The 57,671-nt window shown below is 33.0% G+C and carries 57 protein-coding genes, 1 riboswitch and 3 other annotated features (2 of these 61 running past the window's edge); of the genes, 39 read left to right on the top strand and 18 right to left on the bottom strand.

Annotated elements, in window-relative coordinates; genetic code table 11:
- Nucleotides 1-1,277, top strand: the 3' portion of a protein-coding gene (locus BED47_RS17325) for an amino acid permease (RefSeq protein WP_069034670.1). Its footprint begins 49 nt before the window's first position; the window shows 1,277 of its 1,326 coding nt (coding positions 50-1,326); the start codon falls outside the window, past its left edge; it ends in the stop codon at nt 1,275-1,277.
- 52 nt (nt 1,278-1,329) lie between these two features.
- On the opposite strand, the gene BED47_RS17320 is transcribed toward BED47_RS17325, so the two are convergent.
- Complete coding sequence (locus BED47_RS17320; RefSeq protein ID WP_069034669.1) at nt 1,330-2,070, bottom strand: MBL fold metallo-hydrolase; 741 nt, start codon at nt 2,068-2,070, stop codon at nt 1,330-1,332.
- 119 nt (nt 2,071-2,189) lie between these two features.
- Nucleotides 2,190-2,765 carry a TetR/AcrR family transcriptional regulator gene (locus BED47_RS17315; RefSeq protein ID WP_069034668.1) on the bottom strand — a complete coding sequence of 192 codons (576 nt, stop codon included), beginning with the start codon at nt 2,763-2,765 and terminating at the stop codon, nt 2,190-2,192.
- A gap of 301 nt (nt 2,766-3,066) precedes the next feature.
- On the opposite strand from BED47_RS17315, the gene BED47_RS17310 reads away from it, so the two are divergent.
- Together BED47_RS17310 and BED47_RS17305 are read left to right on the top strand one after the other, a co-directional pair.
- Nucleotides 3,067-4,281, top strand: coding sequence for a multidrug efflux MFS transporter (locus tag BED47_RS17310; protein WP_439097794.1), 1,215 nt, complete (start codon nt 3,067-3,069; stop codon nt 4,279-4,281).
- 127 nt (nt 4,282-4,408) lie between these two features.
- The gene (locus tag BED47_RS17305) at nt 4,409-5,281 is read left to right on the top strand and encodes an AraC family transcriptional regulator (protein WP_069034666.1); all 873 of its coding nucleotides are present in this window, start codon (nt 4,409-4,411) and stop codon (nt 5,279-5,281) included.
- A gap of 23 nt (nt 5,282-5,304) precedes the next feature.
- On the opposite strand, the gene BED47_RS17300 is transcribed toward BED47_RS17305, so the two are convergent.
- On the bottom strand, nt 5,305-5,484 hold the full coding sequence (locus BED47_RS17300; RefSeq protein WP_069034665.1) for a hypothetical protein: 180 nt from the start codon (nt 5,482-5,484) through the stop codon (nt 5,305-5,307).
- Between the two features lie 185 nt (nt 5,485-5,669).
- On the opposite strand from BED47_RS17300, the gene BED47_RS17295 reads away from it, so the two are divergent.
- Together BED47_RS17295 and BED47_RS17290 are read left to right on the top strand one after the other, a co-directional pair.
- Nucleotides 5,670-6,086: a GNAT family N-acetyltransferase gene (locus BED47_RS17295; protein ID WP_069034664.1), complete on the top strand. Its 417-nt coding sequence runs from the start codon at nt 5,670-5,672 to the stop codon at nt 6,084-6,086.
- A 114-nt stretch (nt 6,087-6,200) separates the two neighbouring features.
- Nucleotides 6,201-6,977 (top strand): arylamine N-acetyltransferase family protein, encoded by a 777-nt coding sequence (locus BED47_RS17290; protein WP_069034663.1) that lies wholly within the window; start codon nt 6,201-6,203, stop codon nt 6,975-6,977.
- A gap of 159 nt (nt 6,978-7,136) precedes the next feature.
- Here the strand turns inward: BED47_RS17290 and mmuM are convergent, their stop codons facing one another.
- Nucleotides 7,137-8,093, bottom strand: coding sequence for a homocysteine S-methyltransferase (gene mmuM / locus BED47_RS17285; protein WP_069034662.1), 957 nt, complete (start codon nt 8,091-8,093; stop codon nt 7,137-7,139).
- A complete protein-coding gene (gene mmuP / locus BED47_RS17280) occupies nt 8,068-9,477 on the bottom strand; it encodes an S-methylmethionine permease (protein ID WP_069034661.1) in 1,410 nt (469 codons plus the stop codon). Before mmuP ends, mmuM begins: the two co-directional genes overlap by 26 nt.
- Before the next feature lie 82 nt (nt 9,478-9,559).
- Nucleotides 9,560-9,663: riboswitch (SAM riboswitch) on the bottom strand.
- A 477-nt stretch (nt 9,664-10,140) separates the two neighbouring features.
- Here mmuP and BED47_RS17275 point away from each other — a divergent pair.
- The gene (locus tag BED47_RS17275; RefSeq protein WP_069034660.1) at nt 10,141-10,515 is read left to right on the top strand and encodes a DoxX family protein; all 375 of its coding nucleotides are present in this window, start codon (nt 10,141-10,143) and stop codon (nt 10,513-10,515) included.
- Nucleotides 10,516-10,859: 344 nt separating this feature from the next.
- Nucleotides 10,860-11,678 (top strand): DUF2935 domain-containing protein, encoded by an 819-nt coding sequence (locus tag BED47_RS17270; RefSeq protein WP_286143801.1) that lies wholly within the window; start codon nt 10,860-10,862, stop codon nt 11,676-11,678.
- Between the two features lie 646 nt (nt 11,679-12,324).
- On the opposite strand, the gene BED47_RS17265 is transcribed toward BED47_RS17270, so the two are convergent.
- Nucleotides 12,325-12,798, bottom strand: coding sequence for a pentapeptide repeat-containing protein (locus tag BED47_RS17265; RefSeq protein ID WP_069034658.1), 474 nt, complete (start codon nt 12,796-12,798; stop codon nt 12,325-12,327).
- A 199-nt stretch (nt 12,799-12,997) separates the two neighbouring features.
- Nucleotides 12,998-13,271, top strand: a binding site (T-box leader).
- Between the two features lie 52 nt (nt 13,272-13,323).
- Between BED47_RS17265 and metG the strand changes: the two genes are divergently transcribed.
- Nucleotides 13,324-14,961 (top strand): methionine--tRNA ligase, encoded by a 1,638-nt coding sequence (gene metG / locus BED47_RS17260; RefSeq protein WP_069034657.1) that lies wholly within the window; start codon nt 13,324-13,326, stop codon nt 14,959-14,961.
- Nucleotides 14,962-15,037: 76 nt separating this feature from the next.
- Here the strand turns inward: metG and BED47_RS17255 are convergent, their stop codons facing one another.
- Nucleotides 15,038-15,511, bottom strand: a complete 474-nt coding sequence (locus tag BED47_RS17255) for a hypothetical protein (RefSeq protein ID WP_069034656.1) — start codon at nt 15,509-15,511, stop codon at nt 15,038-15,040.
- Between the two features lie 232 nt (nt 15,512-15,743).
- Between BED47_RS17255 and BED47_RS17250 the strand changes: the two genes are divergently transcribed.
- From BED47_RS17250 to BED47_RS17235, 4 genes are all read left to right on the top strand, one after another.
- Nucleotides 15,744-16,634, top strand: a complete 891-nt coding sequence (locus BED47_RS17250; RefSeq protein WP_069034655.1) for a PhzF family phenazine biosynthesis protein — start codon at nt 15,744-15,746, stop codon at nt 16,632-16,634.
- An 18-nt stretch (nt 16,635-16,652) separates the two neighbouring features.
- Nucleotides 16,653-17,627, top strand: a complete 975-nt coding sequence (locus tag BED47_RS17245; protein WP_069034654.1) for an HD domain-containing protein — start codon at nt 16,653-16,655, stop codon at nt 17,625-17,627.
- A 57-nt stretch (nt 17,628-17,684) separates the two neighbouring features.
- Nucleotides 17,685-18,359, top strand: a complete 675-nt coding sequence (locus BED47_RS17240) for a GNAT family N-acetyltransferase (protein ID WP_069034653.1) — start codon at nt 17,685-17,687, stop codon at nt 18,357-18,359.
- A 156-nt stretch (nt 18,360-18,515) separates the two neighbouring features.
- A complete protein-coding gene (locus BED47_RS17235; protein WP_069034652.1) occupies nt 18,516-19,844 on the top strand; it encodes a Na+/H+ antiporter NhaC family protein in 1,329 nt (442 codons plus the stop codon).
- Nucleotides 19,845-19,918: 74 nt separating this feature from the next.
- Here BED47_RS17235 and BED47_RS17230 read toward each other — a convergent pair whose 3' ends face one another.
- A complete protein-coding gene (locus BED47_RS17230) occupies nt 19,919-20,206 on the bottom strand; it encodes a hypothetical protein (RefSeq protein WP_069034651.1) in 288 nt (95 codons plus the stop codon).
- 321 nt (nt 20,207-20,527) lie between these two features.
- Between BED47_RS17230 and BED47_RS17225 the strand changes: the two genes are divergently transcribed.
- Both BED47_RS17225 and BED47_RS17220 read left to right on the top strand, forming a co-directional pair.
- Nucleotides 20,528-20,788, top strand: coding sequence for a DUF1292 domain-containing protein (locus BED47_RS17225; RefSeq protein WP_069034650.1), 261 nt, complete (start codon nt 20,528-20,530; stop codon nt 20,786-20,788).
- A gap of 214 nt (nt 20,789-21,002) precedes the next feature.
- Entirely contained in the window at nt 21,003-22,211 is a 1,209-nt protein-coding gene (locus BED47_RS17220) for a dicarboxylate/amino acid:cation symporter (RefSeq protein WP_069034649.1), read from the top strand.
- Nucleotides 22,212-22,371: 160 nt separating this feature from the next.
- Here BED47_RS17220 and BED47_RS17215 read toward each other — a convergent pair whose 3' ends face one another.
- The gene (locus tag BED47_RS17215; protein ID WP_025671369.1) at nt 22,372-23,487 is read right to left on the bottom strand and encodes an aminopeptidase; all 1,116 of its coding nucleotides are present in this window, start codon (nt 23,485-23,487) and stop codon (nt 22,372-22,374) included.
- A gap of 199 nt (nt 23,488-23,686) precedes the next feature.
- Between BED47_RS17215 and BED47_RS17210 the strand changes: the two genes are divergently transcribed.
- Together BED47_RS17210 and ytxJ are read left to right on the top strand one after the other, a co-directional pair.
- Nucleotides 23,687-24,184, top strand: coding sequence for a DUF948 domain-containing protein (locus tag BED47_RS17210; protein ID WP_069034648.1), 498 nt, complete (start codon nt 23,687-23,689; stop codon nt 24,182-24,184).
- On the top strand, nt 24,150-24,479 hold the full coding sequence (ytxJ, locus tag BED47_RS17205) for a bacillithiol system redox-active protein YtxJ (RefSeq protein WP_069034647.1): 330 nt from the start codon (nt 24,150-24,152) through the stop codon (nt 24,477-24,479). The genes BED47_RS17210 and ytxJ overlap by 35 nt, the downstream gene beginning before the upstream one ends.
- A 189-nt stretch (nt 24,480-24,668) precedes the next feature.
- Here ytxJ and BED47_RS17200 read toward each other — a convergent pair whose 3' ends face one another.
- Nucleotides 24,669-25,058 (bottom strand): rhodanese-like domain-containing protein, encoded by a 390-nt coding sequence (locus BED47_RS17200; protein ID WP_069034646.1) that lies wholly within the window; start codon nt 25,056-25,058, stop codon nt 24,669-24,671.
- 229 nt (nt 25,059-25,287) lie between these two features.
- Between BED47_RS17200 and BED47_RS17195 the strand changes: the two genes are divergently transcribed.
- From BED47_RS17195 to ccpA, 4 genes are all read left to right on the top strand, one after another.
- Nucleotides 25,288-26,247 carry an acetamidase/formamidase family protein gene (locus tag BED47_RS17195; RefSeq protein WP_069034645.1) on the top strand — a complete coding sequence of 320 codons (960 nt, stop codon included), beginning with the start codon at nt 25,288-25,290 and terminating at the stop codon, nt 26,245-26,247.
- A gap of 23 nt (nt 26,248-26,270) precedes the next feature.
- Nucleotides 26,271-27,101 carry an alpha/beta fold hydrolase gene (locus BED47_RS17190; RefSeq protein ID WP_069034644.1) on the top strand — a complete coding sequence of 277 codons (831 nt, stop codon included), beginning with the start codon at nt 26,271-26,273 and terminating at the stop codon, nt 27,099-27,101.
- 655 nt (nt 27,102-27,756) lie between these two features.
- A complete protein-coding gene (locus BED47_RS17185; protein ID WP_439097793.1) occupies nt 27,757-28,860 on the top strand; it encodes a bifunctional 3-deoxy-7-phosphoheptulonate synthase/chorismate mutase in 1,104 nt (367 codons plus the stop codon).
- Nucleotides 28,861-29,119: 259 nt separating this feature from the next.
- Nucleotides 29,120-30,118, top strand: coding sequence for a catabolite control protein A (gene ccpA, locus BED47_RS17180; RefSeq protein ID WP_069034642.1), 999 nt, complete (start codon nt 29,120-29,122; stop codon nt 30,116-30,118).
- Between the two features lie 449 nt (nt 30,119-30,567).
- Here ccpA and BED47_RS17175 read toward each other — a convergent pair whose 3' ends face one another.
- The 3 genes from BED47_RS17175 to BED47_RS17165 are packed head-to-tail and all read right to left on the bottom strand — an operon-like array spanning nt 30,568 to nt 33,049.
- Nucleotides 30,568-31,740 carry an acetoin utilization protein AcuC gene (locus tag BED47_RS17175; RefSeq protein ID WP_069034641.1) on the bottom strand — a complete coding sequence of 391 codons (1,173 nt, stop codon included), beginning with the start codon at nt 31,738-31,740 and terminating at the stop codon, nt 30,568-30,570.
- A complete protein-coding gene (locus BED47_RS17170; protein ID WP_069034640.1) occupies nt 31,740-32,381 on the bottom strand; it encodes an acetoin utilization AcuB family protein in 642 nt (213 codons plus the stop codon). The genes BED47_RS17175 and BED47_RS17170 overlap by 1 nt, the downstream gene beginning before the upstream one ends.
- Before the next feature lie 35 nt (nt 32,382-32,416).
- Nucleotides 32,417-33,049: a GNAT family N-acetyltransferase gene (locus tag BED47_RS17165; RefSeq protein ID WP_069034639.1), complete on the bottom strand. Its 633-nt coding sequence runs from the start codon at nt 33,047-33,049 to the stop codon at nt 32,417-32,419.
- 180 nt (nt 33,050-33,229) lie between these two features.
- Between BED47_RS17165 and acsA the strand changes: the two genes are divergently transcribed.
- Complete coding sequence (acsA, locus tag BED47_RS17160; protein ID WP_069034638.1) at nt 33,230-34,948, top strand: acetate--CoA ligase; 1,719 nt, start codon at nt 33,230-33,232, stop codon at nt 34,946-34,948.
- 46 nt (nt 34,949-34,994) lie between these two features.
- Here the strand turns inward: acsA and BED47_RS17155 are convergent, their stop codons facing one another.
- Both BED47_RS17155 and BED47_RS17150 read right to left on the bottom strand, forming a co-directional pair.
- Nucleotides 34,995-35,720 carry a TPM domain-containing protein gene (locus tag BED47_RS17155; protein WP_069034637.1) on the bottom strand — a complete coding sequence of 242 codons (726 nt, stop codon included), beginning with the start codon at nt 35,718-35,720 and terminating at the stop codon, nt 34,995-34,997.
- Nucleotides 35,717-36,292 carry a LemA family protein gene (locus tag BED47_RS17150; RefSeq protein ID WP_069034636.1) on the bottom strand — a complete coding sequence of 192 codons (576 nt, stop codon included), beginning with the start codon at nt 36,290-36,292 and terminating at the stop codon, nt 35,717-35,719. Before BED47_RS17150 ends, BED47_RS17155 begins: the two co-directional genes overlap by 4 nt.
- Before the next feature lie 187 nt (nt 36,293-36,479).
- Nucleotides 36,480-36,711, top strand: a binding site (T-box leader).
- 66 nt (nt 36,712-36,777) lie between these two features.
- Here BED47_RS17150 and tyrS point away from each other — a divergent pair.
- The 6 genes from tyrS (at nt 36,778) to BED47_RS17125 (ending at nt 41,813) form a co-directional block, all read left to right on the top strand.
- A complete protein-coding gene (gene tyrS / locus BED47_RS17145; RefSeq protein WP_069034635.1) occupies nt 36,778-38,034 on the top strand; it encodes a tyrosine--tRNA ligase in 1,257 nt (418 codons plus the stop codon).
- 4 nt (nt 38,035-38,038) lie between these two features.
- Nucleotides 38,039-38,281 (top strand) — a binding site (T-box leader).
- 184 nt (nt 38,282-38,465) lie between these two features.
- On the top strand, nt 38,466-38,927 hold the full coding sequence (locus tag BED47_RS17140; RefSeq protein ID WP_069034634.1) for a GNAT family N-acetyltransferase: 462 nt from the start codon (nt 38,466-38,468) through the stop codon (nt 38,925-38,927).
- Between the two features lie 19 nt (nt 38,928-38,946).
- Complete coding sequence (nhaC, locus tag BED47_RS17135; RefSeq protein ID WP_069034633.1) at nt 38,947-40,326, top strand: Na+/H+ antiporter NhaC; 1,380 nt, start codon at nt 38,947-38,949, stop codon at nt 40,324-40,326.
- A 57-nt stretch (nt 40,327-40,383) separates the two neighbouring features.
- A complete protein-coding gene (locus tag BED47_RS24435; protein ID WP_088013475.1) occupies nt 40,384-40,518 on the top strand; it encodes a hypothetical protein in 135 nt (44 codons plus the stop codon).
- Nucleotides 40,519-40,724: 206 nt separating this feature from the next.
- The gene (locus BED47_RS17130; protein ID WP_069034632.1) at nt 40,725-41,306 is read left to right on the top strand and encodes a YdcF family protein; all 582 of its coding nucleotides are present in this window, start codon (nt 40,725-40,727) and stop codon (nt 41,304-41,306) included.
- 135 nt (nt 41,307-41,441) lie between these two features.
- Entirely contained in the window at nt 41,442-41,813 is a 372-nt protein-coding gene (locus BED47_RS17125; RefSeq protein ID WP_254664611.1) for a hypothetical protein, read from the top strand.
- Nucleotides 41,814-41,964: 151 nt separating this feature from the next.
- On the opposite strand, the gene rpsD is transcribed toward BED47_RS17125, so the two are convergent.
- Nucleotides 41,965-42,567 (bottom strand): 30S ribosomal protein S4, encoded by a 603-nt coding sequence (gene rpsD / locus BED47_RS17120; RefSeq protein ID WP_056472146.1) that lies wholly within the window; start codon nt 42,565-42,567, stop codon nt 41,965-41,967.
- Nucleotides 42,568-43,289: 722 nt separating this feature from the next.
- On the bottom strand, nt 43,290-43,778 hold the full coding sequence (locus BED47_RS17115) for a GAF domain-containing protein (protein ID WP_069034630.1): 489 nt from the start codon (nt 43,776-43,778) through the stop codon (nt 43,290-43,292).
- A gap of 147 nt (nt 43,779-43,925) precedes the next feature.
- On the opposite strand from BED47_RS17115, the gene refZ reads away from it, so the two are divergent.
- From refZ to tpx, 11 genes are all read left to right on the top strand, one after another.
- The gene (gene refZ / locus BED47_RS17110) at nt 43,926-44,573 is read left to right on the top strand and encodes a forespore capture DNA-binding protein RefZ (protein ID WP_069034629.1); all 648 of its coding nucleotides are present in this window, start codon (nt 43,926-43,928) and stop codon (nt 44,571-44,573) included.
- Nucleotides 44,574-44,830: 257 nt separating this feature from the next.
- Nucleotides 44,831-46,531, top strand: coding sequence for a septation ring formation regulator EzrA (gene ezrA, locus BED47_RS17105; protein WP_069034628.1), 1,701 nt, complete (start codon nt 44,831-44,833; stop codon nt 46,529-46,531).
- Between the two features lie 96 nt (nt 46,532-46,627).
- Nucleotides 46,628-47,770 carry a cysteine desulfurase family protein gene (locus BED47_RS17100; RefSeq protein WP_069034627.1) on the top strand — a complete coding sequence of 381 codons (1,143 nt, stop codon included), beginning with the start codon at nt 46,628-46,630 and terminating at the stop codon, nt 47,768-47,770.
- 4 nt (nt 47,771-47,774) lie between these two features.
- On the top strand, nt 47,775-49,004 hold the full coding sequence (gene thiI / locus BED47_RS17095) for a tRNA uracil 4-sulfurtransferase ThiI (protein WP_069034626.1): 1,230 nt from the start codon (nt 47,775-47,777) through the stop codon (nt 49,002-49,004).
- Nucleotides 49,005-49,085: 81 nt separating this feature from the next.
- Nucleotides 49,086-49,295: an alpha/beta-type small acid-soluble spore protein gene (locus BED47_RS17090; protein ID WP_069034625.1), complete on the top strand. Its 210-nt coding sequence runs from the start codon at nt 49,086-49,088 to the stop codon at nt 49,293-49,295.
- Between the two features lie 139 nt (nt 49,296-49,434).
- Complete coding sequence (locus tag BED47_RS17085) at nt 49,435-50,307, top strand: aldose 1-epimerase family protein (RefSeq protein ID WP_069034624.1); 873 nt, start codon at nt 49,435-49,437, stop codon at nt 50,305-50,307.
- Between the two features lie 212 nt (nt 50,308-50,519).
- Nucleotides 50,520-52,094 carry an acyl-CoA synthetase MbcS gene (gene mbcS / locus BED47_RS17080; RefSeq protein ID WP_069034623.1) on the top strand — a complete coding sequence of 525 codons (1,575 nt, stop codon included), beginning with the start codon at nt 50,520-50,522 and terminating at the stop codon, nt 52,092-52,094.
- 105 nt (nt 52,095-52,199) lie between these two features.
- Nucleotides 52,200-53,774 (top strand): amidohydrolase, encoded by a 1,575-nt coding sequence (locus tag BED47_RS17075; protein WP_069034622.1) that lies wholly within the window; start codon nt 52,200-52,202, stop codon nt 53,772-53,774.
- A gap of 184 nt (nt 53,775-53,958) precedes the next feature.
- Entirely contained in the window at nt 53,959-54,588 is a 630-nt protein-coding gene (locus tag BED47_RS17070) for a DUF2953 domain-containing protein (protein WP_069034621.1), read from the top strand.
- Nucleotides 54,589-54,600: 12 nt separating this feature from the next.
- The gene (gene ytfJ / locus BED47_RS17065) at nt 54,601-55,044 is read left to right on the top strand and encodes a GerW family sporulation protein (RefSeq protein WP_069034620.1); all 444 of its coding nucleotides are present in this window, start codon (nt 54,601-54,603) and stop codon (nt 55,042-55,044) included.
- A 91-nt stretch (nt 55,045-55,135) separates the two neighbouring features.
- Nucleotides 55,136-55,636: a thiol peroxidase gene (gene tpx / locus BED47_RS17060; protein ID WP_056472180.1), complete on the top strand. Its 501-nt coding sequence runs from the start codon at nt 55,136-55,138 to the stop codon at nt 55,634-55,636.
- Nucleotides 55,637-55,757: 121 nt separating this feature from the next.
- Here tpx and proC read toward each other — a convergent pair whose 3' ends face one another.
- Nucleotides 55,758-56,564, bottom strand: a complete 807-nt coding sequence (gene proC, locus BED47_RS17055; RefSeq protein WP_069034619.1) for a pyrroline-5-carboxylate reductase — start codon at nt 56,562-56,564, stop codon at nt 55,758-55,760.
- Nucleotides 56,565-56,729: 165 nt separating this feature from the next.
- On the opposite strand from proC, the gene BED47_RS17050 reads away from it, so the two are divergent.
- Nucleotides 56,730-57,671, top strand: the 5' portion of a protein-coding gene (locus tag BED47_RS17050; protein ID WP_069034618.1) for a phosphatidylglycerol lysyltransferase domain-containing protein. Its footprint extends 102 nt past the window's final position; 942 of the gene's 1,044 nt are visible here — the first part of the coding sequence; it begins with the start codon at nt 56,730-56,732; the stop codon falls past the right edge of the window.

Here is a 57,671-nt window from a genome sequence, read left to right as displayed (position 1 = left end):
TCGGTGGAGCAATTGGTACTGGTATTTTTAAAGGAACATCAGAAACTGTATCGATTGCAGGACCTGCAGTAATTTTTTCATATTTGTTTGCTGGATTATTACTACTTGTTGTAATGAGTGCGATAGCAGAAATGGCTATTGCGTTTCCAGGTTTGAATATGAAAGGATTTATTCGTAAAGCATTTGGTACAAGAGTTTCTTTCGTAATTGGTTGGTTGTACTGTTTTATGTGGTTAGTTGTTTGTGTTATTGAAGTCATCGCAGCTGGTAGCTTTCTACAATATTGGTTTCCTTCAATGTCGTTATGGTCTTTAAGTTTTATTAGTGCAATTTTTATTGTCGCTGTTAATTTTATGAATGTGAAACGATATGGTGAAATAGAATTTTGGTTTGCAGGAATTAAAATTACAATGATTGTTTTATTTATTGCGTTAGGCGCTGGAATTTTATTTGGAATTATTCCAAGTGATCATAGCGGTTATGTACAAAATTATGTTCAGCATAAGGGATTTTTCCCACACGGTTGGTCAGGAGTATTTTCTGCTTTATTAATCGTCATCTTTTCTTATGGTGGTTCAGAGCTAATTGGATTGACTTTAACAGAAACAAAGGACGCAGAAAAAGTAATACCAAAAGTTATAAAAGGAGTAATTTGGAGAATTGTTTTATTCTACACGCTTCCAATTCTGATTATTTGCGGATTAATTCCATGGAATGAAATTGGCAATCAGGAAAGTCCATTTGTTCAAGTTTTATCAACAGTAGGTTTTCAAGGTTCAGCTCATATTATGAACTTTGTTCTAATTACGGCGGTTTTATCAGCTGCAAATTCAGGGATTTATGGTTGTACACGTATGATGTATTCATTAGCAACTGAAGGTGAAGCTCCAAAAGCTTTTGCAAAAATTTCTAAAAATGGTGTACCAGTTTATACGGTTATTGTAAGTGCAATTATTTTAATTGGGGGCACTTTTGTAGCTTATTTTTCTCCAGATCGCGTATTCGGATATTTAATGGCGATTCCGGGATTTACAGTATCATTAGTATGGATCAGCATTTGTTTAGCACAATTAAAGCTTCGTAAAACTTATACTAAGATGCCACACTTTAAAGTATGGGGATTTCCATATATAACATCATTTACAGTAATTGCTTTAGGTGTAAGTTGTGTAGCATTTGCATTCAGTGAACAGAACAGGTTAAGTATTTTTGTATGTTTAGGAATGTTAATTGTATTAATTTTATGTTCATTTATAAATGGTAAAAAACAAGCTTAATAAACACACAAAAAAGGGCACCTTATTTGGTGCCCAAATTGATTACAGTATATTAATTATTGTTAGCCAATGCTATAAGCTGTTCATTTACATTTTCATTTACAACTCCGCCATGGTAACAAATGATTGTTTCAATATCATATTTTGTTAATTTTTTAATGGACAATAGAGCCGTTTCCATATCAGGTGTAGCATTTGGATTTGGACCCATAATTACACCATCAGCTGCAACAACAGCATCACCTGCAATTAATGTCTTGCTTTTTTGATGATATAAACAAATGTGACCAGGAGTATGTCCAGGTGTAAAGATCACAGTGATTCCACCAGCATATGGTAAAACTTCTTCTTCAGATAAAGTTGTATTAACTTTAGCATTTAGTGGTGTATCATAGATTGCTTTTATTTTTTTTCCTATTTCTTCAGGGACAGTTTCGATCATTTTTGCAATTCGTTCTGGATTTACTTTAATTAAAGCTTTATCACCTTCAATATATGGCTTGTCTTCTTTATGTGATAGCGCTTCAAGTTCTTGATCAGCAGTTTTTAAAAGCTCAGCAAGGCTCCCAATATGATCAATGTCTTGATGTGTAAGAATAATTTTAGACAGCTTGTTAAACTCCAATCCCGCTTTTTCTATCGCTTCACGAATTTCCCCAGTTTGCCCTGGCATTCCTGTATCTACTAAGATTACTTCTTGTTCATCCCAAAGTAATGTTGGATGAATAATATTTAACTGTCCAGTAAAGTTCATTTCTAATTCAATTGTTTCAATACCTTTTGCTATCTTCATTTAGATGGTAAAAGCATTTATTGCCTTTACCACACCTCCCTTTGTCTTATGTGAGCACTAAACTAGACATCTAAAGAAAGTTGCCTAGTTTAGTGTTCACATTTTTTGTTGCTACAAACTTATTCTACTTTTTGAGTTTTTGAAACAGAAGAAATAAAGTCATCAATCATAACGTCAAAGCTGTCATCTACATTTACAGGATGTTGGAAATATCCAAGGAAATTCATCGAGACAAATCCGTGTAAAATGCTTCTTAATGCTCGGCCTTGATGAATTAATAAAGTAGGGTCCGTAATATAAAACTTTAGTATTTGATGAATAATTCCAGTTGTTTCCCTAGCAAGTCGTTTAACATCATCATTTTCCGTACTCGGGATATTCATAAAAAGTCCATAACCAGTTCGATTATCAAATGCAAAATCACGGTATACATAAGCAATTTCTCTAATCGCTTGTTCACCACTTTTACCGACTAATCGTTGCATTAAAGTAGAATTTAATTTATTTAAAAGTGAAATCGTCATTTTCAATTTTAAATCGTCCATATTCGCAAAATGGTTATATAAAGATGGATATTTAATATCCAGCTTCTCTGCAATTTTTGGAAAAGTAACTTGATTAAGTCCGATTTCATTAGCCAATGAAAAAGCCACTTCAATAATTTTTTCTTTTGTTAAATTTCTTTTTTGAACCATTTTTTTGCTCCCGTCTCATGTTTAGATAAATTGTTTTTATAGAATAAGCTGATTTCCACTGCCAATCAACTTATGTCCTTAAAGATACAATACCTAAATACAACGTATTTTTAAAGAGAGACTATATTACTGAAAATAGTTTAACACTTCTGATGATAATTAGTAAACTATATAATATAATTTACAAACTATAAAATATAGTTTAGTGTTATGTGTATATTAAAACTTATTGTTATTTTTTATTTGTCTCATTTTCGAGACTTTTTATATTGATTTTATTTTTATCAAAAAGGAGGGGGAAATGATGTTATTGTGGAAAAGGAATTTAATTGTTTGTTGGTTTGGAATGTTTATAACAAGTATTGGGATGAGCCAACTTGGTCCAGTATTACCCCTATATATTGATAAACTTGGTGTTCATAATTCTGCATTAATTAGTCAATTTTCAGGGATTGCTTTTGGGGTAACTTTTATTATTTCAGCTATTTTTTCTCCTATTTGGGGTTTGGCAGCGGATAAGTTTGGACGAAAACCAATGCTGCTAAGAGCAAGCCTTGGTATGTCAATTATTATTTTTTGTATGGGTTTCGCACATAATGTCTATATTTTAATTGGTTTAAGACTTTTACAAGGTGTCATTACCGGTTACGGTACAGCTTGTACAACTTTAATCGCAACGCAAACAGATAAAGAGCATGCGGGATCGGCATTAGGTACACTTTCAACTGCAAGTATAGCAGGTTCATTACTTGGTCCGATGGTTGGAGGTTATATTGGAGAGACTGTAGGTTTACAAAATGTGTTTTTTTTAACAGGTGGACTCATGATGGTTGCGTTTATTACAACTGCATTATTTGTAAAAGAATCATTTACTCGCCAAGATAAAAAAGTGCTTAAGTTTAAGGAGATATGGAGTATTATTCCGGATAAAAGCTTAATGATCACAATGTTCATTACTTTTTTTGTTTTAACAATAGCGCTTTATTCGATTGAACCAGTTATTACTGTTTACATTTCTCAGCTATCAGCTCATTCTACACATGTTGCATTGTTAGCGGGTATGGCATTTTCAGCATCAGGATTGGCAAGCATTATTGCTGCTCCGAGATTAGGTAAAATTTCAGACCGAATTGGTCCACATAAAGTTATATTCGTTGCACTGATTGTTTCAGGTCTGATGGTTATTCCACAAGCATTTGTAAAAAACGCTTGGGAATTGATGGGACTCCGATTTATTTTAGGTTTAGCAACAGCGGGCTTAACCCCGTCTATTAATACATTAGTTAAGCGAATTACACCAGATGCCATTACCGGTCGAGTATTTGGATTTAATATGTCAGCTGGATATTTAGGCGTATTTGTCGGTTCCATTTTAGGTGGGCAAATTGGAGCATATTTAGGTGTGAAATACGTATTTTTTGTTACAAGTGCATTATTGCTACTTAATGCTATTTTGGTTTATGTTAAAGTTAATAAGAAATTGAATGTAAAAGAAGATTTTAAATTATCGATGTAAAAAGCTATTATTTTTGGGAGCTACTTAATGTGGCTCCCTTTAATAATAATACCCTGCATTATTTAGCAAGAAATGTCGGGTTGGCTAATTTCGTTCCTGTTATTCTATTGATGAAGGAGGTTATAAAATGGATTTGTTAAAAAATATGAATGATGCACTAATATATATTGAAGAAAATCTGACAAGTGAGATCGACTATAAAGAGCTTTCTAGACGGGCTTTTTGTTCTGAGTATCATTTTAAAAGAATGTTTTCGTTTCTTGCAGGAATTTCTCTTTCAGAGTATATACGTCGCCGCCGTCTTACCGTTGCAGCATTTGAACTGAAAGATCATAACAAGAAAATAATTGATATTGCATTAAAATACGGATACAATTCTCCGGATTCTTTTACGAGAGCCTTTCAAAACTTGCATGGAATTACTCCGTCAGAAGCTAGAAATAACGGCAATTCGCTAAAAGCATTTCCACGAATGACCTTCCAATTATCAATTAAAGGGGGAACTGAAATGAACTATCGTATTGAAGAAAAAGAAGCATTTCGAATTGTAGGGATAAAAAAGAGAGTTCCGATTATTTTTAATGGAGTTAATCCGGAAATTGCATCGATGTGGAAAACTTTAACAATGGAAAAAATAACGAAACTAAAAGAACTCTCCAATGTTGAACCGAATGGCATAATAAGTGCATCAACAAATTTTTCTGAAGGTAGAATGGAAGAAAAAGGAGAGCTTGATCATTATATTGGTGTTGCCACTACAAAAGACTGTCCAAATGAATTCATTCAACTTGAAGTTTCTGCGTCTACATGGGCAGTTTTCGAAGCGATTGGAAAATTTCCAGATGCATTGCAAGAAGTGTGGGGACGAATTTATTCAGAATGGTTTCCATCTTCTGATTACCATCAAGTAGAAGGTCCCGAAATATTGTGGAATGAACAGAAAGACATTACATCACCAACTTTTAAGAGCGAAATATGGATACCAGTCTCTAAAAAATAAAAAAGAAAGAGACATATGCTCTTTCAGGTTTCTGAATGATTGTTATTTAAGTGATCCAGTTTATCTGAAATATTTTTAAGAATTTGATTTTTCTCTTGTTGAATTTTTAGGAATTTTAATAGAAACCAAACCATAAAAACAAAAGGTGCTAAGTAAAACAAAATCGGTAGGATTGAAAATAGAGGAAGAAGCACGTTATCCATATTGATTTCACTCCTTTTGGAAAATTATACCATAATATTTAAATTAAAACCTTCTTATTTTCGAAGGTTTTTTTATTTATAAATTATTCAGTTAGTTTCTATTAAAAGGAAAATAGCGTTATTTAGAGAATGTACTATTAATTAAGAAATGCTATAAGTCGAATATAAAAGTAGGAGAAATAAAAATGAAAATAGTAAAACAATGGGTACAAGAGGATAGTGATTATATTAGAAAGAAATTAATTGAATTTAATACTAAAAACCTTCCTGATGAGAGGAAAGCACCGTCGGAAAATATAAGCTTTGTCGTTCGAAATGATCAAGAGGAAATAGTAGGTGGAATTACAGGAAGGATGTATTGGCACCATTTATCTATCGACTTCTTATGGGTGTCAGAGGAATATAGACATGAAGGTTTTGGTAGTCAGCTAATCAATCAAATGGAAGAATTTGCAATCGAAAATGGATGTCGCCTTATTAAAGTAGATTCTTTTAGTTTTCAAGCTCCAAAATTTTATAAAAAGCATGGTTTTAAAGTGTTTGGAATAATTGAGAATCATCCAAAAGGGTATAATCAATATTATTTTGAAAAAAGATTATAAGAGACAATCTAAATTTTTAACGGCATGAAGTTGCTTTTGCAGCTTATTTTTTTTCGCTTATAAACTTAAATGGTATGATTAATTAAAAGTTTGATGTGACAGGAGGAATCGTTAATGAGCGAACTTAATTTATTGTTTCGAAAAAGAATCGGATTACGTAATAATGAAGTGATTAACTTTAATAATTTAAATGACATTCTTGAAAAAACAGCTAAAAATATACCTTTTGAAAATCTTTGTATTATAGGAAATAAAACGAATGAGATCAACCGAGAAAATTTAATTAGTAAATTATTAGTAAAAAACGAAGGTGGTCTCTGCTATGAATTGAATTCATTACTGTATTTATTTCTTCTTGAAAATGGGTTTAACGTGAGGTTAGTTAGAGGGGTTGTTTATGACAATATAGCTCAAAAATATCCGACTTTTGGAAGAACACATGTGACAATCCTATTAACACAAAATAAAGAATCATATTTAATTGATACGGGATTTGGAGCCAATCTTCCTTTAAAAGCAGTTCCCTTTTCCGGTGAGATGATTACTTCTAGTAATGGAGATTTTCGAATTAAAAAAGAAGGCACAGAATTCGGGGATTATGTATTGATGTTAAAACTAAAACATAAAGATCCCGTTTGGAGAATTGGATATGCATTTGATTCATGCGATGTCATTTCGGATGTGTCCGAATTTAATGAGATTCAAACAATTATTGCTGAGCACGAGGAATCCCCATTTAATAAAAACCCTTTAATGACTCAACTGACAAATGAGGGGAATAAAACTTTAACGAATACTTCTTTTACACAATGGATTAACGGTGTAGTAACGAAAGAGGATATTGATGAAATGAGATATAAGGAATTGGCAAAGCAACATTTTGGACTCTAATAAAAAATAGATTTACTATACAAAAGTAAACTTATTAACAATTATTTGTAAAAATTGTTAATAAGTTTCTTCTAATCATTCTATTGCCTATGAAAATTTAATGTTCTATCATTTTGCTTATTAAGTAATCAACCTCAATTATTACTTTGCTTTATGCAATTAGAAAACCTCTGAATGGCGCCATTTTTTCGATATATCCTTAATTTGTTGAGGTGTCGTTCTGCAGCATCCACCTATTAAACGTGCACCTAATTGGTACCATTCTTCAGATTGTATACCCAAGGTGCCACACTGTTCATGCCCATGCCATGTTTTTGTTTCCGGGTTATAAGTTTCACCAGAGTTGGGATAAACAAGAATTGGCTTTTTCGTATTTTCTCTCAATTCCTGGATGGCACCAGTTACAACAGTTACTGGTGCACAATTGATGCCTATTGCCACAATTTGCTCACTTTTTTCAAAAACTCTTGCACACTCCGCAAGCTTCGTACCTTCACTAATCTCTTTTTCATTTTTTAAAGAAAAGGATAGCCACGCATATGTTTCTGGGAACTCACGCAATAATCTATCTAAAACTATTGCTTCATGCAATGAAGGGATTGTTTCGAATGCTAATAGATCTGCACCAGCTTCAATCAAAGCTGATATTCTAGAACGATGAAAGTCTTCTAATGTTTTATCTGATACACCATAGTTGCCTATATACTCTGAGCCATCCGCAAGGTAAGCACCATACGGTCCAACTGACGCAGCAACCAATGGCTTAGGCCTATTCTTTTGCTTGTTCTCCTTCCAAAAATCATCTCTTGCTCTTCTTGCAAGTAGCACAGTTTTCCTGATTAACTCCAAAGCTTCCTGTTCTTGTATTCCACGTGCGGAAAAACCATTAATAGTAGCTTGATAGCTTGCTGTTATGGCACAGTCTGCTCCTGCACGAAAATAGTCTGAATGAACTCGGTAAATTAGTTCGGGATTTTCTAATAACACGCGTGCCGACCAAAGGGGATCGTCCAAATTACATCCATGTGCCTCCAATTCTGTAGCTAATGCTCCGTCAAGAATCATTATGGAATATTCTGATAAAATAGCTTCAATTGGATTGATTTTGTTCGACATAATTTACGCCCCTGTTCTTAAGATATTTTGATAGATAATAACTTCCATAGCAAAGCAAAATAAACGGTATGCCGCAATATAACGCAATTCTCTGTGTTGGATCAAATGCAATTCCAATACATGAAGCCAGGCAAAGGATAAAAGAAGAAATTGGTACCAATGGATATAATGGTGTACGATAGATCAAATCCTTTTCAGAATTTCCTTCTTTTAAAAATTGTCTGCGAAATAAGAACTGTGAAACACTAATACTCATCCAAACAACAACCACGGCTAAACCAGAAATTGAAACTAGTGCGATATAGACAGTATCCGGAGCTATAATACTAGAGAGCAACGCCAAACCTCCACCCACCATTGAGAAAATAACAGCATTGATTGGAACACCCTTCTTTGTCATTTTTCCAAAAATCGGTGATATTGTATTCTTATTTGCAAGTGACCAAAGCATTCTAGAAGAGGCATAAAGACCTGAGTTTGCCGCAGAAAGAATGGCTGTTAGGATAACAAAATTCATTATGTCGGCTGAATAGGGCACCCCAATTCGTTCTAGAACAGCAACAAAGGGGCTTTTTAATATCCCTGCATCCGACATAGGTAATAAAGCAGATAAAACAATAATTGTTCCTATAAAAAAGATAATCAATCTCCACAGGGTAGTACGAATGGCCTTCGGTATCGTTTTTTCCGGGTTGGCTGTTTCACCGGCTGCAATGCCTATTAATTCTGTTCCTGAAAAAGCAAAATTAACCGCAAGCATGGTCATTATAATGGCTGTAGCACCATTAGGAAATAAACCTGCACTTGTTAAATTAGAAAAAAATGGGGCTGTTTTTGAATGAGTCATTGGAAGAAACCCGAGCATTGCCGCTACTCCTAAAATAATAAAGATCACAATTGCTATAACCTTTATCGATGAAAACCAAAATTCAGTTTCAGCGAAAAACTTAACCGTAAGGACGTTTAATACAAAGATCATAATGGCAAAAAGAGCACTCCATACCCAAACATTAATCGATGGAAACCAACGCTCCATAAGTAATCCTGCGGCTGTAAATTCAGAACCTAAAGCAACAGTCCAAGTTAACCAGTATAACCAGGCTATTGTATATCCTGTACCCGGTCCAATGTATTTAGCTGCATAACTATGAAATGCGCCCGTTTCAGGCATATGTACGGAAAGCTCCCCTAAACATAACATGACTAGATAAACCACTAGCGCACCAATCAGATAGGATAGAATTGTACCAAATGGACCAGCTTGTTGAATCGTGTAACCCGAACTTAAGAATAAGCCAGTTCCAATAACCCCTCCAAGTGATAGCATGACTAAATGACGCGCTTGCATTTTCCTTTGAAATTCTTGCCTATCGATGTTTTCCATTTTTAATCTCCTTTTGATACTATCCAGAGAAAACAAAAACGCACTCTAAAAAAGAGTGCGCTACTGACAAATAAAATGAGTGGTCTTATCTATCAGGAGTTTCACCCGCTGGAATTAGCACAGTATCTTAATAGACCTGTTGCTGAGGTATCATAGGGCCAGTCCCTCCACCTCTCTGGATAAGAAATATATATTTTTAATAACAATATCAATTCACTTAAAAAGTGTCAAGATATTTCAGTATTTTCAAAAAAATACTTGCTGTAAAATGCTTTAATATGACTCCCTATACAAAAAAACAAATACTTGTGGTACAGAATATGTTTTTTTAACTAAATATCCACTATTCTATATAAGAATTGAATACATGATGGTTTTAACCAAATTTCACGATTTATATTGAGAGATATTTAAAATTTATTTATTTAAATTCAAAGTCATTTTTATGGATTTATTTTTAAACAATCTGCCATTTAAGTCGAGTAAGAAAATCAACAATCTACTTTAACAAAAAGAAAGATAAGAAAACTAATTAAGAAACCGCTACCCATTATTACTGATTTTAATAAACATTCTAATCCAAATTTTAGATTGAATAGTTTACTTTTGTAGTAATATGTGCTTTTTTCAATTGCATATATATTAGTAAAGGGGTGATAAAAAATGGATATTTTATCAATTATCTTGCAAATTTTATTAGCTCTTATGTTTTTAATTGCTGGGTTGGCTAAACTTTTTGGTTCAAAAACGAGTGTTGAAAGTTTTAATCACTTGAAATTAGCACAATGGTTCAGAGTAATTACTGGATTAGTAGAATTGGTTGGAGCAGTTGGATTAATTATTGGATTTTGGGAAGAAAGTTGGGTTCCAGCGAGTGGTTTGTTATTAGGAATCGTGGCAATTGGTGGAATAATATCACATATCCGTGTGAAGGATTCGTTTAAACAAACTTTTACAATATTATTATTAGGTATTATTGCGTTTGTACTTTTATGGATTAATTATTCTGATCTCTCAAGTTTCCCAGGTTTTAATTAATTTGCAATCTATTCATACAGGGATTAATAAGGCGACGACAGAATAACGATTACAGTATTTAAATCAATCTTATATGTAAAAAGGAGCGATTTTAATATTGTATGATATCGTAATTATCTGCGCCGGACTGGCGGAAGCAAGTGCTGCTTTATTTGCAGCAAAAGCTGGTGAAAAAGTTCTAGTTTTCAAATAAATATTTTAGCATTACTTCTATTGAGGTAATGCTTTTTTATATTTTTTTAGTAATCTAATAGCTAATCTACTTAAGAAAGATGTATCAGTAATAATTCATTTTTTCATCAATATATTAGAAAGTGAAATGAATTATGTTAGGAGGGGTCCGATTGTCGGATGCATTTATAGCACGTTCTTTAGATGAGATTATGTTTTGGTCAAGGATTATGAAAGAGCATTCACTATTTCTTAAATTAGGCTTTAATTGTGATGATACTGAGTTAATACAAGAAGCAGATCAATTTTATCAAGTTTTTGAAGCAATAGGAAATAAAGCTCAATCATTTTCGCTTCAAACGGATCCTCAGCAAATTAAACAGTTTAATAGTGAGGTTCATCAAGCTGCTTCGATGATTTGGGCCTATAAGCGGAAAATCCTTAACTTACTCCTTACTTGTAAAATAACTGGAAATAACTTTCCTTTATTAGTTGATCATACTAGTAGGGAAGCGGCTTATTTTGCAAATCGGTTGACTGAATTAAATAATGGTCAACTCCAACCGCTACCTGCTGCAATTATTCAGGAAAATGTTTTCTTTTTAAGAATTATGGCAGACCATGCAAAATTTATCGGACATTTATTAGATCCATCAGAAAGAAAACTAGTAGATCAAGCGAGGGAATTTAGCCATGATTTTGATCAACTTCTCTACCAAGCCGTAGATTTAGAATCAATGAGACCACAATCGGAAACTGTTCCGATACTTGACCAATTCCTTGATGAAAACCGAGTATCGGTAAAATCACTTAGGGATTTTAAGAAAACAGCTCGCGACCTAATAGAAGCTTGTAGAATTAAAAGTATCATTCATCCACTGCTAGCAGACCATGTATTTAGAGAAGCAGATCGATTTTTGCATATAATTGACGCGTTCGAAGCCCAGTTAACAGGGAATGGAAACAGAAATATTGTACTGGACGATCATTAATAACACAGCAAGTTACCATAGAAACGAAAAAGGAATCTGATTAAGATTCTTTTTTTCAGTGTGTTGAAATATAAAATGGTCAATAGGGAACACGGACATTAAATGAACATTTATTAATGATGAAATTATCATTTTTTGGATGTTCTATTTATGGTTTTAAATGTTAATATGTTTGAGCAATTTTATGATTCTAATATCACTAGTAATGTTTTATCAGTAGTTAAAAATTTTATGAGCTAATTTTTAGAAAAGTATATTCAATTGATTAGTATTTAATGTTCGATATTAATTAACCTACAAACTGATTAATAAACAACTGTTAGGTTACTCTAAGTAAAGGTTATTTGATTAGGATTTATTGCATACTTTTTTTGATGAATAAGTTGATTGGAACGGAGGGGTGCTCGACTCCTATGGGATTAGCGGGAAGGCTAAAGACCCCGCAGGCTTGCCGAGGAGGCTAAAGAATCTCGCCCCATGGAAAGCGAGCATCCTGTAGTGGAAATCAACATCATCCTACTCCTTTTACGAAAATTTGGTAATTTAATAGACAAGGTTTTTATTCAACAGAGTGGAAAAATAATCTGATTAAAGATTCTTTTTTTATTGCGCGTTGAAATTGACTACATCCTTTTTTATGAAATAATTATTTTCTCTGACTATAACTCTTTAACAAATCTTCAATTAAAATGCCATTAATTTTCAATCCTGTTAAATTGCAATTATTGATTTCGACATGACTTAAATCACAGTCGGTAAACTGACTATTTGTTAAATTGCATTTCTCAAATTTAATAGAATTTGAGTAATCGTCAAGATTTAGATTTTCCGGAATGACAATATTGCGGAAGATTGTTCCAGCTAAATGAACATGATTAATAACTAAGTCTCTTAAATTACCATTTGTTATTTTTGTATTAGATAAATTAACATCTGAAATTCGAGTTCCGAATAAATTTACGTCATTCAATTCGAGGTTTCTCATGTTTGCATTTGTAAATTTTGAATTCGCCAAGCTTACATTATTAAAGTCTAAGTTTTCAGCTCTTACTTCATTAAATGTTGAAAAAGACATATCTGTTTTTTGTAACTCAAATAATGCAGTCTTCCAATTTGACATTTCTTCTCCTCCTAAAGCTTTGATAATTGAGTATATTTAACTTTATTCCTGAGAATTCCTTCACTCTTAAACATTTTTAATATCGACAAATAATTGAATCAACTTTTAATTTATAACTTATACTATATTAATATCTTTAATCGTTATGAAATAGTTTGACTTTTCAATATGTTTTTTATAAAATCTTTTTAACATTTAAATAAAAGCAATGAAGAGGAAAAGTAGAATAATGTTATTTTTTACAGAGAGCTTCGGTAGCTGAAAAGAAGCAAGAATACTTATTTGAACAATGGCCTCGGAGCTTCGTACTGAACGTATATGTCATATTAGTAGGCTACGACAAGAGTTGGCACTTGTTACCAAAGCCACAGTATATAAGCATTTTTATGCTTTTCGTACTTGCAAAGACAAATGTATGCAAATACTTTGTGAACTAAGGTGGTACCACGTGGATTGTAAACCTCGTCCTTATCTTTTATAGATAGGGGCGAGGTTTTTTGCATTTATAAATTAGGAGGAATTGGAATGGATATTTTTATTGGAGGAGCTTGGCCTTATGCAAATGGATCATTACATTTGGGGCATATTGCAGCTTTATTGCCAGGTGATATTCTAGCTCGATATTTTCGTTTAAAAAAAGCAAATGTATTATACGTTTCAGGAAGTGACTGTAATGGGACACCTATTGCTATTAAAGCGAAACAAGAAAATGTAACCTATAAAGAAATTGCAGATCGTTACCATCATGAATTCGAGGATAACTTTAAGAAATTAGGATTTACCTATGATTTTTATACTAGGACAGACGCAGAGCATCATCATAATACTGTACAAGAAATTTTCTTAACTTTATTACAAAATGGGTTAATTTATAAAAATGAAATTGAACAATGCTATTGTGAAGAATTTGAACAATTCTTACCAGATCGTTATGTAGAAGGAAATTGTCCAAATTGTGGTCAACATGCGCGTGGAGATCAGTGTGATTATTGCTCTGCTATATTAGATCCTTTAGATTTATTAAATAAAACATGTAAGTTATGTGGAAATCCTCCATCCGTAAAAAACACAGAGCACTTTTATTTTTCATTAAGCAAATTACAAGATGAGCTAAAGGAATATCTTGATTTTCCTAAATTGAGTGGAAGCTGGCGTTCGAATGCTATCCAATTAACAGAACGGTATTTAAATGAAGGGCTTCATGACCGAGCAGTATCAAGGGATTTGCCAAATGGAGTAAGCGTACCAGTAAAAGGGTACGAGAAGAAGAAAATTTATGTGTGGATCGAAGCAGTGTCTGGTTATTATTCGGTAAGTAAACAATGGGCACTTAGAACGAATCAAGATGACACTAACTTTTGGAAAAAAGAAACAAAATCATATTATATTCACGGTAAAGACAATATTCCGTTCCATTCAATTATTTGGCCAGCTATTTTAATTGGTTTAAAAAAAGAGGCTCTTCCAACTCATATCGTTTCAAACGAATATTTGACGCTTGAGAAGAAAAAACTGTCCACTAGTAAAAACTGGGCTGTATGGGTACCATATCTAATCGAAAAATATCATCCAGATTCAATACGATATTTTTTAACAATAAATGCTCCAGAAAATAGAGATACTGATTTTTCTTGGAGGGAATTTATTTATAGTCATAATAGTGAACTATTAGGCGCATATGGGAATTTTGTAAATCGTACATTAAAGTTTATTGAAAAATACTATAATGGTGTAGTTCCAAATGGGGAAATTGAACAATCGATAAGAATTGAAATTAAAGGGCTTTATAAGTCTGTTGGTTCGCATATTGAATCGGCTAACTTCAAAAAAGCTATAGAGGAAGTATTTGAATTTATTCGATCTGCAAATAAATATTTTGATGAAGCTGCGCCTTGGAAACAAGTTAAGGAAAATTTGATTGAGTGTCATAACACAATGGTGAGTTGTATATATGCTATTGCCAACCTGGCGCAAATCTTACATCCAATCCTACCTTTTTCGAGTAATGTAATAAAAGAAATGCTAAATTTAGCAAACTTCGAATGGAGGGAAATTTCTCCGGTTTTAGTAAAAATTAACGAAGTAAGGCCTCTTTTTGAAAGAATTGATGTAGGTAGAATAGAGGAAGAATTAGAACTGTTAAATAACCAATCAAAAAAGTAATAAAAAAAGCATTAATAATCAGTGTGATCATTAATGCTTTCCTTATGGAAAAAATATAAAATAAATGCTGAAGATTTTAATATAGAACGCTGATAAATTCAAAGGCTGTAAATATAAAAGATCCAAAAATAATGGTTGCTCCTGTTGAAGTGAAATATTCATCAGGATCAATGATCACAGATGTTGTATGCCATCCATCAATATCAGGTGTTGCTTCACCAGTTGTACGTGGAGCAAATTTAATATAAAGCATGAGTAATAGAGAAAAAAGACCGACAAACGGTGCAGTAGAAGAAAATGGCATATCAAAATAAAGTGCAATTAAAAATGATATAAAATATAAAACTATTATTGCTATACTTAACTTTAAGAATTGTTTAAGCCAGTAATTGCGTCGATTGATTGGTTGGTCACGCAATACTTCTTTCATTTTCTGTGCATCTTTGTATCGGAAATATAATCCGACAGGCCATGCAATTAAGAAGCATATTAAGGTAAAGGCTAAGCAAAGTAAAAGTTTTCCTCCGAAAGCTGTAATGAATAATGACATATTTTCCTCCAAAATTTTAATGAATAATATTATTTTATCAAACTTTTAAAATTAAAAATATTGGAAAAATGAACTTTCATATAGAAATTGTAAACGTTTTATTTAATTAGTTTATTAATGTATATTATTAAATAATTGAAGATAGGGCACTATTCTAATAATCTCATAAAATTAGATTAATGTTTAAATTGATAGTAGAGAATGGAGTTACATAAAAAAATGAGGTGAGAAAATGAAAAATATTACAGTATACCATTATGATGCTTTTAGTAAAGAGCCCAATAAAGGAAATCCAGCTGGAGTCGTTTTAGATTGTGATTCTTTGACTGATTATGAAATGCAGGATATTGCGAAAAAAGTGGGATTTAATGAAACTTCATTTCTATTAAATTCGAAAGTTGCTGATCATAAAATTCGTTATTTTACACCTGGGCATGAAATGGATTTATGTGGTCACGGGACAGTGGCAGTTATATATGCATTAGTAACTAGAGGGCTAATTGAGTTTAAAAGTGAGTTAACGATCGAAACAAAGGCTGGGATTTTGCCGATCAAGATTCATCATTCGAATAATGAAATCTACATAACGATGAAACAAAAAACACCAGAGTTTTTAGAGTTTAAAGGCTCCATTGATGATGTAGCGTCCTCAATTGGTCTTAGTGTAGAAGAAATCGATCAAAGTCTACCAACTCTTTATGGAAGTACAGGTGCCTGGAATTTACTTTTACCGATAAAAAAATTATCTTCGTTTGAAAATATGAAACCTAATAATCTATTTTTTCCTAGTATTTTGACTGAAATTCCAAAAGCGTCCGTTCATCCATTTTGTTTAGAAACATACGATTCAAATGCAGATTTTCATGCTCGCCATTTTTCCTCTGCATTTTCTGGAACGATTGAAGATCCGGTTACAGGTACTGCCTCTGGGATTTTAGGAGCTTATTATGCTAAATATATTCATAATGATGTTATTGATACTCTGGAATTAATTGTTGAACAAGGAACGGAAATTCAGAAAGACGGACGTGTAAAAGTAAATGTAAAAAGAGTTAAGTCGACTTATGATATAGAAATTACTGGAAATGCTGTTTATGTTAAAGAGATGGAATTTCAAATATAAAATGAAGAGGAGTACAGTATGTTTTTGAGCGATGAACTATATGGACAATACAATATTGATCAAGTACTTGTTGAATTAATAAAGACAAAACCAATTCAGAGGTTAAAAAAAATTCATCAAGCTGGTGCTACCTTTTTAGTGGATCAACATTTTAATGGAACTCGATATGGACATTCAATTGGCGTAATGTTGTTAATAAAAAGGTTAGGGGGTTCTGTAAAGGAACAAATTGCTGGATTATTACACGATGTTTCACATACGGCATTTTCTCATGTTATTGATTTTGTTTTTGACTTAAGTGAAGAAAATTATCATGAAACAATCTTTGAAAAAGTAATTTTAGATTCGGAGATCCCTTCTATACTTGAAAAATATCATATAGATATTAAAGAAATTTTTGATATAGATAAATGGGAAATACTTGAAAAAGAGCTTCCGAAGCTATGTGCAGATCGAATAGATTATACTCTTAGAGATATGCATACATATTTTGGAACACCTAAAAATGAAATTGAAGCATTTTTAAATTCATTAATTATTGTAAATGGAGAAGTCTGCGTAAACTCTATTGAGATGGCAGAGTGGTTTACAAAGATTTATTATAAGCTTGCTATTGATTATTTTTTAGGTCCGATCAGCATCTATTCTTACGATTCACTTGCAAAGATTATAAAACTTGCATTACAAAAAGAAGTTATTAATTTAAACGATTTATTATTGGATGATATGCAGTTTATGAAATTAATGCAAAAAAGTAATGATAAAGAAATTCTAGAATTAATAAACAGTTTATATGAAAAAGTTGAGCTTGAAGAAAACGATCAGGATTATGATATTCATCGAAAAGGTAAAAGAAGGATTATCGATGTGCCTGTATCATTAGACGGAAAAACTGTTCTACAATCATCTCTTTTATCAGACAACATTGCAAAAATGAATAAGATCGCAATTGAAAAGTCTGAAAAAGGAACATTTGTAAAAATTAAAAGATAGAGTAAAAAGAAATTTGAAGTATGTAAATTAACTAGTTTGAAGCTAGGGGGATTCCTTTTGAAATCAGAGCTAGAACTTATGGAAATGCATATTAACGTATTATTTAAACACAATGAAGTTGGAAAAATAACACAAATAAATGAACCACCATACACAAGCGCACCACGATTTTATATAGGAAGCACCAAAATGGGAAATGTGAAAAGGTTTTTAGATTGTCTTAAAAATGAGGAACTAATTGAATTAGAGAAATCCTTAGACACGGACCCTAGTATACCTTTAGTAAATATCGTGCAGATTTTAAGTAAAACTCATCAGATAGATCGTTTATGGATAGGGCCGGCATATGTATTTCAAACAGTTGGCAAAGCATCATCGAAAGCAATAAAAATTACCCAGGCAAATAAACAATTTTTATTACCAAACTTTCCTTATACATATGAGGAGCTAGAATTTAAAGAGCCTTGTTATGCAATTATTGAAAATGACATAGCCGTGTCGATTTGCTGTAGTGCCAGACAATCAGCCGAAGCTGCTGAAGCAAGCGTATATACACTCGAGGATTTTCGTGGGAAAGAGTATGGATTAATCGTTTCAAATGCATGGGCTGCGGACATCCAAGGACAAGGACGAACTGCTTTGTATAGTACCTCTTGGGATAATTATGCATCTCAGGCAGTCGCACGAAAATTAAAATTAGTTCAATATGGAACGGATTTACATTTTAGTTAAAAGCATCTATATTTTAGTGCAAAAGCATTACTTCTAAAGTTGAAGTAGTGCTTTTTAATTGAAATATAAGTGTATTATTAAATGAAAGCTTATATAATTAATGAATGATATTTAATCAATTTAGTGTAATAAATCTGTTTGAAGGAAGGGAAAGTGATGGAGAATCAATTTTCAGTTAAACAGGCAAGTTTCCTAATATTAGTAACTTTGATTGGAATTATTAGTTCCGTCATATTACATATCTCGCTAGTTTTTGGAATTTTACCAGGGTTAATTTTTTTAATTGTATTAAGTTTAAAAAGAGGATATGAAGTTAGAAATATTATGAAGTTAAGCTATCAGGGGATGGGAAAAGTTAAAATTGTTCTCTTTATCTTATTTTTAATTAGCTTTTTACTTCCATCTTGGTATTTATCAGGAACGATCACATCGATGGTTTCGATTACTTTACATGCAATAAATCCACATCACTTTTTTGTGTTTTGTTTTCTAACGACGATGATTTTTTCAATGATTTTGGGTTCGTCGATTGGTACATTGAGTGCCTTAGGAGTTCCTCTTATTAGTAGTGCGATACTACTGCATATACCTGTGGAAATATCGGCCGGAGCGGTAATTTCGGGTGCATTTGTTGGTGATCGAACGTCACCTTTTTCAAGCGCACATCAACTTTTAGCTAATATACTTGAAACAACTGTCAAAAAACAAGGTAAAGCGATGCTTTTTACATCAATTACTGCTGTAATCGTAACAATCTTATTTTTCAGCGTAATGGATTTAAAGTTTGCGAATGGAATTACTCAGACACATCACGAAATCGTGAGCAATAAGAATATTTCATTCATTCAATTTATTCCACCGATTTTATTAGTTGTACTTGTTTTATTTCGAATCAATATTATTTACTCGTATGTCATAAGTATTTTGTCTGGAAGTTTAATAGCTTTGTTTAATGGAACTTCTTTTAGTAAAATTGTGAATGCTTTTTGGCACGGAATTAATGGACTTGGTGGAGGGCTAAGTCATATGTATAGCTTGTTATTGTTCATTGCTGTAGCAGGAATTTATAATGCGTTATTGGAGGAGCTTAATATCATTCAGCCTATGTTGGATAAATGGCTTCAAACTTCGACTTCTATGCTATCCGATTCTTTGAAAACAATTGGTGCTACTGCTGTGATATGTGTAATAGCAGGTAACCAAACGATGCCAATTATTTTAACAGGGCGCTCTTTTTTAACGCATTGGTCAAATAAATATAACAAAGAAGAATTGGCTCGGATAATGGCAGATACAACTTTATTATTTCCAGCTATGATCCCTTGGAATGTTCTTGCAATCATGAGCAGTACAGTCATTAATATGAAGTTACATGAGTATTTACCTTATGCAATATTCTTATGGCTTCTTCCATGCTTAACGATTTTCGTCAATGTATTTAAAAAAGTTAAGACATACGAAACGAAGTATGAGGTCAGTTCTTAATTAGGAAAATTGTAATTATAGGGAAAAACATAGAAAAAGAGATAAATAGCTAATATGCTATTTATCTCTTTTTTTCATACAACACTAGCAGACTGTATTTCCTTTAATTGTCTAACAGTAATGCTGTATTTTGTACGTATAGCTTCTAATTCCATAATAGCCACATCAATGTATTCGGGATCGGCGTAAATAAAATTAATTTCTTTTAGCTCTAAAAGTTTTTGTAAGCTTCTTAACTCATTATGTAAAAGTTGTGATGGCGTTTCATCAATTAATTGGTTTTTAGTAAAACGTTGAAAGAATGATTTAAAATTGACAGTTTTTTTTCTAGTTTGTTCTTGACCCGTTATTAGTGTTGACATTCAGTAATCCTCCCTAAATATAGAAAATATCTACTATTTGAAGACATAGGCTTGTCCAACTTAATAAACTTGAAAGAAACTTAAGAATTGGTTGTTCTAAATCTTATTACAGCGTTGGTAAAAATATTCATGTGAATTTTTAAAAATCAATTTTTTTTACTAAAATTGATTCTCCAGAAAAAGATGGTTTAAAAGTAGAACGATTTAGAAAAGCTTTTAGTGTATTTACAATTTAACGTTTTGCATCATTCTGTTACACTAAAGGAACATAAAGGTTTTTCTTTATGCAAAATGAATTTGAAATAAGTGAGGTCAAGATTTATGGAAAAGATTGAAGTAGGCGAAATTCTTACACTTAGCTATGATGAAGGAGACGAGCAAGATTACGAAGTACTAGGCTCAATTACGATCGAAAGTCATGAATACATAGCAGTAGGTTTACTAGAAGAAGTAGAAAAGGAAAGTGAAGAGGATATTGACGTTTTCTTCCTAAGAGTCGAAGAAGATGGCGAGTTTTACGATATAGAAACAGAAGAAGAGTTTGAAAAAGTTTCAGCTGCTTTTGATGAAGTCTTAAGATAATAAGATCAAAAAAAGTAGGATTAAAGCATTGGAATACGGGCAAAGGTATAGGCAGTATTTCGTAATTTTAATAAAAGAAGAACACTTGTAGATCATACAAAGTGTTCTTTTTTGTATGTTTATGTAGAAAAATGAAGGTTTTATTAAAAATTTGGGGTACAAACTATTAAATTTTCGGTATACTACAAATAGCAATTATATTAGGAGGAAGCTTATGAAATTTTCATTTAGAAATTACGCTTTCCCTTTGATTTTACTAAGTAGTATCATCATAGGTTCAGTCATCGGTTATAATAATGAAGGCGTAGGAATTGCCCTTAAACCAATAGGGGATTTCTTTTTAAACTTATTATTCGTAGTAGTTGTACCGCTTGTATTTTTCTCTGTAGCTTCAAGCTTTGCTAATGGTGGAGGAGAAAAATTCGGTAAGATTATGCGAAATATGTCAGGGGTATTTTTATTTACAGGTATTATTGCAGCGATCATAATGCTTGTTGTTATGAAAGTTTATCCACCTGCACATGGGGTTCATATCCCAATTGTTAAGCCAGATGCAACTGATAAAGTATCAGTAGCGGAGCAAATTGTAAATACATTTACGGTGAATGATTTCTCAGGCTTGTTTTCAAGAAGCAATATGTTAGCAATTATTGTATTTGCTGTATTAGTTGGTTTAGCAACGAATAAAGCTGGCGATAAAGCAGACATTGTTAAAAAATTATTATCAAGTGCTAATGTAGTAATCATGAATATGGTTAACTATATTATGTATCTAGCACCGGTTGGACTTGGAGCTTATTTTGCTTATCTTGTTCCAACATACGGAAAGGAATTACTAGGTTCATATGAGCGAGTTTTCGTTTTATATTATGTAACTGCTATTCTATTTTATTTTATTGTTTATAGTATTATTGCTTATATGGCCGGTGGTAGTTATGGATTTAAAATTTATTGGAAAAATGTATTACCTTCAACGTTAACCTCTTTAGGTACTTGTAGTAGTGCGGCAACTATTCCAACAAATTTCGAGTCAGCTGAAAAAATGGGCGTATCTAAAAACATTAGAGAGACCGTTATTCCATTAGCTAGTGCATTACACAAAGATGGATCTGTTATGGGTGGAGTAGTAAAAATTGCCTTTGCCTTTGGTGTATTTGGAATGAATTTCTCCGGTTTGAATATTTATCTTGTAACAATTGGTATTGCTTTACTAGTAGGTATGGTAATGGGAGCAATTCCGAATGGTGGAATGATCGGGGAAATGTTAATTCTTTCTCTGTTTGGATTACCGGTAGAATCATTACCAATTCTTGCGGCAATTAGTACGATAATTGACCCACCTGCAACAATGTTAAATGCGACAGGTGATTTATCTGTAAGCATGTTAGTTGAGAGATTGACTAACGGGAAAAAGGCTGCTTAAAAAACGAAGACTGGGAATCTCCCAGTCTTTTATTCTTGTAAGAGTATTTTCCTTGTCTTCTCATTTTTCAAGTTTCAGTCATAATACCGCCATTTACATGGAATCATATCAATAGATACAAAAAAACACATAGCTTAATATGTGTTCTTTTTTCTAAAGATTATTTTAAGTTTTCAGGGTTTAATCCTTTTAATTCTTCGATTACGAAAAGACCATCTTTACGGATTAAAACGTCATCGAAATAGATTTCTCCTCCACCATATTCAGGACGTTGGATACATACCATGTCCCAGTGGATATTTGAGTTGTTACCGTTGTAAGCTTCATCATATGCTTGACCTGGTGTGAAGTGGAAGCTTCCATCGATTTTTTCATCGAATAAGATGTCTCCCATTGGGTGTAAGATGTATGGATTTACACCAATTGCGAATTCACCGATAAAGCGTGCACCTTCATCTGTATCAAAGATTTTGTTAATACGCTCAGTGTCGTTAGCAGTTGCTTCAACAATTTTACCTTCTTTGAATTTAAGTTGAACATTTTCAAATGTAAATCCATTGTTAGGAGATGGCGTGTTATAAGAAAGTGTACCATTTACTGAATTACGAACAGGTGCTGTAAATACTTCACCATCGGGAATATTCATTTCACCAGCACATTTAATAGCTGGGATATCTTTAATTGAGAATGTAAGATCAGTTCCAGGACCTTTAATTTGAACTTTATCTGTACGGTTCATTAATTCAACAAGAGCATCCATTGCTTTGTCCATTTTACCGTAATCTAAATTACATACATTAAAATAGAAATCTTCAAATGCTTCAGTGCTCATTTTTGCTGATTGAGCCATTGAATCAGTTGGGTAACGTAGTACAACCCATTTAGTTTTTGGAACACGAATTGCTCTATGTACTTTTTGGCCTACAGTTTTACCATGGATTTTAGTCTTTTCGTCTGGTACATCAGAAAGTTCATTAATATTAACACCTGAACGTAATCCGATATAAGCATCCATATCTTTCATAACATTTGCTTCGTATTCTGCTACTTTATTAAAGTGTTCTTCAGTAGCACCCATTAATAATGCGCGATCTACTTTATGATCCTTGATTGATACGAAAGGAAAACCACCAGCAGCATATGCTTCTTTAACTAAAGCTGTAACTAATTCAGTTTCTAGCTTAAAGTTTTCAATTAAGATTTTCTCTCCTGGTTGTAATTTTACTGAGTAATTGATTAAGTTTTTAGCTAATTTTGAAATACGTGGATCTTTCATTGAAAATTCCCTCCAATAATTATAACTATATACCTATTGTAAACTATTTAGTCAGTTTTGTTTACTAAAGTATTCTTTTTTTACTAAAGAATTTGAAAACTTGTTTTACGACTAGTTTAGTGTTTGGTAAAATTTGTAGTATAATACCAAATAAGTGATTAAATTTGTGGAAGGCTATGAAGGAAAGGGGTTTTTTCGAATGGATTTAATTTCTATTAGTGCATTAATCGCAGCAGTTGCATTTGTGATCTTAGTTGTATTTATAAGTCGTACTTTATTCCGACTAGAAAGGGTATTTAGAGGTGTAGAGTCTACTATTGCTGAAACACAAAAAGATTTACATAATGTTTGTGTTGAAGCCGTTCAATTAGTACATACTTCGAATCATTTAGCAAATGAGGCTAAAATTTTTGTGAATAATTCGAACGAACTTACGAAAGATATGCGTGAACGTGCAAAATCCCTTGATGTATTAGCTAAATCAGTCGAAGAAGTCGGAGTTACAATCTCAGAAATGAATGAAAAAGTACGAGATACTGCTAATAATGTATCGAATACGGTAAAAGTTAGTACTGAAAAAATGTCCCAATTGGCAAATTGGGGAAATACAGCAATGGATTTATGGGAAAAGTACAAAACGAAGCGTGAGGGAAAAAAGAGAAATGGTAAATCGAATATCAACGATTCAACAGTTTGATGAAATAACTAACAACGAAGAGAAATTTGTATTTTTAAAGCATAGTACAACATGCCCAATTAGTCATGCAGCTTATACTGAATTTTTAGCATTTGCATCTGCATATGAGAATGTACCATTGTATTTTTTACAAGTTCAAGATGACAGAGAATTGTCTAACTATATTGCTGAGAAAACGGCAATAAAACATGAATCTCCTCAATTATTTATTTTTGAAAATGGAGAAGCAGTTTATAATACTTCTCATTTTTCAATTAAGAAAGATTCAATTGAAAATGCTTTACTAAAAAAATAAAAAAACTGCACCTTAAATCGTAACTTAAGGTGCAGTTTTTACGTTGTTTGAAAAATTCATAAACAGTTCGATACTCAGACTGATTGAAAACGTTTGTCTTTCGAGGCGCGAAGTTACCATTGTCGGTAATGAGCACCGCAGGCAGGTGAAGTAACGAAGAAAGCGAGCGTTTGGCGGGCAGTCTGAGAATTATTCTACGTCAAAACCAGCAGCTTTCCACGCAGCAGTACCACCATCAATATATGCTACATCAGTAAATCCCATTTTTTTAAGTAAATATGCTCCTAAAGATGCTTGGCCACCTGCACCACATGTTACAAGAACAGGGCGGTTTCGATCCGCTAACTTAGGCTCGCGTAAATGTTCTGGTAATTCTAAATCTGCACGGATTGGTAGCATGCCAAGTGAGATATTCAAACTGCTTGGTATTAATCCACATGCACCTGCATCAGCTGCGTCTTGAACATCAATTACTAATGTTTCAGGATTAGAATTAATTTTTTCACGAGCATCAGCTGAACTGATTCCTTGTACATTGTCACGTGCTTCTGCAACCATTTGTTTAAAAGTTATTGCCATTATTACTCCTCCAGTATAATGAAATTAGAAATCCCTAATTTTGGAAATCTCAACTATACAATACACCGAAAGTCTTATGCAATTCAAATTGATGGAGAAAATCATATGATTTATAGGAAAAAAGTAATGAAAATTTTAAATTAAAACAAGGGAAATGAAGTTCCGCGCAGAAATTAATTAAAGTTAAATTATTTTTACATAAAATCGAGCGTCGAAAGAAGGAGTAAATATGCCAGAAACATATAAATTTAAAACATCAGATCAGCATTTGCATGCATCTTTTAGTAACGTATATGAACCAATTCAAATCATTCGTTCTGGTGATTCGATTGAATTTGATACGATTGATATCGGGTGGGGGTATTCTCATCAAAATGGAGAAAGAGTAAGATTCAAGTCAAGGGAAAAGGAAGAAGAATGGGGTCATCCTATGATTGGTCCATTTTTTGTAGAAGGTGCTAAACCGGGGATGACACTTGAAATTAAAATAAACGAATTAAAAGCTGGCTGGTATGGCTGGAATTGTGCAGGTGGTAATAAGAATTGGCAAAATAACGCATTAGGTATTACAGAAGAACGAGAAGTGACATTAAATTGGCTAATCAATGAAAAAAACAATACAGCGAAGACTACGATAAGAGATATGGAAGTTTCGGTACCATTAGTCCCATTTTTAGGAGTCTTAGGTACAGCTCCTTCTGAATCAGGTGTTCATTCAACGATACCACCGAGATATTGTGGGGGAAATATCGACTGTAAAGAGTTGGTTGAAGGTAGTACTTTGTATTTACCTATAGCCGTTGAAGGAGCACTTTTTTCTGCGGGTGATGGACACGCTGCACAAGGAGATGGTGAAGTATCTGGTCAAGCGATCGAATCTCCATTTGATAAAGTGAATCTAACTCTTACAGTAAGAGAGGACATGCAGATTAGTGTGCCACGAGCTAACACACCAGCAGGGTGGCTTACATTTGGCTTTGATGAGGACTTAAATATAGCAACTAAAACAGCATTAAATGGCATGGTTGAGTTAATTCAAGAGCTATATGCTATTGAAAAAACAGAGGCTGTTGCTTTAGCTAGTGTTTGTGTTGATTTGAGAATAACTCAAATTGTAAACCATGTTAAGGGTGTCCATGCTGTTTTGCCTCATAATATGAATATCACTTCAATTTATAAAAATGAATAGATTTGAAAATTGGAGGTTATCAAATGCCGTTTTGTACTATAAATAATGTTGATCTAAACTATGAAATTATAGGAGAAGGAAAACCCATCTTTATGATTCATGGGTTTACCCCAGACTCTAGGTTAATGAAAGGTTGCATGGAACCGATTTTTACAAAGAAAAGCGGTTATAAAAGGATTTACTTTGACCTACCAGGTATGGGGAAAACAAAGGGCGGAACAAACATTAATACGACAGATGATATGCTGAATATCGTCTTAAAATTTATCGATACGATCATTCCGGGTCAATCATTTTTGTTAGCCGGAGAATCTTACGGAGGATATTTAGCACGAGGAATAATTGCAAATAGACCTGAAAAAGTTAAAGGTGCTGCATTTATTTGTCCAGTGATTATTCCACAATTTGAGAAAAGGTCGTTACCAAACCATACCGTAATAGTCGAAGATAAAACTTTTTTGAATCAATTAAATGAACTTGAAGAAACTGATTTTCGTTCAAATAACGTAGTTTTAGATGAAAAAACTTGGGTTCGTTATAAAGATGAAATTGTTAGTGGATGTTCAATCGCTGATCAAGAATTTTTATCTAAAATAAGGAATAACTACGGATTTTCATTTGATATAGATAAAATTAAGTTTAAAAAACCTAGTCTTTTTTTATTAGGACTACAAGACTCAGTCGTTGGATTTAAAGACGCATTTACTATTCTTGAAAATTTTCCAAGAGCATCATTTGCAATTTTAGACAAAGCTGGCCATAATCTTCAAATAGAACAAGAGAACCTATTCAACTTACTGATTAATGAATGGTTAGACAGAGTATTAGATGTAGAAGAAGGAACTACTATCTAAGTGTTTGTTTGATAATCCTTCTTTTCAGAGTGTTGAATAAAAAATGGTCTAGTCTATAAGGACAACAAAGTTTAGTGAAAATTTATTGATGTTAAAATACTTCATTTTTTATATTTATTAACGATTTTAAATCAATAAACTATATTGTTTTTTTGGAAATTAAAAATATTAAGATCAATTTTAGATAAATAGTTTATAGATGATTGGTTTATGAATTGATTTTCAATCTCAATTGTCTTACAAACTGATTAGTATTCTGTTATGTTACACTAAGAAAAGGATATTAAAATAGGTTTTTAACGTAAACTTTTTTGGATGAATTAGTTGATTGGAATGGAGGGATGCTCGACTCCTATGGGATATGCGGGAAGCCTGAGACCCCGCAGGCTACGCCGAGGAGGCTCAGGTCTCGCCCCATGGAAAGCGAGCAGCCTGTAATGGAAATCAACATCACACTACTCCTTTTACGAAAATTTGATAATTATTTGAAAAGTTGTTTTTTAACAATGCGAAAAGAAGAGTTACTAAGCTAACTCTTCTTTTTATTTGGTCATTAACTATTCTCAACTAGAATACAAAATATTCACTAAAAAAACATTTTTTTAAAATAATGCTCATGTTTTGATTAGCTTTCAATAAAGTGTCATAATAACAAATGAGATATTGGTATTTGCAAGGAGGATTTAATTTGACTAAAAATGATTTAGAACAACTTAGAATTGAAATAGACGAGATTAATCATCAAATATTTGAGTTATTAAATAAAAGAGGCGAAATCGCTAAGAAAATTGGAATAGCAAAAATTGATCAAGGCGTTAAACGTTATGACCCGGTTAGGGAACGTAAGATGCTAGATCATATTGCCGAAATCAATGAAGGTCCTTTTAGTACGGCTACCCTCCAACATATTTTTAAAGAAATTTTTAAAAGTAGCTTAGAACTTCAAGAAGAAGACGATAAAAAAGTTCTCCTTGTTTCAAGAAAAAGAAAATCAGATAACACAATCGTAAATGTAAATGGTGTTAATATTGGTGATGGAAGCCCAATTATTATTGCGGGTCCATGTGCTGTCGAGAGCTATGAACAAGTTGATTCAGTAGCGAAAGTCTTAAAGGAACAAGGAATCAAAATTATGCGTGGTGGTGCATTTAAACCACGTACTTCTCCTTATGACTTCCAAGGACTAGGTGAAGATGGCTTAAAGATTTTAAAAGAAGTTGGCAAAAACCATGGGTTGGCAATTATTAGTGAAATAGTAAGCCCAGAACATATTGAAATGGCACTAGATTATGTTGATATCATTCAAATCGGCGCAAGAAATATGCAGAACTTTGAATTACTAAAAGCAGCGGGTTCTGTAAAAAAACCAATCTTATTAAAAAGAGGTTTATCAGCGACAATCGAAGAATTCATTTATGCAGCTGAATACATCATGTCAGAAGGCAATCAAGAAATTATTTTATGTGAACGTGGCATAAGAACTTATGAAAAAGCTACGAGAAATACATTAGATATAACAGCTGTTCCAATTTTAAAACAAGAAACACATTTACCAGTATTGGTTGATGTGACACATTCGACAGGTAGAAGAGACTTACTAATACCTGCAGCAAAAGCGGGACTAGCAATTGGAGCTGATGGTATTATGGCAGAAGTTCATCCTGATCCTGCTACAGCTTTAAGTGACTCATCTCAGCAAATGAATTTTGATCAATTTGACCAATTTATGTCTGAAGTAAATTCTTTCATAAATCGATAATCAACATAAAAGCGCTGGCTGAACAAAATCAGTCGGCGCTTTTTGAATAATTTGTGAACGTTTGTTTTAAATTACCAATATATAGTGATAAACTACGAATAATTTACATTTTTTTCTAATAGGTGTATTGAACGAATATTCGTTTCACTATAAGATAGAATGAAGCACTATTTTTGTGGAAAATTACGTTTTATGACTATTTTACCTAAATAAAAAACAAACTACATAATAGATAGAATAAAATAGAGGAGTGATGAAAATGACGGTTACGATTTATGATGTAGCACGTGAGGCAAACGTTTCCATGGCTACAGTTTCACGAGTAGTTAATGGTAATCCAAATGTTAAACCTACTACACGAAAAAAAGTAAACGAAGCGATCAGCCGTTTAGGATATAGACCAAATGCGGTAGCAAGAGGATTAGCAAGTAAAAAAACAACTACAGTTGGTGTAATTATTCCAGACATTTCAAATACTTTTTATGCAGAACTAGCCCGTGGTATTGAAGATATTGCAACAATGTATAAATACAATATTATCTTAAGTAACTCGGATGAGAATGTTGAGAAAGAAATTACATTAATAAATAATATGTTAGCAAAACAAGTTGACGGAATTTTATTTATTGGTGGAACAATTACGGATGTTCATCAAGAAGAGTACGAAAAAGCTGGCGTTCCAATAGTATTAGCGACTACATATGATGAAGCTAATAAAATCCCTTCAGTAAATATCGACTATGCTCAGGCGGCATTTGATGCAGTAGATTATTTAATTAAAAAAGGTCACCAAAAAGTAGCATTCGTAAACGGACCTACTGAAACGAATATTATCGGATTAAGTAAGTTAGAAGGATATAAACGTGCTTTGCAAGAAAATGGAATCGAATTCGATGAAGAGTTAGTAACTTATGGTGATAATACGTATGAATCAGGAAGTGAAGCTTTTGAAGCTTTCCATGAGCGTAATATTATTCCGAGCGCTATTTTCGTAGCATCTGATGAAATGGCGATTGGTGTAATCCACAGTGCTCAAGACCACGGAATATTAGTACCAAATAACCTTGAAGTATTTGGATTTGATAATACAAGGCTGGCATTAATGGTACGTCCAAAATTATCATCTGTTGCTCAACCAATGTATGATATTGGTGCAGTTGCAATGAGATTATTAACGAAGTATATGAATAAAGAGACAGTGGAAGATCATACAGTCATTCTTCCGCATCATCTTCAAATTAGACAATCTACAAAGTAAATGATAAAAGTAGCTTAGAATTTTAGTGATTCTAGGCTTTTTTGTTTTATGGGGGAACTTATGGGTGCAAGGAAAGAATGGAGTAACGTTTAGCTGCAAATAAACCTAAGAGGTCCGCAATTATAGTTTAAATCAGTGGAAATAAAAGAAGAACTGCAAATAAAATCTGAGAATCGCAATTAAAATCCAAGAACCGCAATTAAAAATAGTAAAACAGCAAATAAAACTTTGTAAATCGCAAATAAGTCAATAGTATACATATACCGGTAATCGTATTTTACACCTTTATAAACAGATATTAGATCGTTTTTAATATTAAGCTAGCAAATTTGTTCTGAATCTATCTAAAAACGAACCATTTTTAAATTGAAGTTTACTAATTCAAGATCAAAAATCCACCCGAAATTAAAAAACGCCGTCGAGATACCCTCTCAAGCGGCGCGTAGTATTTAAATAAAAGGCTTTTTTTGCTGAATGTGCAATGGCTCAAGTGCACGGTATAAGACTTGTTCATTGTACTCCTCTATTTCCTTCTTCCTTGGAATAGGCTTTACGATTGATGGATTGTCTGTCCAGGTTGTAGGTAACTTAACATTAGAAATTTTCTGCCATTTTTCTACCCAGCTATCCGGTATTAGGTTTGAACTTGGTTGTTGATTTGTCATAGCTAGCCATACTTGTGACCAAGCTCTTGGTACTACTCTCCAGTAATCGTATCCTCCTCCAGCAACAGCAATCCATTTACCATCGCAATATTTATGAGCGATTTCGTGTGCGATTTTTGGGATTTCCTCGAATGTTTTCATTGTTGTACATAGATGAGTCAATGGATCGTAATAATGTGAATCAGAGCCATTTTGAGTGAGAATTACATCTGGTTTGAAGTATTGAGCTATTTCACTTATTGCTTTTTTATAGCTTACTAGAAATGATTCATCCTCGGTGAATGCATCAATTGGAATGTTAAATGAATAACCGAAACCTTTACCTTGTCCTCTTTCGGTTACGGCACCTGTACCGGGAAATAGATATCTACCAGTTTCATGGATTGAGAGTGTGCAAACAGTCGGGTCATCATAAAATGCCCACTGAACTCCGTCTCCATGGTGTGCGTCCGTATCTATGTATAATACCTTTAAACCGTATTTTTGTTGAATATATTTTATGGCGATTGCACAGTCATTATAAACACAAAAACCAGAGGCTTTTCGTTTAAAACCGTGATGTAGTCCACCACCTAAATTAAAAGCATGGTTGGATTTTCCTTCTAGTACAGCATCTACTGCTGTTAAAGTGCCACCAACGATTAAAGAACTGGCCTCGTGCATATTTTTAAAAATGGGTGTATCTTCAGTTCCAAGCCCAAATTGTTCAGCGATATTTGCGCTAACAGGTTCGCGGCTTGCTTTTTTAACTTGTTCGATAAATTGTAAATCATGAAAAAGGAGCAGCTCATCATCTGTTGCTAATCTTGGTGGAATAATATCAGCGCCATTTAATAGATTACTAGATGTTAATAGTTCATAAACTAATTGAGAGCGAATCGGATTAAATGGATGATTTTCATTGAATTGATAGGCATGGTATTCTTCGCTATATATTAAATATGCATCCTTTTTCATCATGAGTCACTCGCTTCATTTGGCCAAAGAATTTTATATCCCTCAGTTTTTAAAGTTTGAATGATTGAAAGTGGATTCATCGTTTGAATTCTAAATACAAGAACCTTATGATCCACTTCTTTTGCAGGGTAAACAAGGACACTTACAATATTAATATTTTCTTTTGAAAATACGTTAACAACGTCACTTAAAATGCCTGGATGATCATGGACTAAGATTTCTATTTGGGAGCTAGGTTGATATGTTCCTGTTAAAGTTACTAGAGTGTGTAATACATCAATTTCAGTGACAAGTCCTATTAATTTTCCGCTAGATACGACAGGTAAGCAGCCTATTTTATATTGATAGAAATATGTTGCTACTTCTTCAACAAAGTCAATTGGACTGCAAGTTATGACATTAGTAGTCATAATTTTTTCAACAGGAACCTCAAGTACAGATGAAAATGCTTGTGGAAATAATGTTGAAGGTAGGGCATCACGTACATCTCGATCAGAAATGATTCCAACCACTTGATCATCTTTATTAATGATTGGAATATGACGAACTTCACCTGTTCGAAAAATTGTTACTGCTTCACCGATTGTATTTTCTTTTTTTAAAGTAATGTTTGAACTGCGCATAATATCTTGAATAAGCATTTTTTTGAATCCTACCTTTCGAGATTAAAGTTCAATTAGTACATATATCTTTGTAAAAAGCGTAGTGCGTCAAATGCTTGAATTTCTTCAGTTGTTACTCGTTTTCCCATTCTGACCATTAAACAGTTTGCTGGATGGGAACAGATTTCAGGATCATCAGTTGCAAATTGAATGAGTCCACCGGCATTCATCATTTTTTCCATCATTTTTCGATATTCCCATACGTTTAAACCAGTGCCTTTTAAATCCCAATGCCAATAATACTCTGTTGTGATAATGATATAGTCTTCCATTGCATCATCTAGCATTGAGAGAATTAACATATTTTTAGCAACTGAAAAACCGCGGAACTCAGGTATAACCTCAATTGCTCCAAGCTCGAGTAAATTTTCTAGAGTTGTTTTTGACCATCTTTCAAGTGGGTCTGGATACAAATAAGTTACGTAACCTACTATTGTTTGATCGAGTCTAGCAATAATAATTCTAGCTTCAGGTAGACTAGCAATTTCAACAATTGCTTTGTGTTGCTGTGCTGGTTGTCTAAAAGATGTTAAATTTTCATGAAAATGATATGTTTCAAGTAAGGCAGATTCGACCGGTCCCTCTATAATTAATTCACCATGCACAGTTTGGATTGTTTTTGAAAAATATTTTTTTGGGTGATCCAATATTTCTCACTCCCTTTAGTAAACACCTTTTTAATAATCATACTAAAAAATGCAAGAAAGACATACAGGAAAAAAAACAGTATGTGTCTAATACATATAAATGGGCAATTTATTAAAAATACTGAAAATTAAATCTTATCATTGTATAATGATAGTAGAGAATATCAAGGAGGGATTTATATGAAGGTGGAAGCGCTTCCTGTAAAAAACGGACAATTTAATTTAAAAAACTATGAGGAAACTTATAAAAATTTTAAATGGGAAGATGTAGAAAAAGAGTTTTCTTGGTATACAACACAAAAGTATAATATGGCTTTTGAAGCTATCGATCGTCATGCAAATTCTGATCGAAAAGATAAAGTTGCTTTGTATTACAAAGATGATAAGCGAAATGAAAAATATACGTTTGAAGAAATGAAAATTAATTCAAATAAGGCTGCAAATGTTTTAAAACAATTCGGTGACGTTGAAAAAGGTGATCGAGTATTTATTTTCATGCCTCGTCAACCAGAATTGTATTTTGCACTTTTAGGAGCTTTAAAATTAGGTGCTATTGTTGGTCCTTTATTCGAGGCATTTATGGAAGGTGCTGTAAAGGATCGTCTAGAGGATAGTGAAGCAAAGGTATTAGTCACAACGCCAGAATTATTATCACGTGTTCCAGTTAATGATCTACCTGCGTTAAAAACAATCTTCCTTATCGGTAATGACGTTGAGGAAGGCGGTAAATTTGTAGATTTTAAAGCTCGTTATAAAGAAGCGAAATCAGATTTTGAGATTACATGGTTAAATCGCCATGATGGTTTAATTTTGCATTATACTTCTGGGTCAACTGGTAAACCAAAAGGTGTACTTCATGTTCAACAAGCGATGATCCAACACTATCAAACTGGTAAATGGGTGACGGATCTTCAAAATGATGATGTATATTGGTGTACAGCAGATCCAGGTTGGGTAACTGGAACTTCATACGGTATTTTTGGACCTTGGTTAAATGGTGCTTCTAACGTAATCTTAGGAGGTCGTTTCAGTCCAGATGCTTGGTATGAAACAATTCAAGAATTCGGCGTTACAGTTTGGTATAGTGCTCCAACAGCATTCCGTATGCTGATGGGTTCAGGGGAAGACATTATTAATAAGTATGATTTAAGTTCACTTCGACATATTTTAAGTGTTGGTGAACCTTTAAATCCAGAGGTAGTTCGTTGGGGAGCAAAAGTATTTAATTTACGAATCCATGATAATTGGTGGATGACTGAAACTGGAGCTTCATTAATTTGTAACTATCCATGTATGCCAATTCGCCCAGGTTCAATGGGTAAACCATTCCCTGGAGTCGAAGCAGCTATTGTTGATAATAACGGTAATGAAGTTGCTCCATATACGATGGGAAATCTAGCAATTAAAAAGGGTTGGCCATCAATGATGAACACAATTTGGAATAATGAAGCTAAATTCCAATCATATTTCTTAAATGATGAATGGTATGTTTCAGGTGATTCAGCGTATATGGATGAAGATGGATATTTCTGGTTCCAAGGTCGAGTAGACGATGTAATAATGACTTCTGGTGAGAGAGTTGGTCCATTTGAAGTAGAAAGTAAGCTTGTAGAGCATCCTGCGATTGCAGAAGCTGGTGTAATCGGTATACCAGATCCTGTAAGAGGTGAGATCATTAAAGCATTTGTTGCGCTAAGAGATGGGTATGTTGCTTCAGATGAATTGAAGGAAGAAATCCGTAACTTTGTAAAACTAGGACTAGCAGCTCATGCAGCACCTAGACAAATCGAATTCCGTGATAAATTACCAAAAACTCGCAGCGGAAAAATTATGCGAAGAGTATTAAAAGCATGGGAGTTAGACCTTCCAACTGGTGATTTATCAACAATGGAAGATTAATAAAAAAAGAAAACCATTGGAAAAAATCCAATGGTTTTTTGTTGTTCTAAAATTTTCGATCGGAGCCACCACCGCCGGAGCTTCCTCCGCCACCGCCTCTTGGGCCACCGCCACCTGAAGAGCTTAATAGTGCAGGTAATAAATTCAAAATGAAATAAGTTAGTACACCATTAAAGAACATCATATCAATGATGATGATCCCTATCACTATTGCAATGATGATGAATACTTTTAAATTGTCCCATAAATTACTTGTTTTAGAATGGCCAGTTTGTTCAGAGCCATTTAAAATAACATTATATAGTGATTTATATGTGTTTGTTATTGCAAGAGATTCTTCACCTTTTTTCAAATATGGAATAGCGCTCTGGTCCAAAATTTTACCAGATCTAATATCCGTTACAACTCCTTCTAAACCATATCCTACTTCGATTCTTATTTGTCTGTCTTTTTTAGCATATAACAAAAGAACACCATTATTTTTCTCTTTATTACCTAAACCATATTTTCGAAATGCTGTATTAGCATATTCTTTAATATCATTTCCTTCCAGACTTGGGATTGTTAATACCGCAAGTTGAGCGGAGGTAGTGTCTTCTAACTTTTTCCCTAATTGAATTAGAGTTTGTGAATCTTCTCTGTTAAGAACATTTGCATAATCTTGTACATAAATGTCTCCCACTTGAGAGGGTACTTTAATTTCAGCATTTGCTGCTGTAGCAAATGAAAAAAGAAATCCTATTAGGAATATTGTTGAGAGAAATTTTCTCATTTATTACCATCGCCACTAAAGTCAACCTCAGGTGTAGCTTTATCTTTTTCAGATACTTCAAAGTAATCCTTCTTCTCGAATCCAAAAGGTCCAGCTACTAGAACACCCGGGAATTTTTTGATTTTTTGGTTGTAAACAGTTACTGCATCATTATAATCTTTACGAGCAATTGCTAGTCGATTTTCAGTTCCTTCTAGGCTATCCATTAATGCTTGGAAGTTTTGATTTGATTTTAAATCAGGATAGTTTTCAACGACTACTAATAGACGACTTAGCGCTCCAGACAATTCTGCATCAGCTTTACTTTTATCAGCAGTCGTTTGAGCACCAGCTAATTTTGCGCGTGCATCTGTTACTGATGCAATCACATCTTTCTCTTGTGTAGCATATCCTTTTACTGTATTTACTAAGTTTGGTATTAAATCTGAACGACGTTTTAGTTGGTTATCAACTTGTGACATTTTATTTGTTACATTTTCTTCTTGAGTCACAAAGCTATTATAGCTTCCGACACCCATAAAGATTAGAACGACTACAATAATTAAAGCAATCCATATTCCTTTATTCTTCAAGAAAAAACACTCCATTTCCAAAATATGTATTTTTAAAGATGTTAGTATTAATATTTAACCATATTATTTGATATAAAGCATTTTTATTCAAATATTGAATGACAATTTAAATAAAATTAATAAAAATTTAATTATCTATTTGACTTAAACGTTTTATTTGTGATATAAATGTTTCATAACATTTTAATAGTGAGCGTTGAAAGGCTTAGTAGTGTGAATGGTATTGGATCAGAGAGCTAATGGTTGGTGAGAATTAGCACAGACATTGACACGAATTACAACCTGGAGCATTCTTTTTCGAAATTTGTTTAATGCAAATTAGGATTAGAACGGTTAACAGCCGTTAATTGTATGAGAGGTAGCTAGTTTTATTAGCTACAACTAGGGTGGTACCGCGATTATAATTATTCGTCCCTACTGTTTATCAGTAGGGACTTTTTATTTTGTTTAAACGACGTATAGAGCATAGAAGGGGTGGGCTAAAAATGGAAAATATCTTACAAGATTTAGAATTTCGTGGATTAATTAACCAAATGACAGATGAAGAAGGTCTACAAAAATTATTAAGCGAAGAATCTGTTTCATTATATTGTGGTTTCGACCCAACTGGTGATAGCTTACACATTGGTCACTTATTACCAGTGTTAATGTTAAAGAGATTCCAAGTTGCAGGTCATAAACCAATTGGTTTAGTAGGTGGAGCAACTGGAATGATCGGTGATCCAAGCGGTAAGAAGGCAGAACGTACGTTAAATACTACTGATACAGTAAAAATGTTCAGTGAACGAATTCGTACACAATTATTACCATTTTTAAACTTCGAAGGTGATAATGCTGCTAAAGTAGTTAATAACTTTGATTGGACAGGCGAATTAGATGTTATTACATTCTTACGTGACATCGGTAAAAACTTCGGATTAAACTACATGCTAGCTAAAGATTCAGTTGCATCTCGATTAGAAGCAGGTATTTCATTTACTGAATTTAGTTACATGATTTTACAATCATATGATTTCTTAAAATTATACCAAGACCATAACTGTAAATTACAAATTGGTGGTAGTGACCAATGGGGTAATATTACAGCGGGTATGGAATTAATCCGTAAGACAGAAGAAGATTCAAAAGCTTTTGGTCTTACAGTACCTTTAGTAACAAAAGCTGACGGTTCTAAATTTGGTAAAACAGAAGGCGGAGCAGTTTGGTTAGATCCAGAAAAAACAACTCCATACGAATTCTACCAATTCTGGATTAATACAGATGACCGTGATGTAGTTAAATACTTGAAATACTTTACTTTCTTAACAAAAGAAGAAATTTTAGAGCTAGAGAAACAATTTAATGAAGCACCAGAACAACGTGTTGCTCAAAAAGCATTAGCTGCTGAAGTAACAAAACTTGTTCACGGTGAAGCTGCTCTTGATCAAGCAATTAAAATTACAGAAGCATTATTTAGTGGATCTGTAAAAGAATTAACGGCTGCTGAAATTAAACAAGGTTTTAAAGACGTGCCTTCATTTAATTTAAGTGAAGCAGAAAAAGGATTAGTAGACTTACTAGTTGAAGCAAAAATTTCTCCATCAAAACGACAAGCACGTGAAGATGTACAAAACGGTGCTGTTTATGTAAATGGAGATCGTATACAGGACGTTGCAACTGTGTTAACTAAACAAGATGCAATTGAAGAGCAATTTATTATTATCCGTCGTGGTAAGAAGAAATACCACTTGGTTACATTATAATACCGAACAAACAGTGAACGAAAAAGCAGTAGTTTGGTTGGAAGTAGTTCAGAGAGCGAGTGGTTGGTGAAAACTCGTCTACACAATCAAATGAATTACATTTCGGGAGTTTTCTTTTCGTAGTTAGTTGATCTAATGAAGGGAAGAACGTAAGTCTACGTTACAGATTCGAGTGATAAGAATTTTTATTAGTCATAGTATTAATTCTTATAACTAGGGTGGTAACGCGATCGAGGTCGTCCCTATTTTATATAGGGAGGCCTCTTTTTTTATTGCACTTTAATAGGTATAAATTGGCAGCGATGATCCTTGCTCGACGTAGTAGCCAATTCTAGGAATAAAGAGTATAAGTGCAACTACGTCTTTGCCATCGCCTAAAAGGCTCATCAAACAACGAGTTTTCTTTATTTTTTTTTGAAAGGGTGACAATCATGGAGATTTTTGCAACAAAAGATTACCGAATATTGGCAAAACTTAATGAAGATGTACAAAATTTACATGCTGAATTGTTTCCAGAATTTTTTAAGGTTCACAATCTAGCGGAGATAACTGAGTTTTTCAAGGGTGTAGTTGATAAATCAGATCATCATTTTTTCGTAGTAAAAGATATTGAAGAATTGGTCGGATACGCTTGGATTGAAATAAAACATATACCTGAAGGACCGATTAAAAAGGCTTTTCGGCTAGGTTATGTTCATCAAATAAGTATTAAAGAAGAAAAAAGAAATAAAGGATACGGTTCTTTCTTAATTCATAAAATTGCTTCATTTGCTCGTGAGAATAATCTTTCTAGAATTGAGCTAGATTATTGGATCGAAAATAAAAATGCAAGTAGTTTTTATGAGAAACTTGGGTTCGTAAAGTTTCGTGAACACGTATTTATGGATGTATAAAAAAGGGAGAGTATATAAAATGAAAAAGATTGAATTAGGTGCGTTAATCGCACTGTTTGCAGTTATTATGTCTAGTTGTCTAGTTATATTAAAATCAGATCCACAAATTCCGCTTCTTTTATGTGTTGTTTGTTTAGCTGTATTTGGATTATTTAAAGGGTTTAAATGGGAGCAGATTGAAAATGGTATGAAAAAGGGTATTCAAAATGGCTTGTCACCTACATTAATCTTAATGATGATCGGTCTATTAATCGGTTCTTGGATGCTAAGTGGTACAGTACCTACATTATTATTTTACGGAATTTCGGTTCTTTCAGCTAAGTGGTTTGCGATCAGTGCAATTTTTATTACAATCATCGTTGCTAGTTTTACTGGTAGTACTTTTACAACAATCGCTACAGTTGGTGTTGCGTTAATGGGAATCGCACATATAATGGGGATTCCACCAGCAATTGCAGCAGGTGCGATTATTAGTGGAGCGTGTTTTGGTGATAAGATGTCACCGATTTCAGATACAACGAATTTCGTTCCAAGTATTTTAGGAATAAAGGTTAATGAACATATTCGACACATGGCATATACAACAATTCCAGCATTAATTGTTACAGTTATATTATTTTTAATCATCGGTATGGGTCATGGAAATACAGATATGGCGCAAGTTACAGAAATGAAAAAAGCAATTTCAACTAGCTTTGAAGTCAATCCGTTATTATTAATCCCATGTTTAATTGTTTTTATAATGGCATTTAGAGGTTTTTCAACTTTACCAACGATGTCGGCTGGTATTGTTAGTTCATTAGTTTTAGCATTTTTCATTCAAAAAGATATTACACTTGCAAAAGTGTTTACAACATTACAAAATGGATTCCAAACGGATACAGGGAACGAAATGCTTAATTCCATTGTTAACCGTGGAGGATTACAATCAATGATGTGGTCTGTGTCATTAATATTTATTGCACTTGCTCTAGGCGGATTATTACAAGAGCTACGTGTATTCGAGACATTAATACAGTCATTATCTAATTTGAAACGTAACGGGCATATTGTTATTGCAAGTACATTATCTGCAATGAGTGTAAATCTTTTAACAGGTGAACAATACTTATCAATTCTACTTCCTGGGCAATTATTAAAGGATGTATTTATCAAAAAAAATATACCACTTAAAAACTTATCACGTGCATTAGAAGATGGTGGAACACTTTTTAATCCAATCGTTCCTTGGAGTGTAAGTGGAGCGTTTTTCGCTTCAACATTGGGAGTACCTGTTATTGATTACTTACCGTTTGCATTCGTATTATTTATTACACCATTATTCAGTATGTTAGCCGCTTTATTGGGTAAAGGTTTAGAAGTTGAAAATAAAGGAGAAAGTTCAAGAAAAGTCGCATAAACAAATTGTTTCTACGTAAACTAGTTTTTGTACGAACTGGTTAATGGAGGGAAAAAAATGAGTCATGCAGCAGGTGGTTCAAAGAAAAATCGTCCTAGTGATGCAAATCATGTAGATGCAAAAACGAAAGCTCATCAAAAAAGGCTTTCAAAGGATCAACATAATCCAATGGGCGAAAAGTATCCTAGATAGTTGAATAAATAATTTTGAATCAATCCCCTATATGAAAGAAAGGACATCCATCCATTTCTTTTCATATAGGGGATTTTTTATTTGTAGTCTAACTTTTTATGAGGAATAATGTTAAATGTTTATGCAATATTCAAATTTTAGTGAAATCCACTTAATTATCCGATAAAATAAAAGCTAAAGTAATTTTATTTAAGGGGATAAAGGTAATGAGCTTTTTTAAAATAATTACATATACAATTATTATTGGGATACTAAGTTATGTATTCTGTATCGTTTTTATCGGTATAAATAGCTTTTTACAATATCAGCATAAAGTACCTAAAAATGCAGATTATATCATCGTATTAGGCGCTGGTTTGAAAAAGGATAAACCTACTAGAGCTTTACGTTATCGAATTGAAACAGCAGCTAAATATGCTAAGGAAAATAAAAGTGCAAAAATTATTGTTTCAGGTGGAAAAGGTAATGATGAATTGATATCAGAAGCTGAATGTATGAGGGTTGAATTAATCAAATTAGGAATTGAAGAAGATCGAATTGTGAAGGAAGATTTATCAACAAATACATACGAGAATATGAAATTCTCAAAAAAGCTCATTCATAACGATCAAGCTCAAGTAGTCGTTGTTTCAAATGATTATCATTTATTTAGATCTTTAAAATTGGCTAAAAAACAAGGGTTGAATGTAGTCGGACTTCCTGCAAAAACACCAAAAGTTATCATACCGACAGCATACTTTAGAGAATGTTTATCTATTTTAAAAGCTATCTACTATAAACAAATGTAATCATTGTAGGCAATCTATCATTTTTATAAAAACTATGAATTAAATTTGTACCAATGTCCGTTTCATTTCTACTGATTGAAACATTTTATATTATATGGATTTGCTTGTCCAAATAATATGAAAGGAGTGACGTTGATGTCGTCAAAATTTTTATCAACTGGCGTATTAAGAAGACATTCTAGTACTCAGTTTTTAACAGTTGAAGCTCTTAATGTTGACCCGGATGACTCACGTTCTGTGAGTGTATTAATGTTTGACTGGTCAAGTGGTTCACCTGTGATTCTTCCTATGGTTGACCCATCTACAGTAACAATTCCACCAAATCAATATAGAACATTTAGATCTTTCCAACTTCCAGCAGCTTTATTTGCTTATGAAGTAAGAATTCTTCATCCGAAAGATCGTGATGTTGTAGTAAATGTATTTGGACTTAGTGACATTGCATTTGATCCTCAAGAAGGTAATAATGCAATGCAACATGACTTAGCGGTAGTGAAATTAAAATAAAATAAAATGTTATTTTAATACACCTCTCAATTCCGCATAAGTAGCCCTTCGAGTAAAGTCGAGGGCTTTTTTTATGGTGTAAAATAAATATAAAAAAAACCACAATCAAATTTGATTGTGGTTTCTCATCGCTTTCTAAGAAGCGATATGATTAACGGTTGTAGAATTCAACGATAAGAGCTTCGTTGATTTCAGCTGGTAATTCAGAACGCTCTGGTAAGCGGTTGAAAGTACCTTCTAATTTGTCAGCGTTGAAAGTGATGTACTCAGGTACAAAGTTGTTAACTTCAACAGCTTCTTTAACTACAGCTAAGTTTTGTGATTTTTCACGTAAGCTGATAGTTTGGCCAATTTTCACACGGAAAGATGGGATGTCTACACGTTTGCCATCAACTAAGATGTGGCCGTGGTTAACTAATTGACGAGCAGCACGACGAGTACGAGCAAGACCCATACGGTAAACTACGTTGTCTAAACGAGTTTCTAATAAGATCATGAAGTTTTCACCATGTTTACCAGTTAATTTACCAGCGATATCAAAAGTGCGACGGAATTGACGCTCATTAACACCGAACATGTGACGAAGTTTTTGTTTTTCTTGTAATTGTAAACCGTATTCTGATAATTTTTTGCGTTGGTTAGGTCCGTGTTGACCTGGTGCGTAAGGGCGTTTTTCTAATTCTTTACCTGTTCCGCTTAATGAAATGCCTAAACGGCGAGATAATTTCCAAGTAGATCCTGTATAACGAGACATTGAGTGTCTCCTCCTTTAGTTTTTATTTTGGAGTAAAATAAAAACGTTCGTGTAGCCCCAGTTTGTTTATTTTGCTTTCATGTATCCTCGCTCCAGCAGCCAGAGTTACGCGATGACACCTCTTAAACAGTAGAGGAACAAAATAAATATCAAGCCTGTGCTTACAACGCTGCGTTATTTTACACAAAAAATATTATAACCAGATAGTATAAAATAGTCAAGGGCAGTTTTGTTTTTAGCTTTTTATAAAAAGAACTTTGTCAATTAATCTTATCATTGATAAATAAGCTTTGTGGTATGATTTCCACTACAGTGCGCTCGCTTTCCATGGGGCGGCGAGATTCTTGAGCCTCCTCGGCAAGCCTGCGGGGTCTTTAGCCTTCCCGCTAATCCCATAGGAGTCGAGCACCCTTTCGTTCCAATCAACTTCTTAATAAAAAAGAATAATCTTAAAAACAATAGAATTGTCTTATAAACGTATGATTTTCGCTTTAGTAATCTAGTTGCAAGTAATAGATAATCCACGACTTACAAAGCATTAAAAATAGTGCCTCAAAAAAGATATTTGTAATAATAATGACGTTAATTATGTTAAATTTTTGCAAGTTAATTAAAAAAATATATTATCAATAGTCTTTCAGTTAGGAGACGATAGATTTTTTATATTGACCCCAATATAAAAAAGAAATCCAATAAAGGATTCCTTTAGAAATCAAATTTTCTTATCTAATTGTTTCTTCAATTAAATTAACGATTGCTTGAAGATATTTTTGATCCGTTTCATCAAAGCGATTAAATTCCGGACTATCGATATCTAATACACCAATTACTTCACCGTTATGCATTAAAGGAATAACGATCTCTGAATTTGATGCAGCATCACAAGCGATGTGGCCTGGGAAATCGTGAACATTATCGATTCTTTGAACCGTTTTTGTTTGAGCAGATGTGCCGCAAACTCCCTTGCCGTATGGTATACGCACACACGCAGGAAGACCTACAAATGGGCCTAATACTAATTCATTGCGATCGCCATCTTTTAAATAAAATCCTACCCAATTTATTTGGTGCAAAAACTGATTTAATAAGGCAGATGTATTTGCTAAATTAGCTATTAGGTTATGTTCGCCATCTATTAAGGCTTTAACTTGAGCTGTTAGAGTATTATATTGTTGTTCTTTTGTACCTGAATATTCGACTTTTTGAAACATTTGTAGACCCCTTTCCCTATTTCATGTGAAATATCATAGCATATTTCGAAAGAATACTGGTAATTTTGTCGACCGATTTGTAGAGGATTTTATTAGTATTTCGCTAATTAATAAAGGAATTGATGTTTGTAAAAGAGGGTGACGAGTATGGAGCAAGATAAACTTGCAACAAAGAAGAAAGTCATCGAGACAGCGCTTACGTTATTTAAAATTAATGGATACCAAGGTACTTCAGTAAGGGATATTTCTAAAAAAGCAAATGTAAATATTGCGACGATTTCGTATTATTTTAAAGGTAAACAAGGTTTACTTGAACATATCATAGTAGATTTTTTAGAAGGATATATTGAAATTTTAGATAAACATTGTTTGTCATTGTATGATAAAAACGCAAATTTAATTTTAATGAACCTTGTTGGAGAAGTACTTAATTATTACTTTTTAAAAAAGGAATATGCTTCTATTTTTTACAGAGAGTTGACAATCGACTCTGTCTTCATTCGTGAAATTATGATGACCTATTTAGCAAGAGAGCGTTATACTTTTACTCAAATTTATGATGCTATTCGTATGTCTAATGCGAAACTAACAATGCCATTTTCAGTCTTTTTCGTCCAATTAAAATCCTTCCTTTCAACACCGTACTTATTTCCAGGCTATTTAAATGAAGTATTGTATATACAGCAAAATGATCTGTATTTTTTTGAGAGATATAAAGAGTATGTAGAGAAATGGATCGAATCACTATTCGATATGGATGAGAGACTTGTTACTCGAGTAGAACTTTCATCCTAAAAGTTCGCCTTTTTCATTGTGAAAAATCACAATGAAAAGGCGTTTTTCGTTGTTTAAAAATCTGAAATTTCTACAAGCTTTTACAGTATTTATTATAGTTTGATAAAAATATGAAAAAATTGAAAAAATTAAGCCAAAAATCAACTTTATCATGTTATTATTAACTATGACCTAAATAAAGAGCAATTTATTAATTCAAAAATTAACGTACAAATAAATAGATTCAGAAGGCAGTAAAAGGAGGTACATCAGGGAAAATGACAATGACATTCTATGTAATTTTAGTCGTAATAGCTATTGTTATCGCATTAATGATTGTAGCCTTAACAATTCGACAACGTTTATTCAAAAAACTCGATGAACTTGAAGCGTGGAGAATGCAGTTAATGAGTAAGCCAGTTACGGATGAACTTTCAAAGCTAAAGGCCTTAAATATGACCGGCCAAACGGAAGAGCTTTTTGATAAATGGAGAACCGATTGGGATGAACTAGTTACAACTTTTTTACCAAAAGTAACTGATTCGATCTCAGAAATAGATGAGGCGATTAATAAATATCATTTCATGAAAGCTAAAGCAGGGATTAGTGAAATTGAAGGAAGCCTAACTGAAGCAGAATCAAACATCGAAAAAATTCTAAATGAGGTAAGCGACCTAGTAGGTAGTGAAGAACAAAATAATTCGGATATTGAAATATTAAACCAAGAGTATCTTGAGCAAAGAAAGCTTTTATTAACTCATCGTCATTTATATTCAATTTCTGAAACTCAGTTGGAACAAAAAATGGATGATATCAAACAACAAATCCAATTATTTAATGAAACAACTGAAAAAGGAAACTATTTAGAAGCAAGAGGCTTAGTGCATGAAATTGCTGATCAAGTACATATATTGAAATCAAATATGCAAATCATACCGGATTTATATATTGAATCTTCTACTACGATGCCCTCTCAAATACATAATTTAACTGATGGTTTAAAGCAAATGAAAGCAGAAGGATATGCGCTTGATTTTGAAGCATTAGAAAATGAAACAATCGATTGTTCTAAAATATGTATCGAATGTGTCGAATTAATTAAAAAACTAGATATCACAGAAGCGAATGACAAGCTTGAATTTGTGAAAGCAAAAGTCGATTCAATCTATGATTTATTAGAAAAAGAAGTAGAGAGTAAATTTGTAGTAGAAAAAGAAATATGGACTTCTCAGGAAGAAATTCAAAGTATTCGAGAAGATAATTTAAAAACAAAAGAAGAGACTCAATTAGTTCAGCAAATATATGAATTAAGTGATGAAGATACTCAAGCTCAAAAAATGGTTGAAAAGCAAGTTAGTATCATTACAAAACGCTTTGAATTATTGCAGATTCGTGTAGCAGAACAAGACCTTGCATTTTCTGTCATAAGAGAAGAATTAGATTTACTAAAAAAGCAAATGGAAGATGTTAAAGAATCTCATTTGATGTATGTTGAAATGCTAAAAGCACTTCGAAAAGATGAATTACAAGCTCGTGATCAATTAATTGAAATGAAACGATTAATGTTAGAGGTCAAACGTCTTGTTCAAATTTCTAATTTGCCTGGTATGCCAGTTTCATCTATGAAACAAATACAAGATGCTCAAGAAAGTATGCAAATTGTTTATTTGGAATTAGAGAAAAAACCATTAAAAATGGCGCATGTATCATTTTTACTAGAAAAAGCAGCAACTGCAGTACATGTTTGTTATAATGATACGAAATATATGATTGAACAAGGATATTTCGTAGAAAAAGTGATACAATATGGAAATCGCTATAGAAGTAAAAATGTACAAATGGCAACGTCAATGGACAAGGCAGAGCAATTATTTAGAGAATTTCAATATAATGAAGCTCTAGAAGAAGCTGCCGTTTCAATTGAGAAAATTGAACCTGGTGCAATCGATAAATTACAAGAAATACTAAATGAACAATAGTACACACTACCCCTATAGATGAAAATCTTAGGGGTTTCGTCTGTTTTCAGATATAATGAAAAATGGACTCAAGCAATATGGAGGTACGGAAAAAATATGATTTATTTTGATAATAGCGCGACTACTAAACCTTATAAAGAGGTATTAGACACATATATTACTGTTTCGGACCAGTTTTTTGGAAATCCCTCTTCGATTCATAAGCTAGGTGGACGCTCAGAGCAATTACTCTCAAAAGCTAGAAACCAAATTGCTGAGCTTTTGTCAGTTCAACCATCAGAGATCATCTTTACATCAGGTGGTACAGAGGGGAATAATTTAGCAATAAAGGGAACTGCCATGATGCATCGTTCAAGAGGGAAGCATTTAATTACGACTGAAATTGAACATCCATCAATTTATGAAGCTTATAAACAATTAGAGGATCTAGGATTTGAAGTAACTTACTTATCCCCAAACGAAGAGGGGTTTATTTCTGTTGACCAATTAAAAAATGCGTTAAGAGATGATACGATATTAGTTTCTGTCATTCATGTAAATAATGAAACAGGAGCAATTCAACCAATAGCAGAAATTGGTCGATTATTAACGGATTATCCAAAAATATTTTTCCATGTTGACGCTGTTCAAGGGGTAGGGAAAGTACCATTAAATATTAAACAAGCTGCGATTGATTTATTATCTATTTCGGGTCATAAATTTCATAGTGTAAAAGGAACTGGAATTTTATATATTAGAGAAGGTGTAACCTTATCATCTTTAATGACAGGTGGGTCACAGGAAAGAGAGATTCGTTCAGGTACGGAAAATCTAGCAGGAATTGTTGCGATGGCAAAAGCGCTTAGAATCACGCTAGAAAAACAAAAAACAATGAATGATCACCTATATAATATGAGAAATGAACTTATTCAAAATTTAGAGATGATTGACTACGCTGTATTGAACTCACCAGAATCGGATTTTGCTCCTCATATAATAAATATTTCATTTGTAGGATTAAAGCCTGAGGTAATTGTCCATGCTCTATCTGAAGAAAATGTTTTTATTTCTACAAAATCAGCATGTTCTTCTAAAACTTTTGAGATAAGCCGGGTACTACAAAGTATGGGTAAAAGCGAAAAAGTAGCAAGTAGTGCTGTCAGAATCAGTCTTTCTTATGAAAATACAATGAGTGAAGTAGAGCAGTTTAACAAAATAATTAAAGAAGTAATTAAAAATTTATATAAAGTAATGGGGTAACAGCATGAATGTAGAATATATTTTAATTCGTTATGGAGAAATGACTACAAAAGGAAAAAATCGAGGCCGATTTACAAGTATATTAAGAGAAAATGTTCGAAATCGATTAAAAGCTTTTGAAAAAATTAAAATCACTGCAACGCGTGATCGTATGTATATAAAATTAAATGGTGAAGACCATGAGAAGGTTGCTGCCAATCTTAAAGAAGTTTTCGGAATTCATACGTTTAGTTATGCTAGAAAAGTTGATACTGAATTAGATGCAATTAAAAAAGGTGCTCTTGAGGCTATTAACGAGCTTGGTGATAGTGTTAAAACATTTAAAGTGAACGTACAACGTAGTTATAAACAATTCCCATTAAATACGCCACAATTAAATCGCGAGCTAGGTGGGTATATACTTCAAAATACAGAACACTTAACTGTAGATGTTCATCAGCCAGATGTAGCTGTACGAGTAGAAGTGCGTGACGATGCGACTTATATTACTTGTGGAGAAGAATACGGTGCAGGTGGCTATCCAGTTGGAGTTGGCGGAAAAGTTATGTTACTACTATCTGGAGGTATCGATAGTCCAGTGGCAGCCTACATGTTGTTAAAACGAGGCGTGTCAATCGAAGCGATTCATTTTGAAAGTCCGCCATTTACGAGTGATCGTGCAAAACAAAAAGTTATTGATTTAGCAAGCAAACTAACTAGATATTGTAGACGAGTGACTTTGCATGTTATACCATTTACTGAAATTCAAAAAGCAATTCATAAAGAAATGCCTGCAAGCTATACAATGACAATTATGAGACGCGTTATGCTTAGAATTGCTGAGCAAGTTTCTGTTGATCGAAAAGCACTTGCTTTAGCTACAGGTGAAAGTTTAGGTCAAGTGGCAAGCCAAACATTAGAAAGTATGCATACAATCAATGAAGTAACTAATTATCCAGTTTTAAGACCATTATTAGCTATGGATAAATTAGAAATCATGGATATTGCTAAAAAAATTGATACGTATGATATCAGTATTAGACCTTATGAGGATTGCTGTACAATCTTTACTCCAGCTAATCCAACTACAAAACCAAAACGTGATAAGGTGGCTCGTTACGAGAGTCGTTTTGACTTTACTGAACTAATAAATGAAGCTGTAGTTAATAGAGAATCAATCATTTTTGAGAACGAAATGATTCGAAATCAATCGTCAACAAAAGAAGAAGAAATCGATATCGACGCACTTTTATAAAATTACTAAAAATTACCAGTAAAAAGATGAATGAAGATATGTGTTTTATCACACTCTATACTCACAAGGAGGTGACAACACATGTCAAATAGAAATAATTCAGGTAGCAATCAATTATTAGTTGATGGTGCTCAGAATGCTTTAGACCAAATGAAGTATGAAATCGCTACAGAATTTGGTGTAAACCTTGGTCCAGATTCAACTTCACGTGCTAATGGTTCTGTTGGTGGTGAAATCACAAAGCGTTTAGTACAAATGGCTGAACAAAGCCTTGGTGGATATTCTCGTTAATAAATTTAAATAATTATGGATTAAGGGGTAGGGTAAAACCTACCTCTTTTCTATTTGTTCTACATGCTCTTCGCTTGATTTAATATTTAATATTAACTTTGCTATAATAGAGGGAATAAATTAAAGGAGAGACCTGTTCATGTCATATATTGAAAATGAATTTATTAAAATTACAACTAAATCACAGGGAGCAGAGTTGACGGGTATCTATACAAAAAAAGATAATTTAAATTATTTATGGAATGCTGACCCAGCTTATTGGGGGAGACATGCACCAGTTTTATTTCCGAATGTAGGTAAATTAATTGATAATCAATATAAAGTCGATGATAAAGTTTATGAGCTTTCTCAACATGGTTTTGCAAGAGATATGGATTTTCAATTAACCGAAATGAAGGAAGACTATATCAACTATGAGTTAAACAGTAGTGAACAAACGCTTTTAAAATATCCATTTCAATTTTCTTTAAATATTAATTATAAGATTCAGAACAACACTGTTTTTATTAAATATGTTGTAACAAATAATGATGAGAAATCAATGCCATTTTCAATAGGAGCTCATCCAGCGTTTAATATACCTCTTTTGGAAGATGAAACTTTTGAGGATTATTACCTAGAATTTGAAGAGGAAGAAAGATTAGAAACAATTAAATTAGAAGGATCATATCGAAGTGGCAAAAGAGAACTAATTGGTCAAAATATTAAAAACTTACCATTAACCCGAGAACTCTTTAAGGATGATGCATTAATTTTTGAAAAACTTAATAAAAACGTACTGACAATTCGTTCGAAAAATCATCGTAATGCGATCAAAGTTCATTTTGAAGGGTTTCCATACGTCGGAATATGGACTACACCAACAGCACCTTTTCTATGTATTGAGCCATGGTATGGAGTTGCAGATGAAATCGGCCCAGTAAAAGAAATGAAAAATAGACTTGGTATTCAAATGCTAAATCCAAATGAAACATTTACTTGCACATACAGTATTACAGTTGAAAGTGATTGATTAAATAAAAGGTACGTAATTAGGAGTTTAGAGATCAAATAAACTATCTTTTTTGGATGGTTTATTTTTTTTGTGATTTTTTTGTTTAAATTTTCTGAAAAATAGTCGAAAAATAGCAGGAATTGACTATACAATTAACGAAACCATTATTATTCTATTTTGCAAAATTCAAAATATAATTTTAGTAATGATCAAAAGGGGGACTAACTAAGATGAACAGTACAAGTCTAATTGCTCCAAGAGTATATAATCTCGTTTGGGAAATTGAAAAATTTGCCTCAACTGATAAAGTGGCGTTAAAGTGGGTTGACCTAAATGGCGAATCCCATCAATTAACATATAAGGAACTTTATAATAAAGTTCACCAATATGCTTTTACATTTAAAAATAGTGGCATCGAAAAAGGGGACAAACTTTTTGTCATGATGCCTAGATGTATTGAGACTTATGTAGTTTATTTAGCTATTTTAAAAATTGGATGTGTTGTAATCCCAGGATCTGAAATGTTAACGGTTAAGGATATTCAATACCGTCTTGAACATAGTGAAGTAAAAGCGATTGTATCGCATGATGAATATATAGGTACATTTAGCGAGATTGCTAAAACTGGAAAATATAAATTATTTACTATTCATAATCAACAAACAGTATGGACTTCATTAAATGACCAAGCAATTAGTGGAGCACATGTATTAACTGTGGAAACAAAAAGTGATGACTTAGCGTTTATTTCATATACGTCAGGAACGACTGGCAATCCTAAAGGTGTCGTACACACTCACAGTTGGGGGTATGCACATATTCGTACAGTTGCTTCGAATTGGCTAGATGTGACAGAAGATGATACTGTATGGGCGACTGCAGGGCCAGGATGGCAAAAGTGGATATGGAGTCCATTTTTAGCGACATTAGGCAGCGGGGCAACAGGGTTCTTTTATGAAGGGAAATTCGATGCAGATACTTTCCTAACATTACTAAAGGAGCATAATATATCTGTATTTTGTAGTACGCCAACCGAATACCGATTTATGGCAAAGGTTGAAAATCTAGACCAATATCAATTACCAGCTTTAAGAAGTGCTGTATCAGCAGGAGAGCCTTTAAATCAAGAAGTAATCCGTACATTTAAAAAGCATTTCAATGTTGATGTAAGAGATGGGTATGGACAAACTGAAAATACATTATTAATTGGAACGATGAAGGATATTAAAGCAAAAGTAGGTTCAATGGGGATTCCAACACCAGGAAACTTAGTTGAAATCGTTGATGATGAAGGAAATCCAGTCGGGGTTAATGAAGTGGGGCATATTGCGGTACATTTAAGCTCTCCAGCATTATTTAAACATTATTATAATGATATGGATCGTACAATAGCACAAAGAAAAGGTGAGTATTATTTAACGGGTGACCGAGCTAAGAAAGATGAAGATGGCTATTATTGGTTTGATGGACGTAGTGACGACATAATAATTAGTTCTGGTTATACAATTGGTCCTTTTGAAATAGAAGATGCGTTAGTACAACATAGGCTTGTAAAAGAATGTGCGGTTGTTGCTAGTCCAGATCCATTACGTGGTAATGTTGTTAAAGCATTTGTTGTTTTGACTGAAAATGCTACAAATCAAGATGACTTAGTATCTGAACTACAAGAACACGTGAAAAAAATTACTGCACCATATAAATATCCACGTAAAATTGAATTTGTCCAAGAGCTACCAAAAACAACTTCTGGTAAAATTCGCCGAGTAGAATTACGTGCGATGGAACAATTACGTGAATCGAATTAAATACTTATGTTAAAATGAGGGAAAATTCCCTCTTTTTTTGTTTTAGGATTATTTATCTTTCAAAATGATAAACGAATATAGATAATGAACGGATGGTGGAATGAAATGAAGAAGCTTTGGCATAATGGTTTATTTTATACAATGGAAAGTGAAGGGGAAACGGTAGACTCAATCATTACTGAAGATGAAAAAATTTTAAAAACAGGAACATTTGAATCCTTGCTTTCTTTTTTAGAAGGTGAACAATTTGAGAAAATTAATTGTAATGGAAAAATCGGTTTTCCAGGTTTTATAGATAGTCATTTGCATTTAATTGGTCATGGTGAAGCGATGAATCGTGTAGATTTGTCAAAGTGTCAATCATATGAAGAGATGCTTGATCGAATGAAAAAAGTTGTAAAGGACGCGCACCCGAATGAATGGATTGTCGGGGAAGGATGGAATGAAAACGAATGGGAATCAAAAGCCGTATTCCAAGTTGACGATTTAAATAGTTTATCAAGCACAAATCCACTTGTATTAAAGAGAACTTGTAGACATGTCTACTTTGTAAATTCTCTTGCACTTAGTCATGCAGCAATAAATGAACAAATGCAAATCGATGGAGGACAAATAGGCTGCTTTGAGGATGGTCGTTTAAACGGATTATTGTATGATGAAGCTGTCAATTTAATCATTAAAGCGATGCCGGCACCTGACGATCAGTATTTGTCAAAAGCAATCATTTCCGCTATTAAAGATTGTTACCAATACGGAATCGTTGGAGCGGTAACAGAGGATTTATCATACTATGGAAATGCAAATCTAGTGATTGATTTATATGAGCGATTGTTAAATGAAGTTCCATTTCACACTCATGTTTTAATTCATCATACGACTTTGGATGAAGTCAAAGGAAGATTACATAAAGGTAATAAGAATGTATCATTTGGAGGCGTAAAAGCATTTATTGATGGTTCTTTTGGTGGTCGAACTGCACTGTTAGAAAAACCTTATGACGACAATCAAAGCATAACAGGATTACAAGTGACTTCTTTAGAAAAATTAGAAGTAATTACAAAAAAAGCACGTGAAAATGGATTGCCGATAGCATTTCATATGATTGGAGATTTAGCCGTTAAACAAGCCATTGATGTTGTTAAAAAATATCCTAATCAAACTCAGCTACCTGACCGATTTATACATTGTGCACTTTTATCTCCAAAATTAATCGAGGAAATGAAAGAATTAAACATCGTTGTAGATGTACAAACCTCATTTATCTATGCAGATTATCCATGGTTAGTAGAACGTATTGGTCAAAGACGAAATGAATTTGCATATTTAATTAAAACGCTGATAAATGAATCAATCGCTATAGCAAATGGTTCAGATACACCGATTGATACAATTAATCCTTGGCAAGGTATATATACAGCGGTTACCCGAAAAGCCAAAGACGGGAGAGCGTATAATATCGAGGAAGCAATTAGCCTATATGAAGCAATTAAACTTTATACGATTGATAGTGCGGCATCGTTTCGTCAAGAAGATAAAAGAGGTCTCATAAAAGAAGGATATTCTGCTGACTTTATTTTATTTGATGAAAATCCATTTGAGTTAGAAAAAGATGATCTACTTTATGTTAAATGTAGTGAAACTATTTGCCGAGGAAATATTGTTTATAAAAGTCATGATTAAGTTATGAAAAGGACAAGGGAATGTGTTGGAGAAGTTGTTTATGATCAACAAGCAACTAGAATTTATCAACGAAGTTCAAAAATCTTATAGTTTACTACTCGAAAAGAATGGTATGTAATTTTACCATTCTTTTTGTTTATTCAGATGTTGGTTTGCCCATACTGATACAAAAAAGGGTGGTTTTTTGCTTTACATATACTCTATTCTAATTTTTATTGCAATCGTTGTTTTACTGTTAATCATTTTCGTCCTGTTTATAAATATGAAAGTTAATATTTTATCCGTTTATACAAATGAAGAACGATTTATGAATATTAAACTGTCTATCTTGAACAACCTATTGCATTTCGCCTTTACGATTCCATTAAAGAGACCGAAAGAGGTAAAGGAGGACGTATCAGATTTAGAGAAAAAAAGGGATTTGTCTGTCTTTCAACAAATTGATTTTTTCATAAATTTATACTCCAACGGACATACTATCATTACAAAATTTTTAAACACTGTACAAATTTACAATTTAACTTATCACATTCATTTTGGTGTCGGAAATTCTGCTTTAACAGGGATATCAATTGGAACAGCTTATAGTGCAATCGGAATTTTTGAAAACTTATTAAAGAAATTTACGATAGTTCATCATCCGCCAACTATAGATATCACGCCCAATTATTATACATCTGTAATGGAAACTACTGGTAAGATACGGTTTTCATTTTCGGTACGAAAGGCAGTCTTTGCGGGACTATTATTACTTAAAGCATATTTAAAAACTAGAAAAGACTTTAAAGCAACACATCCAATCGAAACTAATTAGAGGTGATTAACAATGAGTCAACATCCTATTGGAGACTTAATGCACGCGGCAATGGAAAATTTATCAGCAATGATTAATGTAAATACAATTATTGGTGATCCAATTTCAACACCAGATGGAAGTTTAATCTTAACCGTATCAAAAGTAGGGGTTGGCTTTGCAGCTGGTGGAAGTGAATTCAGAAATTACCATTTAGTAGATGGTGTTAAAGAAGCTGAAGTAAGAAGTCCACATCCATTTGGAGGAGGTACAGGTGGAGGTGCATCAATTACTCCAATTGCATTTCTAATCGTTAACAAAGATGGAGTAAAATTACTTCACTTAGATCAAAACACGCATTTAATTGAAAAGCTGATGGATTTAGCGCCACAAGCGCTTGAAAAAGCAAAAAAATATATGAAGAAAAATGATAATTCAGTTGATGATGAGGCAATTTTTGATACAGATTTAGATTAAATATAAAATTTAAGTAAAGTTAATTGCATTCATGGTTTCCTTCCAGTAAGATAAATGTTGTGAACATTTTGTAATTTTGGGAGGAAATATCATGGCATCTGTAACATTTAAAAACAATCCAGTAACTCTTATTGGACAAGAAGTAAAAGTAGGAGAAAAAGCTCCAAGCTTTACTGTATTAGCAAATGATTTAAGCCCTGTAACTTTAGAGGCTTCAGCTGGTAAAGTACGCTTAATTAGCGCAGTACCTTCTGTAGATACTGGAATTTGTGATGCACAAACTCGTCGTTTTAACGAAGAATTATCAAACGTAGAAAACGTTGAAGTTTTAACAATTTCAATGGACTTACCATTCGCACAAAAAAGATGGTGTGCTGCAAGTGGTTTAGAAAATGTACATACTTACTCTGATCACCGTGATGCATCTTTTGGTGAAGCATTTGGTGTTTTAATGCAAGAATTACGTTTATTAGCTCGTGCAGTATTCGTAGTAGATTCAAATGATGTTGTTACTTACGTTGAGTACGTAGCTGAAGGTACAACTCATCCGAATTATGAAGCAGCAATCGAAGCTGTAAAAGCTGCAAAATAATAGTAATAACTCTATTAAGAGGTAAAAGGCTGTCGAGTAGATCTCGGCAGTTTTTTTTTGCATTAAAAAGGCATTCACAAATATGAATGCCTCAGTGTGTATTATTAGACTGTTGCTAAAATCATTTACCTAAAGAAACTGATTTCTCAGTACAACGTTCCATGGCAGAAATAATAGATGAGCGGAAGCCTTTTTTTTCTAATTCAGCAATTGCTTCTATTGTTGCACCACCTGGTGTGCAAACTTGGTCCTTTAATTCACCAGGATGTAATTCAGTTTCAAGTACCATCTTTGCTGCACCTAAAACAGCTTGGGCAGCTAACTTATATGCTTGGTCTCGCTGTATTCCTTGTAATACAGCTCCATCTGCTAAAGCTTCGATCATTAAGTAAACATAAGCTGGAGAAGAACCGCTAACAGCAGGAACCGCATCCATTAATTTTTCATTTACTAATTCACATTTTCCGAAGCTATTGAAAATTTCCATTACTTCATTTAACTCTTCATTGGTCACTACTTGATTATGACAAAGTGCACTCATTCCTTCTCTAACTAATGAAGGAGTATTTGGCATTGTTCTAACGATTTTAACCTCTTTACCGAAGGATTTCTCTACACCTTCTAAAGTAATTCCAGCGGCAATCGTAATGATTACAGTATTATTTGAAATAACTTCTTTAATTTCTTCAATAATAGTTGGATATAAATCAGGTTTAACTGCTAAAAACAAATAATCAACTTGCATTGCTAAATCGATATTACTATTTAATGTGTGAACATTATATAAATCTTTCACTTTTACAAGTGTTTCATTAGACCTTGCACTTACATAAATTTGATGCTTATCAATTACATTCGATTCAATTAACCCACCAATCATAGCTTGAGCCATTTTACCGCAACCAATAAAACCAATTTTCTTATTCATTTGTACTCACATCCAATATATTTAATAAATTGAATTATACAGGAGGGGTTAAATATTACCAAACAATACATTATTAAAAAAAATTAATGTATGGATATCCACAAGGAATTATTTTTTGTAAAATAGAAATTGTAAAGAAAATTGACTCTTTATTTTGGGGGTATTATGAAACAAATTTTAAAAGAATCAAATCATAAAACTACAATTGAGATTATTCAACAACTTATTCAAACATATGGTGGAACTTCATTAACACATTTAGGATTACTTGGAGATAAAAAAGTATTTCTTTCAGAAGATCAAAAATCTGCATTTGTTTACCGGAAACAGGGGAATAAATTAGTTGTTCTATGTGATCCAATTGGTGAGATTTCTTTTGAAAAAATAAAGGAGTTTGAAAATTATTCAAGGAGTATGAAGTGTACTCCGTGCTTTTATCAAATAGACGAAAACTCAAAGATGTTGTATGAAAAAGCTGGCTATCGATTGTTGAAATTAGGTGAAGAAGCAATAGTTGAATTAGAAAATTTCGAAATTGCAGGTAAAAAAGGAGCAAAACTAAGAACAAAAAGGAACAAATTCATCCGACAAGGATATCAATTTGAAGTGTCTATGCCTGGATATTCTATAGGTCTACTTCAAGAGCTAAAAGGGGTCTCAGATGTATGGTTAAACGGAAGAGAAGAGCTATCCTTTTCAGTTGGTTCATTTCATTTTGATTATGTTTCAAATTTTCCGATCGGAATCTTAAGGGATAAAAATGGTCAAGTTATTGCTTTTGCGACATTACCAATTCAAGGTGAAAATATAACAATTGATTTAATGAGATATTTAAAAGAATTACCATACGGAACGATGGATATGCTTTTTGTTTCAATTATGTTTTGGGCAAAAGAAAATGGATTTAAAAGCTGCAGCCTTGGAATGGCACCATTAGCAAATGTTGGCCAAGATTCAAAATCATCAATCATCGAGAAATCTGCAAAAATGATCTTTAAATATGGTAACTCAATTTATAACTTCAAAGGATTATTAATTTTTAAAAGTAAATTTGCAAATAAATGGGAATCAAAGTACTTAGCATACAAACCATATACACTACTATCG

Origin of the sequence: Gottfriedia luciferensis, from assembly GCF_001712755.1 — a bacterium.
In the GTDB taxonomy this organism is placed as follows: domain Bacteria; phylum Bacillota; class Bacilli; order Bacillales; family Bacillaceae_G; genus Gottfriedia; species Gottfriedia luciferensis_B.
This window is presented reverse-complemented; position numbering and strand designations above follow the sequence as displayed.

Excerpts from the sequence above, each read along its gene's own strand:
- BED47_RS17090 (WP_069034625.1), top strand. The coding sequence starts at position 49,086 with ATGTCAAATAGAAATAATTCAGGTAGCAATCAATTATTAGTTGATGGT.
- BED47_RS17185 (WP_439097793.1), top strand. The coding sequence starts at position 27,757 with ATGAGATATTGGTATTTGCAAGGAGGATTTAATTTGACTAAAAATGAT.
- BED47_RS17115 (WP_069034630.1), bottom strand. The coding sequence starts at position 43,778 with ATGTTTCAAAAAGTCGAATATTCAGGTACAAAAGAACAACAATATAAT.
- nhaC (WP_069034633.1), top strand. The coding sequence starts at position 38,947 with ATGAAAAAGATTGAATTAGGTGCGTTAATCGCACTGTTTGCAGTTATT.
- BED47_RS17190 (WP_069034644.1), top strand. The coding sequence starts at position 26,271 with ATGCCGTTTTGTACTATAAATAATGTTGATCTAAACTATGAAATTATA.
- tyrS (WP_069034635.1), top strand. The coding sequence starts at position 36,778 with ATGGAAAATATCTTACAAGATTTAGAATTTCGTGGATTAATTAACCAA.
- BED47_RS17125 (WP_254664611.1), top strand. The coding sequence starts at position 41,442 with ATGTCGTCAAAATTTTTATCAACTGGCGTATTAAGAAGACATTCTAGT.
- mmuM (WP_069034662.1), bottom strand. The coding sequence starts at position 8,093 with ATGTCGAACAAAATCAATCCAATTGAAGCTATTTTATCAGAATATTCC.
- BED47_RS17275 (WP_069034660.1), top strand. The coding sequence starts at position 10,141 with ATGGATATTTTATCAATTATCTTGCAAATTTTATTAGCTCTTATGTTT.
- ccpA (WP_069034642.1), top strand. The coding sequence starts at position 29,120 with ATGACGGTTACGATTTATGATGTAGCACGTGAGGCAAACGTTTCCATG.
- BED47_RS17225 (WP_069034650.1), top strand. The coding sequence starts at position 20,528 with ATGGAAAAGATTGAAGTAGGCGAAATTCTTACACTTAGCTATGATGAA.
- BED47_RS17255 (WP_069034656.1), bottom strand. The coding sequence starts at position 15,511 with ATGTCATTATTCATTACAGCTTTCGGAGGAAAACTTTTACTTTGCTTA.
- BED47_RS17315 (WP_069034668.1), bottom strand. The coding sequence starts at position 2,765 with ATGGTTCAAAAAAGAAATTTAACAAAAGAAAAAATTATTGAAGTGGCT.
- BED47_RS17195 (WP_069034645.1), top strand. The coding sequence starts at position 25,288 with ATGCCAGAAACATATAAATTTAAAACATCAGATCAGCATTTGCATGCA.
- BED47_RS17210 (WP_069034648.1), top strand. The coding sequence starts at position 23,687 with ATGGATTTAATTTCTATTAGTGCATTAATCGCAGCAGTTGCATTTGTG.
- BED47_RS17155 (WP_069034637.1), bottom strand. The coding sequence starts at position 35,720 with ATGAGAAAATTTCTCTCAACAATATTCCTAATAGGATTTCTTTTTTCA.
- BED47_RS17200 (WP_069034646.1), bottom strand. The coding sequence starts at position 25,058 with ATGGCAATAACTTTTAAACAAATGGTTGCAGAAGCACGTGACAATGTA.
- acsA (WP_069034638.1), top strand. The coding sequence starts at position 33,230 with ATGAAGGTGGAAGCGCTTCCTGTAAAAAACGGACAATTTAATTTAAAA.
- BED47_RS17140 (WP_069034634.1), top strand. The coding sequence starts at position 38,466 with ATGGAGATTTTTGCAACAAAAGATTACCGAATATTGGCAAAACTTAAT.
- BED47_RS17300 (WP_069034665.1), bottom strand. The coding sequence starts at position 5,484 with ATGGATAACGTGCTTCTTCCTCTATTTTCAATCCTACCGATTTTGTTT.
- ytxJ (WP_069034647.1), top strand. The coding sequence starts at position 24,150 with ATGGTAAATCGAATATCAACGATTCAACAGTTTGATGAAATAACTAAC.
- BED47_RS17215 (WP_025671369.1), bottom strand. The coding sequence starts at position 23,487 with ATGAAAGATCCACGTATTTCAAAATTAGCTAAAAACTTAATCAATTAC.
- BED47_RS17235 (WP_069034652.1), top strand. The coding sequence starts at position 18,516 with ATGGAGAATCAATTTTCAGTTAAACAGGCAAGTTTCCTAATATTAGTA.
- rpsD (WP_056472146.1), bottom strand. The coding sequence starts at position 42,567 with ATGTCTCGTTATACAGGATCTACTTGGAAATTATCTCGCCGTTTAGGC.
- ezrA (WP_069034628.1), top strand. The coding sequence starts at position 44,831 with ATGACAATGACATTCTATGTAATTTTAGTCGTAATAGCTATTGTTATC.
- BED47_RS17295 (WP_069034664.1), top strand. The coding sequence starts at position 5,670 with ATGAAAATAGTAAAACAATGGGTACAAGAGGATAGTGATTATATTAGA.
- tpx (WP_056472180.1), top strand. The coding sequence starts at position 55,136 with ATGGCATCTGTAACATTTAAAAACAATCCAGTAACTCTTATTGGACAA.
- thiI (WP_069034626.1), top strand. The coding sequence starts at position 47,775 with ATGAATGTAGAATATATTTTAATTCGTTATGGAGAAATGACTACAAAA.
- metG (WP_069034657.1), top strand. The coding sequence starts at position 13,324 with ATGGATATTTTTATTGGAGGAGCTTGGCCTTATGCAAATGGATCATTA.
- BED47_RS17290 (WP_069034663.1), top strand. The coding sequence starts at position 6,201 with ATGAGCGAACTTAATTTATTGTTTCGAAAAAGAATCGGATTACGTAAT.
- BED47_RS17310 (WP_439097794.1), top strand. The coding sequence starts at position 3,067 with ATGATGTTATTGTGGAAAAGGAATTTAATTGTTTGTTGGTTTGGAATG.
- refZ (WP_069034629.1), top strand. The coding sequence starts at position 43,926 with ATGGAGCAAGATAAACTTGCAACAAAGAAGAAAGTCATCGAGACAGCG.
- BED47_RS17130 (WP_069034632.1), top strand. The coding sequence starts at position 40,725 with ATGAGCTTTTTTAAAATAATTACATATACAATTATTATTGGGATACTA.
- BED47_RS17100 (WP_069034627.1), top strand. The coding sequence starts at position 46,628 with ATGATTTATTTTGATAATAGCGCGACTACTAAACCTTATAAAGAGGTA.
- BED47_RS17245 (WP_069034654.1), top strand. The coding sequence starts at position 16,653 with ATGTTTTTGAGCGATGAACTATATGGACAATACAATATTGATCAAGTA.
- mmuP (WP_069034661.1), bottom strand. The coding sequence starts at position 9,477 with ATGGAAAACATCGATAGGCAAGAATTTCAAAGGAAAATGCAAGCGCGT.
- BED47_RS17220 (WP_069034649.1), top strand. The coding sequence starts at position 21,003 with ATGAAATTTTCATTTAGAAATTACGCTTTCCCTTTGATTTTACTAAGT.
- BED47_RS17170 (WP_069034640.1), bottom strand. The coding sequence starts at position 32,381 with ATGCTTATTCAAGATATTATGCGCAGTTCAAACATTACTTTAAAAAAA.
- BED47_RS17175 (WP_069034641.1), bottom strand. The coding sequence starts at position 31,740 with ATGAAAAAGGATGCATATTTAATATATAGCGAAGAATACCATGCCTAT.
- BED47_RS17085 (WP_069034624.1), top strand. The coding sequence starts at position 49,435 with ATGTCATATATTGAAAATGAATTTATTAAAATTACAACTAAATCACAG.
- BED47_RS17075 (WP_069034622.1), top strand. The coding sequence starts at position 52,200 with ATGAAGAAGCTTTGGCATAATGGTTTATTTTATACAATGGAAAGTGAA.
- BED47_RS24435 (WP_088013475.1), top strand. The coding sequence starts at position 40,384 with ATGAGTCATGCAGCAGGTGGTTCAAAGAAAAATCGTCCTAGTGATGCA.
- BED47_RS17265 (WP_069034658.1), bottom strand. The coding sequence starts at position 12,798 with ATGTCAAATTGGAAGACTGCATTATTTGAGTTACAAAAAACAGATATG.
- mbcS (WP_069034623.1), top strand. The coding sequence starts at position 50,520 with ATGAACAGTACAAGTCTAATTGCTCCAAGAGTATATAATCTCGTTTGG.
- ytfJ (WP_069034620.1), top strand. The coding sequence starts at position 54,601 with ATGAGTCAACATCCTATTGGAGACTTAATGCACGCGGCAATGGAAAAT.
- BED47_RS17250 (WP_069034655.1), top strand. The coding sequence starts at position 15,744 with ATGAAAAATATTACAGTATACCATTATGATGCTTTTAGTAAAGAGCCC.
- proC (WP_069034619.1), bottom strand. The coding sequence starts at position 56,564 with ATGAATAAGAAAATTGGTTTTATTGGTTGCGGTAAAATGGCTCAAGCT.
- BED47_RS17230 (WP_069034651.1), bottom strand. The coding sequence starts at position 20,206 with ATGTCAACACTAATAACGGGTCAAGAACAAACTAGAAAAAAAACTGTC.
- BED47_RS17305 (WP_069034666.1), top strand. The coding sequence starts at position 4,409 with ATGGATTTGTTAAAAAATATGAATGATGCACTAATATATATTGAAGAA.
- BED47_RS17320 (WP_069034669.1), bottom strand. The coding sequence starts at position 2,070 with ATGAAGATAGCAAAAGGTATTGAAACAATTGAATTAGAAATGAACTTT.